General features: G+C 33.6%; 46 protein-coding genes (2 of these 46 cut by a window edge). 20 read left to right on the forward strand and 26 right to left on the reverse strand.

The genetic code is table 11. From position 1 onward, the window contains the following. The 6 genes from IPN31_11870 to IPN31_11895 all read left to right on the forward strand — a co-directional run. Window positions 1-3,259, forward strand: the 3' portion of a protein-coding gene (locus IPN31_11870) for a hypothetical protein (GenBank protein ID MBK8682579.1). It extends 1,220 nt beyond the left edge of the window; 3,259 of the gene's 4,479 nt are visible here — the last part of the coding sequence; its start codon lies off the left edge, out of view; the stop codon is at window positions 3,257-3,259. A gap of 177 nt (window positions 3,260-3,436) precedes the next feature. Then, window positions 3,437-4,237 (forward strand): M48 family metallopeptidase, encoded by an 801-nt coding sequence (locus IPN31_11875; GenBank protein ID MBK8682580.1) that lies wholly within the window; start codon window positions 3,437-3,439, stop codon window positions 4,235-4,237. Beyond that, the gene (locus IPN31_11880) at window positions 4,238-4,900 is read left to right on the forward strand and encodes a fused MFS/spermidine synthase (protein ID MBK8682581.1); all 663 of its coding nucleotides are present in this window, start codon (window positions 4,238-4,240) and stop codon (window positions 4,898-4,900) included. Continuing rightward, the gene (locus tag IPN31_11885) at window positions 4,897-5,850 is read left to right on the forward strand and encodes a threonylcarbamoyl-AMP synthase (protein ID MBK8682582.1); all 954 of its coding nucleotides are present in this window, start codon (window positions 4,897-4,899) and stop codon (window positions 5,848-5,850) included. The genes IPN31_11880 and IPN31_11885 overlap by 4 nt, the downstream gene beginning before the upstream one ends. A 39-nt stretch (window positions 5,851-5,889) precedes the next feature. Then, the gene (locus IPN31_11890) at window positions 5,890-6,285 is read left to right on the forward strand and encodes a hypothetical protein (protein ID MBK8682583.1); all 396 of its coding nucleotides are present in this window, start codon (window positions 5,890-5,892) and stop codon (window positions 6,283-6,285) included. Between the two features lie 100 nt (window positions 6,286-6,385). Continuing rightward, window positions 6,386-6,895 carry a hypothetical protein gene (locus IPN31_11895; GenBank protein ID MBK8682584.1) on the forward strand — a complete coding sequence of 170 codons (510 nt, stop codon included), beginning with the start codon at window positions 6,386-6,388 and terminating at the stop codon, window positions 6,893-6,895. A gap of 45 nt (window positions 6,896-6,940) precedes the next feature. Here the strand turns inward: IPN31_11895 and IPN31_11900 are convergent, their stop codons facing one another. The 4 genes from IPN31_11900 to IPN31_11915 form a co-directional block, all read right to left on the reverse strand. Then, window positions 6,941-7,969 carry a hypothetical protein gene (locus tag IPN31_11900; protein MBK8682585.1) on the reverse strand — a complete coding sequence of 343 codons (1,029 nt, stop codon included), beginning with the start codon at window positions 7,967-7,969 and terminating at the stop codon, window positions 6,941-6,943. A 78-nt stretch (window positions 7,970-8,047) separates the two neighbouring features. Then, entirely contained in the window at window positions 8,048-9,667 is a 1,620-nt protein-coding gene (locus tag IPN31_11905) for a hypothetical protein (protein MBK8682586.1), read from the reverse strand. 11 nt (window positions 9,668-9,678) lie between these two features. After that, the gene (locus tag IPN31_11910; protein ID MBK8682587.1) at window positions 9,679-12,777 is read right to left on the reverse strand and encodes a tetratricopeptide repeat protein; all 3,099 of its coding nucleotides are present in this window, start codon (window positions 12,775-12,777) and stop codon (window positions 9,679-9,681) included. A 222-nt stretch (window positions 12,778-12,999) separates the two neighbouring features. Continuing rightward, window positions 13,000-13,476 (reverse strand): hypothetical protein, encoded by a 477-nt coding sequence (locus IPN31_11915; GenBank protein ID MBK8682588.1) that lies wholly within the window; start codon window positions 13,474-13,476, stop codon window positions 13,000-13,002. A gap of 75 nt (window positions 13,477-13,551) precedes the next feature. Between IPN31_11915 and rnhA the strand changes: the two genes are divergently transcribed. After that, on the forward strand, window positions 13,552-14,019 hold the full coding sequence (gene rnhA / locus IPN31_11920; GenBank protein ID MBK8682589.1) for a ribonuclease HI: 468 nt from the start codon (window positions 13,552-13,554) through the stop codon (window positions 14,017-14,019). Here rnhA and fbp read toward each other — a convergent pair. After that, on the reverse strand, window positions 14,016-15,038 hold the full coding sequence (gene fbp, locus IPN31_11925) for a class 1 fructose-bisphosphatase (GenBank protein MBK8682590.1): 1,023 nt from the start codon (window positions 15,036-15,038) through the stop codon (window positions 14,016-14,018). The genes rnhA and fbp overlap by 4 nt on opposite strands. Window positions 15,039-15,126: 88 nt before the next feature. Here fbp and IPN31_11930 point away from each other — a divergent pair, with 88 nt between their 5' ends. Together IPN31_11930 and IPN31_11935 are read left to right on the forward strand one after the other, a co-directional pair. Beyond that, a complete protein-coding gene (locus tag IPN31_11930) occupies window positions 15,127-15,615 on the forward strand; it encodes a GNAT family N-acetyltransferase (GenBank protein ID MBK8682591.1) in 489 nt (162 codons plus the stop codon). Between the two features lie 29 nt (window positions 15,616-15,644). Continuing rightward, complete coding sequence (locus IPN31_11935) at window positions 15,645-16,907, forward strand: aspartate kinase (protein MBK8682592.1); 1,263 nt, start codon at window positions 15,645-15,647, stop codon at window positions 16,905-16,907. Here the strand turns inward: IPN31_11935 and IPN31_11940 are convergent. The 3 genes from IPN31_11940 to IPN31_11950 form a co-directional block, all read right to left on the reverse strand. After that, complete coding sequence (locus IPN31_11940; protein ID MBK8682593.1) at window positions 16,876-17,379, reverse strand: hypothetical protein; 504 nt, start codon at window positions 17,377-17,379, stop codon at window positions 16,876-16,878. The genes IPN31_11935 and IPN31_11940 overlap by 32 nt on opposite strands. A 131-nt stretch (window positions 17,380-17,510) precedes the next feature. After that, window positions 17,511-18,440 (reverse strand): DMT family transporter, encoded by a 930-nt coding sequence (locus tag IPN31_11945; protein ID MBK8682594.1) that lies wholly within the window; start codon window positions 18,438-18,440, stop codon window positions 17,511-17,513. A gap of 126 nt (window positions 18,441-18,566) precedes the next feature. Beyond that, a complete protein-coding gene (locus IPN31_11950) occupies window positions 18,567-19,265 on the reverse strand; it encodes an SDR family oxidoreductase (protein MBK8682595.1) in 699 nt (232 codons plus the stop codon). 189 nt (window positions 19,266-19,454) lie between these two features. Between IPN31_11950 and IPN31_11955 the strand changes: the two genes are divergently transcribed. The 9 genes from IPN31_11955 (at window position 19,455) to IPN31_11995 (ending at window position 27,450) form a co-directional block, all read left to right on the forward strand. Further along, entirely contained in the window at window positions 19,455-20,081 is a 627-nt protein-coding gene (locus tag IPN31_11955; protein MBK8682596.1) for a beta-lactamase family protein, read from the forward strand. A gap of 21 nt (window positions 20,082-20,102) precedes the next feature. Next, the gene (locus IPN31_11960; protein MBK8682597.1) at window positions 20,103-20,555 is read left to right on the forward strand and encodes a serine hydrolase; all 453 of its coding nucleotides are present in this window, start codon (window positions 20,103-20,105) and stop codon (window positions 20,553-20,555) included. A gap of 9 nt (window positions 20,556-20,564) precedes the next feature. Further along, window positions 20,565-21,362, forward strand: coding sequence for a CPBP family intramembrane metalloprotease (locus IPN31_11965; GenBank protein ID MBK8682598.1), 798 nt, complete (start codon window positions 20,565-20,567; stop codon window positions 21,360-21,362). 136 nt (window positions 21,363-21,498) lie between these two features. Beyond that, a complete protein-coding gene (locus IPN31_11970) occupies window positions 21,499-21,738 on the forward strand; it encodes a hexameric tyrosine-coordinated heme protein (protein ID MBK8682599.1) in 240 nt (79 codons plus the stop codon). A 991-nt stretch (window positions 21,739-22,729) separates the two neighbouring features. After that, on the forward strand, window positions 22,730-22,996 hold the full coding sequence (locus IPN31_11975; protein ID MBK8682600.1) for a hypothetical protein: 267 nt from the start codon (window positions 22,730-22,732) through the stop codon (window positions 22,994-22,996). Between the two features lie 124 nt (window positions 22,997-23,120). After that, window positions 23,121-24,584 (forward strand): beta-lactamase family protein, encoded by a 1,464-nt coding sequence (locus IPN31_11980; protein MBK8682601.1) that lies wholly within the window; start codon window positions 23,121-23,123, stop codon window positions 24,582-24,584. Between the two features lie 250 nt (window positions 24,585-24,834). Continuing rightward, complete coding sequence (locus tag IPN31_11985; GenBank protein MBK8682602.1) at window positions 24,835-25,299, forward strand: GNAT family N-acetyltransferase; 465 nt, start codon at window positions 24,835-24,837, stop codon at window positions 25,297-25,299. Between the two features lie 304 nt (window positions 25,300-25,603). Continuing rightward, window positions 25,604-26,506 (forward strand): cation transporter, encoded by a 903-nt coding sequence (locus IPN31_11990; protein ID MBK8682603.1) that lies wholly within the window; start codon window positions 25,604-25,606, stop codon window positions 26,504-26,506. A gap of 146 nt (window positions 26,507-26,652) precedes the next feature. Continuing rightward, window positions 26,653-27,450, forward strand: a complete 798-nt coding sequence (locus IPN31_11995; protein MBK8682604.1) for a neuromedin U — start codon at window positions 26,653-26,655, stop codon at window positions 27,448-27,450. Between the two features lie 85 nt (window positions 27,451-27,535). On the opposite strand, the gene IPN31_12000 is transcribed toward IPN31_11995, so the two are convergent. Further along, window positions 27,536-28,078, reverse strand: coding sequence for a biliverdin-producing heme oxygenase (locus IPN31_12000; protein ID MBK8682605.1), 543 nt, complete (start codon window positions 28,076-28,078; stop codon window positions 27,536-27,538). 220 nt (window positions 28,079-28,298) lie between these two features. Between IPN31_12000 and IPN31_12005 the strand changes: the two genes are divergently transcribed. Next, complete coding sequence (locus IPN31_12005; protein ID MBK8682606.1) at window positions 28,299-29,651, forward strand: T9SS type A sorting domain-containing protein; 1,353 nt, start codon at window positions 28,299-28,301, stop codon at window positions 29,649-29,651. A gap of 65 nt (window positions 29,652-29,716) precedes the next feature. Here IPN31_12005 and IPN31_12010 read toward each other — a convergent pair whose 3' ends face one another. From IPN31_12010 to IPN31_12055, 10 genes are all read right to left on the reverse strand, one after another. Further along, window positions 29,717-30,415 carry a VIT family protein gene (locus IPN31_12010; GenBank protein ID MBK8682607.1) on the reverse strand — a complete coding sequence of 233 codons (699 nt, stop codon included), beginning with the start codon at window positions 30,413-30,415 and terminating at the stop codon, window positions 29,717-29,719. Window positions 30,416-30,565: 150 nt separating this feature from the next. After that, a complete protein-coding gene (locus IPN31_12015) occupies window positions 30,566-31,132 on the reverse strand; it encodes a DUF4256 domain-containing protein (GenBank protein MBK8682608.1) in 567 nt (188 codons plus the stop codon). 14 nt (window positions 31,133-31,146) lie between these two features. Next, window positions 31,147-31,443, reverse strand: a complete 297-nt coding sequence (locus IPN31_12020; protein ID MBK8682609.1) for a hypothetical protein — start codon at window positions 31,441-31,443, stop codon at window positions 31,147-31,149. A 558-nt stretch (window positions 31,444-32,001) separates the two neighbouring features. Next, a complete protein-coding gene (locus IPN31_12025) occupies window positions 32,002-33,285 on the reverse strand; it encodes a porin (GenBank protein ID MBK8682610.1) in 1,284 nt (427 codons plus the stop codon). Between the two features lie 361 nt (window positions 33,286-33,646). Beyond that, window positions 33,647-33,988, reverse strand: coding sequence for a cupredoxin domain-containing protein (locus IPN31_12030; GenBank protein MBK8682611.1), 342 nt, complete (start codon window positions 33,986-33,988; stop codon window positions 33,647-33,649). 3 nt (window positions 33,989-33,991) lie between these two features. Next, window positions 33,992-34,531, reverse strand: coding sequence for a DUF4142 domain-containing protein (locus tag IPN31_12035; GenBank protein MBK8682612.1), 540 nt, complete (start codon window positions 34,529-34,531; stop codon window positions 33,992-33,994). Window positions 34,532-35,118: 587 nt separating this feature from the next. Beyond that, a complete protein-coding gene (locus tag IPN31_12040) occupies window positions 35,119-35,850 on the reverse strand; it encodes an SIMPL domain-containing protein (GenBank protein MBK8682613.1) in 732 nt (243 codons plus the stop codon). Window positions 35,851-36,008: 158 nt separating this feature from the next. Then, window positions 36,009-36,731 carry a hypothetical protein gene (locus tag IPN31_12045; protein ID MBK8682614.1) on the reverse strand — a complete coding sequence of 241 codons (723 nt, stop codon included), beginning with the start codon at window positions 36,729-36,731 and terminating at the stop codon, window positions 36,009-36,011. Window positions 36,732-37,044: 313 nt separating this feature from the next. Further along, window positions 37,045-37,716 (reverse strand): MgtC/SapB family protein, encoded by a 672-nt coding sequence (locus IPN31_12050; GenBank protein ID MBK8682615.1) that lies wholly within the window; start codon window positions 37,714-37,716, stop codon window positions 37,045-37,047. Between the two features lie 324 nt (window positions 37,717-38,040). Beyond that, window positions 38,041-39,660, reverse strand: a complete 1,620-nt coding sequence (locus tag IPN31_12055) for an arylsulfatase (protein MBK8682616.1) — start codon at window positions 39,658-39,660, stop codon at window positions 38,041-38,043. A 721-nt stretch (window positions 39,661-40,381) separates the two neighbouring features. Between IPN31_12055 and smc the strand changes: the two genes are divergently transcribed. After that, on the forward strand, window positions 40,382-43,924 hold the full coding sequence (gene smc / locus IPN31_12060) for a chromosome segregation protein SMC (GenBank protein ID MBK8682617.1): 3,543 nt from the start codon (window positions 40,382-40,384) through the stop codon (window positions 43,922-43,924). Window positions 43,925-44,201: 277 nt separating this feature from the next. Here the strand turns inward: smc and IPN31_12065 are convergent, their stop codons facing one another. The 7 genes from IPN31_12065 to IPN31_12095 all read right to left on the reverse strand — a co-directional run. Continuing rightward, on the reverse strand, window positions 44,202-46,784 hold the full coding sequence (locus IPN31_12065) for a T9SS type A sorting domain-containing protein (protein MBK8682618.1): 2,583 nt from the start codon (window positions 46,782-46,784) through the stop codon (window positions 44,202-44,204). Window positions 46,785-47,189: 405 nt separating this feature from the next. Then, entirely contained in the window at window positions 47,190-48,650 is a 1,461-nt protein-coding gene (locus IPN31_12070; protein MBK8682619.1) for a T9SS type A sorting domain-containing protein, read from the reverse strand. Then, on the reverse strand, window positions 48,647-51,262 hold the full coding sequence (locus IPN31_12075; protein MBK8682620.1) for a T9SS type A sorting domain-containing protein: 2,616 nt from the start codon (window positions 51,260-51,262) through the stop codon (window positions 48,647-48,649). The genes IPN31_12070 and IPN31_12075 overlap by 4 nt, the downstream gene beginning before the upstream one ends. A 241-nt stretch (window positions 51,263-51,503) precedes the next feature. Continuing rightward, a complete protein-coding gene (locus IPN31_12080; protein ID MBK8682621.1) occupies window positions 51,504-52,961 on the reverse strand; it encodes a T9SS type A sorting domain-containing protein in 1,458 nt (485 codons plus the stop codon). After that, window positions 52,958-55,663, reverse strand: coding sequence for a T9SS type A sorting domain-containing protein (locus IPN31_12085; GenBank protein MBK8682622.1), 2,706 nt, complete (start codon window positions 55,661-55,663; stop codon window positions 52,958-52,960). The genes IPN31_12080 and IPN31_12085 overlap by 4 nt, the downstream gene beginning before the upstream one ends. A 471-nt stretch (window positions 55,664-56,134) precedes the next feature. Further along, the gene (locus IPN31_12090; protein MBK8682623.1) at window positions 56,135-56,593 is read right to left on the reverse strand and encodes a RecX family transcriptional regulator; all 459 of its coding nucleotides are present in this window, start codon (window positions 56,591-56,593) and stop codon (window positions 56,135-56,137) included. A gap of 48 nt (window positions 56,594-56,641) precedes the next feature. Beyond that, on the reverse strand, window positions 56,642-57,671 hold the 3' portion of the coding sequence (locus IPN31_12095) for a hypothetical protein (protein ID MBK8682624.1). Its footprint extends 425 nt past the window's final position; the window shows 1,030 of its 1,455 coding nt (coding positions 426-1,455); its start codon lies beyond the right edge, outside the window; the stop codon is at window positions 56,642-56,644.

Here is a 57,671-nt window from a genome sequence, read left to right on the forward strand (position 1 = left end):
TGATACTACTTTAGTTATGCGCAATTTAAGTGGTGGTGGAGAAAAGCGTTCCTATTTTGAAAGTCAGGATTTATTTAGTCAGGATTTATATCAAAGCGTTCAGGCAGTATCTCCTGCAAATCCATTGGTGCTTATTAAACGCTTTTCAGAAAAATCTGGTACCAGAATTTTAACGGCTTCATCCATTGCTAAAGAAATAAATCCATCACTTACTGTTGATGGTATTCGCAGTTTATTATATGACATGATGAAATCAGGTTTTATATTTTATGATCCTAATACGAATATGGTGACGGTAAAAGATAAACTGGTGAATTACGTGGATTCCTATATTGGCAAAAGAGATTACGATATCATTCAAATGATGTCGCAAACAAAAGGGAATAATGCAGAACTCGATTTAAAAAAATACGATCTGCATATCAATGGTGTTGATCAGGTTTATCTCAGCGATTCGCAGTTTGTTTTGATTTATCCCATTGAAGGAAAACTATTGATGAAGAAAGACAGAGACATGAATTATGATGGTCGCACTGTTGGTGGAAATGCAGATTTTGTGGGAACAGGTTTTTATTTTGATTACGATACTTTTAATATTAAAATGACTATGATTGATTCCATGATTTTATATGTAGAGTCAACTGAAACTGATAAATATGGTAATGTATTATATCTACCGGTGAAAACTAACTTCAGTAATTTAAGTGGAGAATTACAAATAGATAGAGCGGATAATAAATCAAGTAGAAAAAATTTTCCTGAGTATCCGATTTTCCAAAGTTATTCTACTTCAAAAGCAGATTATGAAAAGCCCGAAGTGTTTAATGGTGTTTATAAAAAAGATGAATTTTTCTTTAAAGCAGATCCCTTTCATGTGGAGCAAATGGATGAGATTGATTACAGAAAAATTGAATTTGGTGGCACCATGATTTCCGATGGCATATTTCCGGATTTCCGTGAGAGTTTATCCTTGCAGGAGGATAGATCATTAGGCTTTAAAACAAAAACACCACCGGAAGGATATGCGATGTATGGTGGATTGGGAAAATACAACGACAGTATTTATTTGAGTAATGAAGGATTTAAAGGTTCAGGATTAATTGAATTTATGGCTTCGAAATCACGCTCATCAAAAATTAATTTTTTTCCAGACAGTACAATTGCTGCTGTAGAAAATTTTGATATTACAAAAACAACAGCAGGCACTGAATTTCCTGCGGTAGATAATACTACTGTTGATTTATTATGGATGCCATATAAAGATCAAATGTTTATTCATCAAGGTGAAACACCTTTTAATTTTTTTGATAGTTTAACTACATTAACTGGAAGTCTGACTGTTACTTCAGGTGGTTTATTAGCGGAAGGAACAATGAAGTGGTTGGATGCTGAATTGTATTCAAACTTATTTGGATTTGGTGCGGAAACGATGTTTGCAGATACAGCTTCCATGATTATTAAATCTATTGATCCAAATAAACTTGCATTGCGCATGAATGATGTTAGTGCTTTTGTGGATTTTGGAGAAATGACAGGTCATTTTATTTCCAATATTGATACAGTAATGACTGAGATGCCTTTTAATCAATACAAAACTACCATCAACGAATTTGATTGGGATATGACAGCAGGTATACTAGATTTTAAATCTACAAATAAAGAGTTTGGAAATTTTTATTCTACAAATCCTGAGCAAGATGGATTATGGTTTGAAGGAACCAACGGAAAATTTAATCTTAAAACCTATATACTTGGAGTGGAAGGAGTTCCGCATATTGCAATTGCAGATGCACATGTAATTCCGGATAGCGGTAAAGTATTTATCGAATCAGATGCAAAGATGCGTACACTTCAAAATGCAACAATTGTAGCGGATACAATTTATGCATATCATAATATTAAAAAAGCAAACGTAGATATTTATGGTCGTAATGCAATTGCAGGAAAAGGTGTTTATGAATACACCACACCACAAGGAAAATTACAAGAAATACCTATTGAAGAAATCACTGTAAAAAAATTAAAAGATTCTTTAACCAATGTGTATGTTTTTCAATTATTTGCCAAAGGATATGTGCAGGATACTTCAAAATTTGAATTAGAGAAAAAAGTGTTGTTTAAAGGTCCGGTGGAAGTAAATACCACAGAAGAATTTTTAAGGTTTAAAGGTTATGTAAAATTAGAGGTGAGTGATACTGCAAATTTTAAAACCGATTGGTTTAGAGTGGATCAGATAATTGATCCGGCAGAACCTACATTTAATATGAACATTGCAAAATCAGAAAGTAACGACAGTGTGTATGCCGGTGTTTTTAAGCGATTTGATTCTCCTGTGTTATATACAAGTCTAATGGGCAAACGATATAGCAAAAGTGATCAGATGATTTATGTTGCAAGAGGTGATGGTTACTATGATGAAAATGAATCAAAATTCTTTTTTGGAAACGTAGAAAAAACATTTGATAATACACTCCCCGGATCATTGATGATTTATGATGATAAAACAGGAGATGTAACTGCGGAAGGACCTTTGTATTTCGGTATGAAAACTGAAATCGTTGATATAAAATCGTACGGAAGTATTGCAAAAAAAGCAATTGACTCGGTGTATAGTATAAATTCTACACTTGCATTTAATTTACCTATTGATGAAGAAGTGATGAAAGCAATTGGTGAATTGATTTATAATGGAAATGTGGAAAGTGATTTTATTGATTATTTCAGTTCGCCATTATTATTAGGAGCTATTTATGAATTGGGTGATGAAAAGCAAAGTGAGAAATTAATGGAATCAGTAAATCAAATCGGATATCTTTCAAAGCCAAAAGATATTCCATATTCATTATTAATTACAGGCATTCCTTTAACTTGGGACGAAGGTTCAAAAGCAATTCGTTCCACAGGCTCAACAGGTCAAATTGTATGGATAGGTCCTCAACAAATAAATCAAAATATTAAAACCTATGTAGAGTTTTCACGCAAGTCAGGAATTGATAATTTTACTCTGTATTTCGAAACACCTTACGAAGATTATTTCTATATCACTTACAGAAAAGGACAAATGAAACTCTATACTTCCAGTGATGCAATCAATGAAAAAATATTTACTCTACCCGATAGCAAACGCACTATTGAAGCAGATGGAAAACGTTTGGTGTATATGCTGGAATCTAAACCAGCAGTGGGTAAATTTGTACGGCGGATGATGTTGCTAACAGGAGAATCAACGGGAGAATTGGAAGAGGATACAGATGAGTAGTGAGTGGTGAAAATAAATAGGCAATAGGCAATTAGCAATAGGCAATTGTAAATGGTAAATGATAAATGATAAAAAATTAATGAGTAATCAATAATGAGTGATGAGTTTTTTTTTGTCAATGGTCAATAGTCAATGTCAATAGCCAACTGCCAATAGCCAATAATTAAAAATAAAAATATGCTTCGAAAAATAATTTACATAAGCACAATTGCAATCTTAATTTCAAGTTGTGCGAAGGTGCCGATTACAGGAAGGAAACAAGTAAAACTTTTACCTGACAGTGAAGTATTGGCAATGAGTTTTCAGCAATACAATGAATTCCTTTCTACTACGAAAACAATTACTAATTCTTCGGATGCAACTATGGTTCAAAATGTCGGAACCAAACTTTCACAAAGTGTAAAACAAGTTTTAAAATCCAAAGGAATGGAACATGCCCTTGATGGTTTTAAGTGGGAATTTCATTTGATAGATAATCCGGAGCCAAATGCTTGGTGTATGCCCGGAGGAAAAGTGGTTGTATATACAGGCATTTTACAATATACTAAAACAGAAGCAGGCCTTGCTGTTGTGCTTGGTCATGAGGTTGCGCATGCAGTTGCAAAACATGGCAATGAACGCATGAGTCAGGAATTGTTGGCATCTACCGGATATATGGCTTTGGATCTTGCTCTTTCTAATGAACCTACAGAAACAAGAAATTTATTAATGACTGCTGCCGGTGCCGGAGCAACTGTTGGAATACTATTGCCCTACTCACGCACGCATGAATCAGAAGCGGATAGATTGGGATTAATTTTCATGGCATCAGCAGGATATAATCCGGAAGAAGCTGTTGCATTTTGGAAAAGAATGAGTACACAAGGACCAAGCGTTCCCGAATTCTTAAGTACTCATCCAAGCGACGAAACACGCATTGAAAACATTCAAACTAAATATATGCCCGAGGCAATGGGTTATTATAAACAGGCAAAATAAATGCGTCCGAATATTTTCAAAAAGTATTGCAGCTATCTTTTTGCTTTTCGTCAAGAAAAATTTGAAAGTGCAGTAAGTGGCACACTGGAAGTATTGCTTTTTAAAGGACGTTATCAATTGGTAACTAAAAATGCTATCTATTCATTTGAAGACTTATATACCTCGTACGGTCATGCATTAAACTCTATTCGATATACACATGTAAAAAATATTTTAGTGCTTGGTTTAGGTTTAGGTAGTATTCCGATAATGCTACAAAAAAAATTGGGTGATACAATTTCAATTACCTCCGTTGAATTAGATCCTGAAATTATTCGCTGCGCAAAAAAATATTATCCCTCAGCTACAGAATATGATAAATTGAAAATAATTCAGAGTGATGCCTTACAATTTGTAATGCAAACAAAAGAAAAATTTGATCTGATTACTGTAGATTTATTTATTGATACTTATGTCCCTGAAAAGTTTTTTACACTTGAGTTTCTGCAAAAATTAAAAAGTATAATTTCTCCCAACGGCAATCTATTATTCAGCAGATTAAAGGATGGTTATAAATATGAACATGAACTTTGGAAAAATTTGAAAACTGTTTTTCCGGGAAAGACAGAAATTGAAACAGAGGGTAACAGTATTTTATATTGGAAACCAAATTTCGAATCATGACAGGAACGGATATCAATTATGCTGCTGAATTACTCAGGTCAGGAAAATTAGTTGCCATTCCAACAGAAACAGTTTATGGACTTGCGGCAAATGCATTGAATACAGATGCAGTGATTAAAATTTTTGAAGCGAAAAACCGCCCTCGTTTTAATCCTGTAATAATTCATATCGGTGATATCTCTCAACTCAGTAATTACGTAATAACTCCTCACCCCGAATTATTACATCTTGCTAAAATATTTTGGCCGGGGCCACTCACTTTTTTATTTAAAAAAAAACCTACCATACATGATATTGTAACTGCAGGTTTGCCTTATGTTGCAGTGCGCATTCCAGATCATCCATTAACCCTTCAACTTCTACAATTAATTAACCTTCCACTTGCAGCCCCAAGTGCTAATCCATTTGGATATATTAGCCCGACTGAAGCATTTCATGTAGAAACACAATTGGGAAACAAAGTGGATTATATACTGGATGGCGGTTCATGTAAAGTCGGTATTGAATCAACTATTATTAAATTAAACAGTAAAAATCAGATTGAAATTTTGCGACAAGGATTTATTACCATTCAGGATTTACAATCACAGACACAATTAGAAATAATTATCCCGGAAAAAAACAATCCTATTGAAGCACCGGGCATGATGAAACTACATTATGCCCCTTTAAAAAGAATGCTAATAGGAAATATTGAACAAATGCTATTGTCTAATTCGGGTAAAAAAATCGGTGTACTTTCTTTTAAAAAAAAATTTAATAATTCTCAAATCATACAACAAGAAGTATTAAGTACACAAGGAGATTTATCCGAAGCTGCCCGAAACCTTTTTGCTGCCTTGCATCGTCTTGATAACGGCCATTGTGAGATTATCTATACTGAATTATTCCCCCATGATGGAATAGGAATTGCGATCAATGATAAATTATATAGAGGTGCTGCCCGATAGTATAGAATTTCTTATCTTTAAAATCTTAAATATTTAATTATGAAAAAAATAATCTTTATCAGTTTATTATTTGCCATGAGCACACAGATAGGTTTTTCTCAATCTTATGATATTAATCGCTCTGAAAAAAATAAAAGTTTTGCGCAACAAGTTGATCAGAAATATATTGACTGGTCAATACAATCCATGGAAGAAGCAAATAAACTACTTGCATTAACAGATGAGCAACAAGATGAAATTGTATATATCAATCTTACATTTGGAAAGCGTATGCAGATTCTACAAGACAAAGGAACTCCTCCCGAAGATTTCAAGAAACATAAAACAGATATTGTTACGTCCGCAATTAATACTTATCCAAGAGTATTGGATGAAAGTCAATTAGCAATTTTTAATGAAAACAAGGATGCATTAATAGAAAATAGTATCAAGTAAAAAAAAATTATTTTAAAATATTTTAAAAGACCGTGTCCAAATACTGGCACGGTTTTTTTGCATTTTATTGCATTCTTAAACAATAAAAAACTAAAATAAAATGAAAAAGAATTTATTATTATTTGCCTGTGCATCGTTGTTCATGGTGGGTACAACTTTCGCTCAAACAAAGAGTACAGAGACGTCAGGTAGTTCTGTTAAATCATCAACTGAAACTTCAACAATGGGTAATACTGCCCCAAATGCCAGTACAAATACGAGCAAAGATTCCGCTGAAGACAGAGCAAAAAAAGATACAGAAAAAATGGCATCAGAATTAAACATGACAGCTGATCAAAAACAAAAGGCTTTGCAAACAAATCTTAAATATTATAGAGCTTTAGATGAAATGAAGCACAATAAAACTGAAGACTCAAATCAAGAAGCTGCACAAGCTCATAAAGACCAGTTGAACAGTCAAAGAAGAGATGAATTTCATACTTTTCTTTCCGATGAGCAGATGACAAAAATGGAAAACAAAGTAACACATGATAAAGGTGATAAGTCAGCTAATAAAAGCGATAAATCAGCAAAGCCTGTTAAAACAACAGACAAGGCTAGTGATGAATAATCTTGTGTAAAAAATTAAAGTAAAGCCCTGCTGAAAAGCGGGGTTTTATTTTTTTAGAACCCAGGCATCTGTTATCCCGGTGGCATCAATAAATTGATTGCGATATGTTGCATAGTTTATTTCTAATGGAATACTTATAGCTACCATGAAATAATCATTCTTCTGAATTACTTCTACAGAAAAACCCTCTTTATAAATTTGATCCTTCACTAAATCTGCAATTTCTTTTTTTCCAAAAGCACCAGCTATTACCCAATATTTACTTTCAACAATTAACTGATTATTATTTGCATTTAAATTCACTTCAATTGCTTCATGTATTTGGTCTGCTGTTAACATTGGAATAGAATCCGTAAGTGCAGTGGTAGGTCTGTAATACTTTAAAAAATAATTTTCCATGCGCATATAACCGGGTGAATATTGCGAAGTAGACACTACATCATTGTGTAATAATGCATCAATTCCTAATATATCAGCATAGTTTTTATCCTGGGCATTTACCTGAATAAATATCTGAATTAAAAAAGCTATTAATAATATTGCCGCTGTGCTTATAGCAATAATTCTAAACTGGCGACCAGATTTTATAACCGGTATTTCTTCATTTGTAATACCTGTTCCCTCTAAAGATTTTAATATAGGTTCACGCTTATGTACTACTGGTTTTGCTTCAAATGCTGACAAGCCATAATTCTGTAATAAGAAATTATTTGATGGGTCGGGGATAAATTGAATATGTCCTTCTTTATCCATCAACAGTCTTCCAATTTTTGGCAACTTATAAGTCCTCCCCTCTTTAATTTCAGTTTTTATTTCCTGAACAAACTGTGCGATACTTTTTTCAGCTTCAAATAAATTTATGTATTCACTGGAAACAATTTTATTAATCAATAAGCCATCATTTGCCGAAAGATTAATATTAAAAGCGATAGACTTGGATGGACCATTGAAAATATAGGAGGCAGTGTGAATTCTTGCCGGTTGATAATTAGCCACGAAGCCACCAAAACCGGGCACAATTACACAGTTATTGGTTAACAATAGTTCGCTAATATGTTTGGACACATCTATCATGTCGGCAAGTTTCGCAATTCTTATCCGAATTTACCTTAAATCCGGCCTAATATAAATTCACAGTGTGTTAATAACCTGTTAAAAAGAAAAAGAAATACCTGCGATTGCATTTATTCCGTATCCCGGATAATTATAATATCGCTCGTATTTATAAGAAGTGATATTATTAATATTCAGGAAAATATTGAAATAACGGGAATACATATAATTGGCAGAAATATTTAAATCCATGGTTCCCTTTATCTTTTCAATTACTTCATTCGGCAGTAATGCATAAGAGCCATTCACCCCAAAAATATCAGCAGTAGCTGAAAGTTTGCTGTTGAAATAATATGTACCTGCCAATGTCCAATTTAAAGTGGGTGTAAACCAAGGTTTTTCAAGATCTAATTCCACGAATGAAAAATAATCAAGCGCTGCCATTATTCTGAATTTATTTGCATTGAAATAATTCACTTCAACATTACCACCAAACAATGTTGCATCCTCATATAACACATCAAAACGTTTTGCATCGAAAGGATTATTTACATAGAACAACATGCTTCTATTTATTTTATAATATCCTTCGAGACTATATGAAAAATTTCCGTTGGTAGAACCTCTGAATCCTGCATATTTTTTATCGGAAACAGAACTCTTATAATTTATGGTGTCCCCAACAAATGGATTTTCATTGGTAATTGAATTAAAATTATTTACTATTAATCTTGTATCCCATCCAGCAACAAATACAAACTTATCTCCCACTAAATCTTTGCTAAACTCAATTGTAGGAAGCGCATAATATCTTCCCTGTTTTTCAACTGCATTATCCAATTGCAACAACAGTGAAAACTCCGGTGTAACCGCACCATAATGCAATATTAAATGTGTAACAGCATTGTCCTGATTAACAGGTGCTTTATGATTATAAAAATCTAAAAACAATTCGGCACCTGCAGTAAAATCATTATCTAATTTTTTATCCGCAGCCAATCGCAGAAACGGATTTATTACACCATATTTATTAATATCATTTTTACCTGATACACCGGTTTGAATTAAATAATCAATATTCAAATCATTATCGGCAAGGTTCTTAAATGCAACATCAAAATTATATGCATTGAATCGCTGACGCACATCCTCTTTATCAAATTCTAAACTGTCGGCATCATACCCATAATAATAAACCACATCATTTGTAAAACCGGCATTGATAGGAATTACATAATCTTTATTCAAATAAAAATTTGCTGTACCTCCAATATTTAGATGACTGTAATCTTTAAAGTCAGTACTATTCGTTGAAATATAATCTGCAAATAATCCGTAATTCAACTTATCAGATCTACCCGAATTTATATACACTTGTGCTAATGGCGTTAAAGGTGCACCGAAACCCACCTTCACATAAATATTTTCCAAATCTTCTTCCGGTGTTTTATTCAGTGCAATCGGTTTTATTTTTATTGGCTGATAAGGCAATTCAAAGTACTTCACATTCGTATTATAAATCAATGCTTCAGGTGTTGTATTAGATTCAGGTGTTTGTGCAGTGAGATTGATTTTTAATGCATCCGCCAATATCGGATTATAATCACGAATCACATCTACTTCTTCATCGCTCACTCCGGTTTGTGCAGAAAGCAACCCCGGTATCCAAAGTATGCACACTACTAAAAATATGCTGTATATTATTTTTCCTATTTGCATTTTACCGGTTTTTATTTGTTGAATTCTAATTCTTCAGGATTATCATTATTGTTTTGATCTTGCTCGTCAATACGTCTTGCCCCTTTTTCTAATTCTTCTATCTGTTGCAATTTAATTTTTGCAAGTTCCACCAATTGCGGATCACCCTGATAATTATCAATGATACTGCGCAGCGATGCTTTTGCCTGTGCATATTCTCCTTTGGATGCAGATATATCCGCCAATAAAATATAACTGCGTATTACCCATTCTTCATACGCCGGTAATTCATTTACAATTTCTAAACATTGTTTTTTAGAATCATCCAGTTTACCTTTCTGATATAAGATATCAGCCATCATAAAACGACTTTCTACTCCAATAACATTTGTAGTTAACTGCGCAGTTTTTTGAAAAGATTCAAATGCTTTATCATTATTATTTTTTGCCAGATATGCTTTCCCTGAATAGTAATTTGCTTCAATGCGTTCTTCGTTTGTAACAAGATCAGAAGCGAGAATGCGATTTGCATTTACCAATACATCATCATAGTTATTTAATTGATAAGAAACACGCAACAATCCTTTCATTGCCACAAATGCATTTTCTTTATAACTGGCATTTTGAAACAGCAATTCGTAGTAATCAAATGCGGTATTATAATCTTCTTTCACATAGTAACTTATCCATGAAGCACGCACTAATGAACTCTCTAAAAACGCAGGCTTCTTTTCATCAATTAAGATTGCATAATCCGCCAATGCTTTTTCATACGCTTCGGTTTTGAAATAACTTTCCGCACGATAAAATAATGCCTGTTCTCTGAAATAACCTTTTGGATATTGTTTCAAATAATCACTAAATGCTTTTGCTGCACCGGCATAATCATCTTTATTATATTTGAATTTTGCCGCATTATAACTCACAGAATCTTTTTCAGAAACTGTGGCTATACCTTCCAGCCCACTTACATTTCCGGTTTCTTCAGCAATATCTTTCAACGCATTTTTTGCTTCTGCACCTTCGGACGTAGTAGGTGATAATTCGTATGCGGATTTATAATATTTTTCAGCCATTGCCAAATCATCCATGTTATAATAAATCAGACCTAATTTTAAATATGCTTTAATTACATAACCACTATTTGGCTTATCATTTAACAATGCTTTAAATCCATTTATTGCCGCATTATTATCCTTCATTAAAAAATAAGTATTGGCAATTTCATACATCGCATCATCCACATACAATGATTTCGGAAATTTAGAATTCAATTGTTTCAGCGTCGAAATCTTATTGGCGTTTTCACCTTTCAAACCATGCAACATTCCTTTTTGAAATAATGCATAATCCGAACCTTTATAATTGTTGTCAATAATCTTTGAATAATTCTTTTCCGCTTTATTATATTCTTTAGTCATGAAGTAACAATCTGCAGATCGCAATGTGGCATCCAATGCAATATCCACTTCCTGTGAGGCGGTTTTAGATAATTTTAATTCGTTTGTAACCTTATCAAAATATTTTACCGCATTTCCAAAATTTGATTGTCGGAAATAAGCGTATCCGATTGTATAATTTGAATACGCAATTCGCACTTCAGCAGTTGGATTTCCACTTGCTTTTGCCACATCTTGATATTTCACATGGTTGGAAATTGCTTTTGCATATTTACCATCCTGATAATTTATTTCTCCCAACCAGAAATAACTTCCCGCTTGTATTTTACCATCAAGAGGATACATCAACGACTTCATAAACATATCTTCCGCACCCACATAATCTTTATTATTATAATCATCTACTCCACTGTAATACGCTACTTTTTGGTAGGCAATTTTTAGTTGCTTTGATTTTTCAGGAATACCATTTAAAATAGCCAGTGCTTCATCATATTTTTTTGTATTCACCAATGCATCTGCTAATAATTCCTGTGCATCGGTTGTAAATTTTCCGTTAGGATAATTTTCCAAATATGTTTTTAAAGAAGTTACTGCTGCCGGATAATATTGCAACTCATAACTCAACTTTGCATAATTAAACAATGCAGTTTGCTGCACATTTTTATCAATGGAATACAAAGAAGCATCTAAGAATTTATTGCGGGCATCTTCTTTTTTATCTGTATTGACATAACAATTACCCATCAAAAAAGCGGCCTGCTGATATATCGTATCATTTTTATCAGTGATACTTCCCAGGTTACTTAATGCTCCCTGATAATCTTTGAGTTGATATTGTACAAAACCCAATTGATAATAATCTTCCGGTTTTCTTGATCTAACTTTTTCTACATAATAGCTTAAATAGGGCAATGCTTTTTCATAATTTTCTTTCATCAAATATGCCTGCCCGAGTAATTGATTTATTTCAGCATGATAATTCAATCTGGTATTTTCTATCAACGGTTCTGCATACGCAATCAGTTTATCATATTCTTTTTGACTGTAATAAATATTGCAGAAATAATAAGGCACTACAAGCGCATATACACCTTCATCTTTCACCCGATTAAAACTTGCAATAGCTTCATTGTAATCGTCGTTCAAATACGAAATAAATCCATAGTAATAATTAGAAGCAAAATAATACGGCCCTTCTTTTTCCTTCAATTGCTTAAATAAGTCATTGGCTTTATCTAATTTTTTTTTGGTAAACAGTGTATAAGCATATTGAAATTTATAGGCATCACGATCAGAAAAATTTAAATCATATTCATCCACCAGTTCATACCATTGCAAAGCTTTTGTATATTCTCTATTCTTAAAATAAATTTTACCTAAATGAAAATATGCCGAACCCATCAGTGCATGTCCGGGATAATTTTCAATAAATGCAAGCATCAGTTGCTCTGCATCAGGATTGGAAAGTTCAATAGCACAAAGCGCATTATAATACCAACTATCGGCTTTGTACATTATAATTTCTTCGGATGCATCATCCGGTATCATTTGAATTGTTTGTTCGAACTGCATTTGCGCAGTGCTGTATTTTTTTGCTTCAAACAATTCCATTCCGGTTTTATAACTCCGATATGGATCCGTATAAATTTTAGTTTCCTGTGCTTGTACCTGTATATGCAAACACCAAACACTTACAACCAAAAAAGCTGTTCTCAGATATTTTATCATAATTATGCGTATCGCTTGTAAAGGAAGATTTCGATATATTTTAATTACAGGCTTTTGATAATGTTTTTCAATAGTGCCGAAAATAAAGAAGAACACATGCATACTTGGTTAAATACGATATAATTCAATACACAATGCAATGTTGATATTCAACGTGAGACTGCAATTATTTATTGGCTATGGTAAAAAGTTGTAAAATATTTACTAAAAAAATAATCTTTTCTAATTAGTAGCAGATGATTGAATTAATTGGAAATTTCCCATGCAAAACCAACGACCATTCAATTTGACAGCGTCGAACTTATATTTGGTAAAATTTCCATCCATTGAAAATTTTGTAGTGATAACAGCCCTTGTGGTTGCTTTTGTTTTTGCAAGTTCTTCAGTGTAATTAGTATGTGTGGCTCCATTGATTTCACCTAAGACACTGCGGAAATTTTTATATTCATTAATTATTTCCCCATTAAAATTATCCATATCGCCTAAAGATTTTCCTGAATCCTTCTCAACAACAACCCTATAAAGAGTAAATGTTTTTTCATCCGGAATGAGTAATTCAAACTTTGATTCGTCGCCTCCTTTTAAGGTATCAAATACTTTCTTTGAAAGATTAGACAATTCAATTGAGCCTGGTTCGGGTTTGGAGCAGCTAACAATAAGCAACCCCAAAATAATTAGTGAGATGTGTATCGTTTTCATAATGGTAAATCAATATTAGTAAAAATATCCGAATAGATAATAGTTTACAATCCTTAATATTTTAAATTTACTTCAATGGTAAAAATTTATACAGATGGTGCTGCAAAGGGAAATCCCGGGCCAGGTGGTTATGGTGCAATTTTGCGTTATGGCAATCATGAAATGGAATTAAGCGCAGGTTATCGCCTTACCACCAACAATCGCATGGAGCTACTTGCAGTGATTACTGCATTAGAAAAATTGAATCGTAATCCATTAGATATTACAATATATTCCGATTCAAAATATGTGGTGGATGCGGTTGCAAAAGGTTGGGTTTTTGGTTGGGAGAAAAAAGGATTTAAAGGAAAAAAGAATCCGGATTTATGGAAGCGATTTTTAAAATTATTTCGCATGCATACTATTCATTTTGTTTGGATTCGTGGCCATAACGGACATCCTGAAAATGAGCGTTGCGATGTATTAGCTGTGGAAGCCAGTGAAAGCAACAACTTATTAATTGATACTTATTATGAAGAAAGTGGAAACAATCTATTCGATTAATTCACTTTGGCAGTTGCTTCCTTATGTTGCTTGATAAATTGCTCTGCTTGTGCCACCATTTCTGATGAACCGATATATAGAGGAACCCGCTGATGCAATTCTTTTGGCTCCACATCCAGAATGCGTTTTGTTCCTGTAGATGCAACACCGCCGGCTTGTTCTGCAATATATCCCAATGGATTACACTCATATAATAATCTCAACTTTCCTTTTGGTGATTTCGCCGTTTCCGGATAAATATAAATTCCGCCCTTCAACATATTGCGATGAAAATCTGCAACTAATGAACCGATGTATCTTGATGTATATGGACGCTTTGTAGCAATATCTTCTTCCTGACAATATTTAATATATTGCTTTACGCCTTCGGGAAAATGCACATAATTTCCTTCGTTAATAGAATAGATTAATCCGGTTTTAGGAATGCGAATTAATGGATGCGATAAACAAAATTCACCGATTGAAGGATCGAGAGTAAATCCATTTACACCTTTACCTGTGGTATAAACCAACATTGTGGAAGAACCATAAATTACATATCCGGCAGCAACTTGCTCACTACCTTTTTGTAAGAAATCATCTATCACTGCCGGTCCGGAAAAAGATAATCTGCGATAGATAGAAAAGATGGTTCCGATGGAAACATTCACATCAATATTTGAAGAGCCATCTAATGGATCTATCAGCACTACATATTTTCCATTTTTTGAAATAGCACCATTCAATCCAATAAATTCATCATTCTCCTCTGATGCAATTCCGCACACTTCTCCCCCGGCATTCAGCGCTTGAATAAATTGATTGTTTGCATACACATCCAATTTTTGTTGTTGTTCGCCTTGTATATTTTCACTGCCTTCTGCACCCAGAATATCTACCAAACCCGCTTTATTCACTTCACGGTTTACAATCTTTGATGCAATACTGATATCGCTTAATAATCTTGTTAATTCTCCTGTAGCATACGGAAAATCCGACTGGCGTTCCACTATAAATTCAACTAAAGTTTTTGGTCTCATACTTTTTATATCTGGTTCAAAGTTAAGTAAATCAATACCCCCGATATGATGAAAATTAAACAAAAATATGGTTGCCTAACTTTATGCAATGCAAATATGGATTAGACAAGCCCTTACAAAAGATATGTTGCAGGTGCACCGATTAGTACAAGAACTGGCCGCATTTGAAAATGCACCATCAGAAGTTATCACTACACCTCAGCAATATATTACCGATGGATTTGATGAAAAGAGGTTTAAAGTAATAGTTGCTGAAGACACTACTTTACCTCCGGAAAAATCAATTATTGGTATTGCTTTTTATTATTGGGCATATTCCACATGGAGAGGAAAATATATTTGGTTGGAAGATTTAATAGTTACAGAAAATTACAGACAATCCGGTGTGGGAAGTTTATTGTTTAAAGAAATAATTCGCACGGCAAAATACGAAGGTGCTATGTTACTGAAATGGCAAGTGCTGGATTGGAATACGCCTGCAATAAAATTCTATGAGAAAATAAATGCGCAACATGATGCAGAATGGTTGACTTATAGAATCAATCAAACAGATTTTGATAGTGCATTAAATAACTAAGTAATTTTTACAGGCTTATTTTTACAACAATGAAAGTTTTTAAGTTTGGTGGTGCCAGCGTAAAAGATGCAGAAGGTATTCGCAATGTGGGTAGAATATTACAGATGTTCGAAAATGAAAATATTGTAATAATTGTTTCTGCAATGGGAAAAACAACAAATGCATTGGAGCAAATTGCAGAGCTTGCTTTTAATGAAAAAGATTTTGATGACGCATTAAATATATTGATTCAAAATCATCAGCAAATTATTTCTGCATTGCAAATAGATTTTAATATTGAACACTACAAACAATTAATTCAAACTCAACTTTCACAATCAAAACAATTCAGCTATCCGAAATTTTATGATCAGGTGGTGAGTATTGGTGAAATTATTTCTTCTGCAATTCTGAGTTCTTATTTAAATCATGCTGCAATAAATAATACATGGTTAGATGTGCGCACTGTAATTCATACAGATGAAACATGGCGTGAAGGAATTGTAGATTGGGATAAAACTAATGTATCATGTACTACAATTCTTCCTGCATTATTAGAAAAAGGACATGTGGTTACACAGGGTTTTATCGGCGGAACATCTTCGGGATTAGTTACCACATTAGGCCGTGAAGGTTCTGATTTTACGGGTGCTGTTTTTTCGAATTGTTTAAATGCAGAAGGTCTTTGGATTTGGAAAGATGTGCCCGGTGTACTCACTGCAGATCCAAAAGAATTTCCGTTTAAAACACAGTTGCATGAACTCACTTATTATGAAGCAGTGGAGATGACTTATTATGGTGCGCAGGTAATTCATCCAAAAACAATTAAGCCATTACAGAACAAACAAATTCCATTATATGTACGCTCATTTATAAATCCAGAAGCAGCAGGAACTAGAATTTATGCGGATGATTCTGATAAAACATATCCGCCAATAATTGTATTGAAAAAAAATCAATTACTGATGTCTGTCAAGGCAAATGATTTTTCTTTTATTGCAGAAAATAATCTCAGTAATATTTATAATTTATTTGCTGACTATAAAGTAAAAGCAAATATGATACAAACGGCAGCACTCAGTTTTTCAGCAGTGGTTGACAACAATCCTTATACATTAAATCCACTGTTCGAAAAGTTAGCTGAAGAATATGAAATATTGACAAATGACAATTTACAATTGCTTACCATCCGACATTACACTGGGGAAATAATTGAAGAATTAACCAAAGGAAAAGAAATTTTATTGGAACAACGATCACGACAAACAATTCAGTTTTTAATCAGCGATCAGCGTAGGGGCGATTCAAAATAGCATCTGCAATTATAATATCTCTTAAATCAATTATTGGGGTTATAGTATTTACATCTTCCGCATAATAATTTTGAATTTTTTCTTCCAGATGTCTGTTTTCTGCATCATGTTCCTTACGTCGTTGCTTCCTAACATACTCTTCATACTCCATGCTCTTACGCTTCTCATCCATTGAAAAGATATCCTTACCCTTCACTAATTCTTGCTTGTTGGAATTTTGATGTTTATTGGCTTTAATAGTTTTCGCTACAACAGGTTTTGGATTTACTACCTCTGGTCGTTCAATAGATTCCGCACGGCGTTGTAACTCACGCAATACTTCTTCCATTGCATTCTTTGGTCGCCTTTCCGTCTCCACAGGTTTACCCGCTTTCTTGTTCAGTTCCGCTTCTCGTTTTTTCTTGTTATTAAAACTTGAAAATATAAACCAGATAATCGCAACAACTACCCATATAATTGACTGAATATCCATAGTGGTTTAAAGATAAGGGATAAATGGTGAATTGTGAATTGTGAGTAGTGAGTGAAAAAAATATGCAATTGGCAATAAGCAAAAGTCAATGGTAAATGGTGAATGGTAAATGGTCACTCATTTCTGATTACTCATTTCTGTCCACTCTCATATTCAGAAATCTTATTACGCTTCCCAAGCAATACTAATAAAACCCCTGCTACAATTATTGCAGAACTTACAATCTGTATCGCTAACACCTGCTCGTTAAGAAATAGTGCCGCAAAAAAAGCACTGAATATAGGAAGCGTATTATAAATGGTTGCTGCTTTTGTTGAGCCTATTTCAACAACAGATTTATTCCACAGATAATAGGAAATTATGGAAGGTCCCACACCTATAAAAATAAACTGCAACGTAGAGGAAGTTGTAAATTTTAATGGTAAAGATGAGCTCATTAAATCTATAATGAAAAATGGAATTAACATGAATACACCTAATATGAATGTGGAAGATAAAAAAGAAAGGTTACCCAGAGCAGGATTCTTTTTTCTTAGTAAGGAAGAATAAAAAGCAAAAATACTGGCAGCTACCGCCATCCATAAATCTCCTCTGTTAAATTCAAGTTCAAGAATTTTTTCCGGGTTTCCTTTAGAAAGTAACACGAGTAACCCAACAAGAAGAATGATGAATCCAATCGTTTGATTCCGTGTAATGATTTCTTTGTAAAACATCCAATTGAAAAAGACTACATAAATGGGAGCTGTAATGGCGAAGAGTGATAAATTAAATGCAGAAGTGGTGTGGGCAGCAAGATATATCAGTGTATTAAAAACAGTAACCCCCGTTAATGACAACACAAGGATGAGTCGCCATTGCGCTATTAACAGCTTGAAGTCTCGCTTCAAATGAGGTAGTGCAAAAGGAAGAATTACTACGGTGGCAATTAACCATCGAAAAAATGAAATTGAAACAGGAGAATACGATGCATTTAAATCCCGTGCTACAATAAAATTACCTGACCAAATAAGAGTTGCCAATAAAGCTAATATGTATCCGGAGTGTGTTTTAAAATTATTCATAAATAAAATTCAGCGGCAAATATGGTTTTCATCAAGACTCACTTCATAGTTTGCCATAATTATTTTCCAATCAGCAAATAGAAAAGTTTCTTTCATTTTATCTTTAATATGTTTTTCGATGATTATTTAAATTTTTAAAGAAGACATACCACCATCTACATGTAGAATTTGACCTGTTATCCAAGCTGCTTTAGAAGATAGTAAAAACGCCGCCATATTTGCAATGTCCTCTGTGGAGCCAATTCTTTTTAAAGGATGACGCAGTGCATTGGCTTCTTTCTTTTGTTCGGTATTTAACAAGAACGCCGCCAAGGGTGTATCCGTTAAGGAAGGTGCAATACAATTCACTCTAATGGCAGGAGCAAATTCAGCCGCAAGTGCTTTCGCTAATCCTTCAATTGCACCCTTAGAAGTGGCCACCTGCGTGTGAAATGGCAGGCCGGTTTGAACAGCAACTGTAGAGAATAAAACTATAGATGCATTTTTAGATTTCTTTAATCTTGGTAATACTTGTTGAATAATTTTAATAGCTCCGATTACCTGAAGTTTATAATCCATTTCAAAATCTATGGGTTTTATTCTTTCAAAAGGTTTAAGATTAATACTTCCCGGGCAGTAAATTAATCCTGCCAATTCATCGGGTAAAAAATCTAATGAAAATGTTTCCTCCAAAACATTTAAAGGATGAAAATCAATATCAGGCTTTTCATTCTTAGGTTCATTTTTGTTATAAGTTGCAATTATATGATTGCCTGTCTGAGAAAGTTGATTAGCGAGTTCCTGGCCTATACCACTAGAGCCTCCGATAATTAAATAATTTTGCATAGTTGTTTTAATAATTTTTCCCAGCTTCGCTAAATAAATGTAAACGCTATCCAGAAAAGCCAATTAAATTTAGAGGTGAATATAGAGTGTACTTTTTTAAGAAATTATTATTCCCATAACACACCACTTTTGAATAATGTTTACTTTTAATATTCTAATGTTGGCAATAAATAAAATTACTATGATGTAATGTTGAATAAATTATTATTTATGTTGTGTATCATTCTGATTGCTTCATGCCAATCGCAGAAAGAAAACGATATAAACAAAATAGCGCTGTTTGAGAATGAATTAGATTCTTTACGCATAGCATATAAAATACCCGGCATGAGCGTAGGTATTTCTATCAATGATTCTATACAACTTATTACAGGATTTGGTCTGGCAAACGTGGAGCAAAATATCCCAATGTCAGGAAATACCCCTTTGCGAATTGCTTCATTAACCAAACCCATTTTTTCAACAATCTTAATGCATCTTGCAGAAGAAAATAAAATTGATTTAGATTGGAAGATTAAAGATTATTATCCTGACTATTTAGGAAGTTGCAGCAGAATTCTTGGATATTTCAATGAAGAAATGCCGGAGTATTCCTTTCTGTTAAATGAATATCATCCGGAACGTAATGACATTTTAATAAAACATCATTTATCACATACGGCTGAAAATATTCCGGGTACAAAATATAAATACAATGGATTTCTTTTTGGTATGTTATCCGATGTGGTACAAACTGCTACTAAAATAACATTTGATAAATGGGTGGACAGTTTAGTAATTGAAAAACTACAATTAAAACATTCCGCATCTTCTTAATTGGACTCTTCAAAAAAATTAATGTTGGAAGAAATTGCCTTACCCTATAAAGTGGATGACAACGGAAATTTTGTAAGAGTTGATTTTCCTGATCCGGATTTAAACGCAGGTGCCGGACTTGTATTTTCTGCTCATGACTTATTACTTTTTGATAATGCATTTAACAATAATAAGATTATATCACAAGCAAGTAAGGAGAAAATGCTTACTCCTTTTGAGTTGATAGATAAAAGCATTTCACCCTATGGTTATGGTTGGTTTATACAGAAATACAAAGGTTACACTTTAGTCTGGCATTATGGTTTACAACCCGACGCTTATTCAGGATTATATCTTAAAGTGCTAGAAAAGAATTTGACTCTGGTGATTTTGACAAATAGCCAAAACTTAAGCTCTCCCTTTAATTTAGAAAAGGGCAATGTGTTGAATTCAGAGTTTGCAAAAGTATTTCTCAATATATTTCTGAATAAATAATCTGGCAGAATGAAATCAAATAAAACAATAAAAAATCTAATAATTGTAGCCCTAAGTTTTATAGCATTCTATTTACTATTTCAAAATTTTAAAACAATAAAAGTTGAATTAGATTCTATTACACATCAGGGTATAATAAGTTATATCGCAACCTATTTTTTAATTGGTATTCCCATATTTATCGGTACATGGATTATAAATAAAAACAGAAATATTTTAAAGTATCTCGGACTCTCTGAAAGTATGTTTACAGGAATATGGACAAGTGCATTATTTACTTTACCGATGTTTGCCGGAGGATTAATTTTCTTCAACTTAAGCAATGAAATTGAAGTTCAAGACTTGATAGCAGGAACTCTCATTGCTGGCTTCATGGAGGAACTATATTACAGAGGCTTTTTGTTTGGACAGCTTTTTAAAAATACCCGATTGGGTTTTATACCCTCCATATTTTTGGGTGCATTAATATTTGCTTCCGGACATCTATATCAAAGCCAAGACTTAAATGAGCTTGTAGGAATTTTTTCAGTTACGTTTATGGGAGCAGTATTATTTGCATGGCTTTTTGCGGAATGGAATTATAATTTATGGGTACCCATATTCACACATACATTTATGAATCTTTCCTGGATGTTATTTGATAGTGGCACGACAGCACTTGGCGGAATAACCGCAAATATATTCAGAGCACTCACCATTGCTATCGCTATTTTATTTACTATCAATTACAAGAAACGCCATAACTTACCCTTCGAAATAAACAGAAAAACATTGCTGTTGAAAAGAAATAATGATCAAAAAAATTAAACCACAATTTTGATAGAGTTATATAAAATATAATTTTCTCTTATTGCTATCCAACATTTAAAATTTAAAGTTGTTAGCTTAGATAGTAAACGATTTCATAAATCAAATAATTTTATAATCTAAAAAAACATAAATCATGTCAGAAGAAGTGCAATTAGTACCCAACAATTCCCTGATTACAAAAACACCTGAAGAAGGAAGACAATTAGCCGTTAAAATGTCCCGGCTTATAATTAAGATTACGCAGCCCGATGCGGCAATGAGAGAAAAACTGCGCCCTGTTTATGCAGGAGATGCAGCTATGCTAATTGCAATTGGACAAACAGTGGCAACTGAATTTGCAACCATTGCCGCTGCTAATAATTACTGGAAATAAGAATCTTTATTTTTTTTCTTTAAGAATTTTCCTCCCGCTGATTGCGCTGATTTACGCAGATGTAATATTTATTTTTTTATCTGCGAATATCTGCGCTATCTGCGGGTTTATTTTTATTCTATTTATCTGCAAGAAATTTCCTCCCGCTGATTTCACTGCTTAACAATGAATAAATATTTATCTTTGTTATCTGCGAATATCTGCGAATATCTGCGCTATCTGCGGGATTAGTTTTATTCTATTTATCTGCAAGAAATTTCCTCCCGCTGATTGCGCTGATTTACGCAGATGTATATTTATTTTTTTATCTGCGAATATCTGCGCTATCTGCGGGATTGTTTTTATTCTACCTATGTGAAAGAAATTTCCTCCCGCTGATTGCGCTGATTTACGCTGATGTATTATTTATTTTTATCTGCGAATATCTGCGAATATCTGCGCTATCTGCGGGATTAGTTTTATTCTATTTATCTGCAAGAAATTTCCTCCCGCTGATTGCGCTGATTAACGCAGATGTATTATTTGTTTTATCAGCGAATATCTGTCCCATCTGCGGGATTGTTTTTATTCTACCTATGTGAAAGAAATTTCCTCCCGCTGATTGCGCTGATTTACGCTGATGTATTATTTATTTTTATCAGCGAATATCTGTCCCATCTGCGGGTTTATTTTTATTCTATTTATCTTTAAGAAATTTCCTTCCCCTTATTGCACTGATTAACGCTGATGTATTATTTATTTTTATCTGCGAATATCTGCGCCATCTGCGGGATTACTTTTTTACTCCCTATTTCTGCGAATATCTGCGCCATCTGCGGGATTATTTTTTATTTACTTAAACACATTTCTATTTTTGCAATCAAACCAAATTTAGTAAAACATAAAACCATTTATGAGAAACTCAATTACAACAATAGCGGGGATATTTATTTTCACACTAACAATTTCATCTTGCGTGAAATTAAATTTAGCGAAGGAAGCCCCTAACTGTATAGAAAATAAAATCAGAGAAATTCAGAAAGAAGAAGTGCAAAATCCACCTGCAGAAGTATGGGAATGGAAAGCAGATGGTAAAATCTATTACTATTTTAATTCTGCCTGTTGCGATCGGTTCAGCAAATTGTATGATGATAAATGCATTTTACTTTGCGCACCCGATGGCGGCATTACAGGAAAAGGTGATGGTAAATGTCCGGAGTTTACAGGGGAAATTGAAAAGACCTTAATCTGGAAAGACGAAAGAAATAAAAATGAATAATCTGATTCCTTCTTTACAAACAGAAAACGCTTTCCATTTTCTATCTACCATCAAATATTTATATTTCTTCCTGATCACTTGAAAAGTTTATTTTTGAAGTACTAATAGTGCTAGAAAAAAATTTATGAAAAAAATAATCCTTTCAATGTTATGTGTTGCAAATGTGTTTATACATGCAAACTCTCAAACTACTAATGACACACTTGTAAACCCAATACACGGTTATATAGAAGGATATAATGCTCAGGATTTTGAGAAAATGAGAAATTCAATGAGTGGTTTGTTAAAACTTGTTTTTACTGAGAAAAGGCTTGAACAAATATATAGCTTACAATACGAAATGATAGGCAGTGCAACAATTGATTCACTCATTCAAAAAGGAAACAGTCGAAGCTATTTGGCTAATTTAAAATATATAAGGGATACAACCGAAATTCAAACAATGGGTTTTTATATTTCGAAAAAAAATAAAATTATTGGGTTAAGTAATCCAAGTTATAAATTTCAATTTTCTAAAAATGATTCCCTTGCTCCTATCTCAGAAAAATCTGCATTATTTTCAATTGACAGCATAGTAAATCTGAAACACAATGCAGCAAATTTCAATGGCTGCATTTTAGTGTTGAAAAACAAAAAAGTATTTTATGAGCAATGTGAAGGATATGCAGATTTTGAAACGAAATCCCCACTGAATGATAGTACTATGTTTGACCTTGCTTCTTGCAGCAAACAATTTACAGCAATGGCTATAATGATTCTTCAGGAACAAGGTAAGCTGAGTTATGATAATACTGTAAATGATTTCTTCCCAGACTTCCCTTATAAAAATATTACGATTGAAAATTTATTAACGCATACTTCCGGACTACCGGATTATATGGAACTACTGGATAAGCATTGGGATAAAAACAAAGTTGCTACGAATAAAGATATACTGGAGTATTTAATAAAATATAAACCTAAAGCAATCTTCAAACCCGGTAAAGAATACGAATACAGCAATACAGGTTATGCGATGCTATCATTAATTATTGAACAAGCATCCGGCAAATCTTTTTCTGAATTTTTATCTGCTAATATATTTCAACCGTTAGGGATGAAACACAGCAGAGTTTATAACACCAGATATTCTGAAAATGAAATTTTAATTAATCGTGCAAATGGGCATACCTTTTCTTCGGATAGTATGCAATACTTGCCGGTAAGTAAAATCCCTGAATTGGACTATTACATTTATATGGATGGCGTTACCGGTGATGGCGCAATTAATTCTACAATCACTGACTTAGCAATTTGGGATAATAGTTTAAGAACATATCAATTGGTGAGTAAAGAAACTTTTGATAGGGCAATTCAGCCCTATAAAACAGAGGATGGAGAACTTTCTAATTATGGCTATGGATGGGAAATACAAAATGATTCAAAATATGAAAGTCTTATTTATCATTCAGGAAATTGGGGTGGAAATATCACCTTCATTCTACATTTTTTAGATAAAGATTTGTCGGTAATAATTCTTTCCAATAATGAATATTTTAATACACCGAAATTCGCAGCTAAAGTAGCTGAGATAATGAACAGATTATAAATACCGCATAAGTCAATTAAGATTTGCAAAGGTCATTTCGCTTAAAGTTACTATATCAAAGCGCTCACAAACTATTCATCTGATTTTATTTTCTTAGCAACACTCGCAGGTATTTCCCAAATGTTTCAATTCGTTTCTTGTTTTCAAATATTTCATCGTTGCATCCCTATCGGGTGTACACATTAACAATCTCTTTTATTTTGTGATTTCTTGTTACTTCATTATTAAAAAAAATTAAACCCAATACACAATGAATTATATTTTAATAGACACCACTACCGGAGAAAACACCAATTACAATAACATATCAATTGCAAAATTTCTGGAAGATCATTTAGATCAATTTCGTGATAAAAAAGAAGATATTCTGAAAGCAATTGAATATGCACTTAATCCGAACAGAGGTGGATTTGTTTTGTTAGGTTTAGAAGACAAAATTTTAGTTGGGGCTGTAGTAATAAATCATACAGGTATGGAAGGATATATTCCATCCAATATTTTAGTTTACATAGCAGTACATCGTGATTTTCGTGGAAAAGGTATTGGAAGAAAATTAATGCAAGAAGTTATTCCAAAAACCAATGGTGGAATTGCATTACATGTGGAACCAAATAATCCTGCAAAATTTCTTTATGAAAAATTGGGCTTCACAAATAAATATCTAGAAATGCGGTATCAAGGGCAAATAAATGAATATGAAAATGGATTACGATAAATTAAAGGAATTCAGATAGAAATTAGATCTCGACCACAATAAAAAAAATTACAAAACCGGAGACTTAATTTCATTTAATCTGCGCTACATGGGCACACTCAATTTAATGAATACAGATTATATTGTGAAAGTGGTTACTGATTAAGATTTGCCCCCTATCGGTTTATGTATTCATTAACACAATCTTAAATTAATTTATTAGCAAGAAAAAATGTAAGTTTCTTTAAGCGAATTGATTAAATATTAAAGATTTCCCTCAATAACATTTTATTACCTACCTTGGTTTTTCTTGAACATATGTTCTATGCAACAACAGGGTACAAACAACAAAGCAATAACAAGGAATGAACAAACAGCAATCAGAACAACGTATTTTAGCATACTTGCAAATATTGTTTTAGCAATTGTAAAAGGACTTGCCGGTTTCTTCGGTAATTCATACGCACTGATTGCAGATGCAATAGAATCCACCACCGATATATTCGCTTCCATATTAGTTTTATTCGGAATTAAATATTCTAGCAAACCGCCGGATAAAAATCATCCTTATGGGCATGGACGAGCAGAGCCTTTAATTACGTTTCTGGTAGTTGGTTTTTTAATAACTTCTGCTACAATCATTGCATATAAAAGTATAATTAATATAGGTTCATCTCACGAGCCACCAAAAGTGTGGACATTGTTTGTTCTTGCTCCTATAATACTATGGAAAGAAATTTCATTTCGTTTAGTAATGCAAAAAGCAAAACAAACGAATAGCACTGCATTAAAAGCAGATGCCTGGCATCATAGAAGCGATGCAATTACTTCTGTTGCTGCATTTATCGGAATTGCGATTGCATTGTATTTTGGTAAAGGATATGAAGCAGCAGATGATTGGGCCGCATTGTTTGCTTCTGGTTTTATTTTGTATAACAGCTATTTAATTTTTCGTCCGGCACTCGGAGAAATTATGGACGAGCACTTATATGATGATCTGGAAAAAGATATTCGAAAAATATCTCTTACAGTTTCCGGAATATTAGCAACAGAAAAATGCTTTATAAGAAAAACAGGAATGATTTATCATATTGATCTGCATGCTACAGTTGACAAAAATATTTCAGTAAAAGCAGGACATGATCTTGCACATAAGTTGAAAGACACTTTGCATGAAGAAATACCTCAATTAGGAAATGTGTTAATTCATATAGAACCGAGTGAATAGCGAGAGAGCTAATTACAACTTTTTTCATTTGTATATCTATTTCGAAAAATAGATATACAATTATTTTTTTTCTGGAATCTTAAACCTTTGAACAGAAGTTTTGTCTTACTTTTATTCGATTATAAATTCTACTTTAAAATACTAGTATGCGAAAAATATTTTTACCTGCATTATTATTGTTCTCAATATGTTCCCCTACATTATTTGCTCAGGAATCCAATGAAGATTTAGCAAAGGCATCGCAAAATCCATTGGCAAACATGATGAGTTTTCCATTTCAGAATAATACAAATTTTGGTATAGGCCCTTACGACCGTTCTCAAAATGTTTTGAACATTCAACCCGTGTTACCTTTCTTCAAAGGCAAGCTAATCACTCGCACAATAATTCCAATAGTTTGGCAACCCGATATCAGTTCTGAAACCGGTGGCACATCAGGTTTAGGCGATATTACTTTTACTGCATTTTATGCGAATGAATCAAAAGGAATTACTTGGGGAGTTGGTCCGGTTGTAAATTTTCCTACTGCATCTGACCCGAGTTTAGGGCCACAAGAATGGGGTGTAGGTCCATCAATTGTCGCATTGGCAATGCCAGGTAAATGGGTAGTGGGTGGTCTTATTAATAATGTATGGTCTGTCGGAAATGAAAGTATTAATAGTATGCTTTTGCAATATTTTATCAATTACAATTTACCCGGTGGCTCTTATATAACAACATCGCCAATTATTACATCAAACTGGAATGCACCTGATGGAAATCAATGGACAGTTCCTTTTGGAATTGGTGCCGGCAAGATTGTAAAGTTGGGTGGCAAGCTTCCTTTAAATTTAAATGCAAGTGCCTATTACAATGTTGTTAAACCGGACTATGGTGCTGATTGGACTTTGCGTCTCCAGGCAGTAGTACTTCTTCCAACAAGTGTATTAGAAAAGAAGAAATAAGTAGTACCGTAAATTAAAAAACTTATATTATGGATTGGAAAAGATCCAACCGATAATATAAGTTTCAAATATGTATTTTAAAAAATTATTTGTTAGAAGTAGATTCTAATTTCTTACAAGCTGATTCCAATTCGTCGAATAATTGAATATTAAAATCAAAGCCTTTATTTACTTCATCCGCCCATTCATCTTTTTGCACTTTTCTTACTGACATCATTCCTTCTTGCATATTTTCAAAGTCATACATTTTACCAGTAGAAGGTACCGACTTTTTTGTTATCTGTCCGCCAAACATTAAAGCCAAATAATTGAGATAGATATGTGCTAATAGATCTTCATCGGATAATGCGTTTAGATAATTCACATATTCTTGCGTGCTATTTAAAATTGTATCAGAATAAATTTTCTGTGCATTTAATTCTGCAATATCCTGTTCAATGCGTTCAGCTCTTTTTAAACTATCATGAGGTACTCCCCTATTTTCCATTGCTTTAAAAATTTGCAATTGTTGATTGAGGTATAATACATATTCTTCCTTACTCAATAGCCCTTCAATCATTCTCGTATTAAACGGCATTTTTTCAGCCTGTCTGTGCTTTACACTTGTTGCTTCTTTTAATGGTAACATCCTGTTTCTATTTTTTGCAAATTTAGGGCTATCGAAATTAATAGTAGAGATTAAAACAATACCGGAAAATTTCTTATAACGATTCAATGAGTTTCTGCTTTAAATCAAATTCATAAAAACTATTCGGATTCAATTTAATACATATTTTGAAAGCAAGTATTAACCCTATATTTGATTTACTTATTTTTTCAACAGGTTGATATTAAAAACAATTATCACAATGGCACTATATTCAATTCCCAAAAAAAATAAAATCCCTTTGGTTTGGCAAATACTAATATGCTCAATACTATTTATTAGTGAATTACAAGCTCAAACTGTTTGGGTAAAAGCAATTGATAATCCTGTACTTATTCGAGATACTGTTATTTCCAATTTCCCAAATGATTTAATTGCAATAAGTGATTGTTGGGTGATAAAGGAAGGTACAACATATAAAATGTGGTACACTGCCGGAGGATTTAATTTTCCGACAGACACTTTGCTTCGGTCCAGAATCTGCTATGCTACTTCAATGGATGGTTTGCATTGGGACAAATATGCGGGCAATCCAATTCTGGATGTTTCGTACGATGGTTTATGGGATTCTCTTGGTGTGGAAACAGTTTCTATCATTTATGATTCTACCGCCTCAGAATCCGAACGCTATAAAATGTGGTATGCCGGTCAGTATTTTAATTCCTATCGCTATGATATTGGATATGCTTTTTCTGCAGATGGAATTAACTGGACAAAACATTCTACTCCTGTTTTACAAGTAGGTTCTGAATCTGAATGGGATAATGGTTTTCTTGAAGGACCTTCTGTAATTTGGGATGGAGCTATTTTTAAAATGTGGTATTGCGGCTATGATGCAATTGTGGATGGAAACGATACGGATGGAAAAGCAAATATTGGCTTCGCTACTTCTGATGATGGCATTACATGGACAAAATATGCAGGCAACCCAGTTCTTAGTACAGAGATGGATGCATGGGATAGTTATTATGTGCAAGATCCTCATGTTATTTATAATGATGAAATCTATTACATGTGGTATGGTGGAAATGATGTGGAGGGTTTTGGACAACAGGTTGGCTTCGCAACTTCTGATGATGGGATTACATGGACAAAGTCAGATTTGAATCCGGTTTTGACAAGAGGAGGTGTGGATGATTGGGATGCAAATACAGCATCATTTCCGGCAATTATTAAAGGTGAAGACAAATATGAAATGTGGTATACCGGAAAAGATATAGCCGAAATTTTACCCGATCAACTTGATTATTATTGGGAAATAGGATATGCGAGTTCAACTATTTCAAACACAATTGCAATTAGTAATGCAGACGATAATTTAATTCGTATTTCTCCAAATCCTTGTAAGGATAATTTACATATTAAAATAACGAATGAACTTAGTAGAGTTACTCTAACAATATTTAATCAAATGGGAGAAATGGTCTTAGAAAAATTTTTGATAAACGATGAAAGTATTACGATTGATACCCAAAATTTTTCTGTTGGAATATATTCATTAGTTGTTTCTGATATAAATTCAAAAACACATGTGAAATTTTTAAAATTAGATTGACAAATTTAACCCGCTGTTAAAACAATGCGCCTTACTTTCAGAATTTAGTAAAGTTGATTTATGTGTTATAAATTCACTCCAAAAAAATAACCAACCATTGCTGTTAATCCCATTGCAACAGTTCCCCAAAAAGTGATTCTTAAAATTGCTTTTCCAACAGGAGACCCTCCTGCTTTTGCTGCAACAGTACCCAAGATAACAAGGAATAAAATTGCAAATCCATATTGATAGTAAATCATTTCTTTTACAGGTAAAAACATAGAAACAAGAAATGGCATAATGCCTCCAAATGTAAACGATGCTCCCGATGCTAATGCAGCCTGAAGAGGGTGTGCCTGACTGATTTCATTAATTCCTAACTCATCTCTTTTATGTGCTTCTAGTGCATTGTGCGCAGTAAGTTGTTTCGCTACTTCTAACGCAGTTTCTTTTTTAACCCCTCTTTTTTCATACACCTTTGCTAATTCTCTTAATTCAATTTCCGGTATTTCTTTCAGCTCTTTTTTTTCTCTTTTAATATCTGCCTTTTCAATATCTGTTTGAGAACTTACAGAAACATATTCACCTGCTGCCATTGATAATGCACCTGCTGCTAATCCTGCTAAAGCAGCTAACACAATTGGCTCTCTTAAATCACTTGCTGCGGCAACACCAATTGCGATACTTGCCGTTGATAAAATGCCATCGTTCGCTCCCAACACAGCAGCCCTTAACCAATTACTACGGTTTATATAATGTTTCTCTAATTTATCTTCGTAATTCATAATTTATATTATTAATGATACAATTAATAATCCCGGTAGTCAACAAATTCATTTTCCAATTATAAAGCAACATAAAAATTATAAGTATCATTAACTTAATTAATGTTTATGCTATACACTATTAAAAATTGTTAGCGCCTACCTACAAAGTCAAACCGTCAACGAACCACGAAATCCCCGAGCAGCATAATACGATTCTGCTCCATTATGATAAACGAAAATAGTGTCATAGCGAAAATCACAAAAAATAGCACCACCGAGTTTTCTGATTGTATCAGGAGTCTTTATCCAACTTGAAGTTTTCGTATCATACTTTCCTAATTTCTGCAATGCACAATATTGCTCTTCGGTCAAAATTTCAATGCCCATATCCGATGCCATACCTAATGCACTATTTTTTGGTTGATGTTCTTTGCGTGATTCTAATGCTGCATGGTCATAACAAACACTTCTTCTTCCTTTCGGACTTTCTGCAGAACAATCAAAAAAAATAAATGTACCCGACTTCTTATCTCGAGCCACTACATTGGGTTCGCCGCCTGTCATTTCCATTTCATTTAACGACCACAATTTTTCCGGATTTGCCAAAAGTCTTTTTTCTATTTCAATCCAGTTAAGACCTTTAAGATGACTTTTATTTTTTTCAAACCGAGTTTTTAATGTTTGGATTAGTTCTTCATTTTGTTCATTAGATAATTGCTTTTTATTATTTTTCATAATGCTTTCAATTTTTATTTTGTTGTTATTATAAATGTTGCGGTAATTTCATTTTTTACAGTTTCCCAATTCATAATCTTTTCCTTGGGTGTGAGAATTACAGTATCGCCTTCAACAATTAAGCTGTAACTCCAATTATAATTTTCCGGATTATTTTCATTTAAGCAAGATAACATTTTGTTCACTATTTCAGCTATCACAGTTCCAAATGCATCATCATATTTAACCGGAGTTAAATATTTATAATTTGAATTTATAAGATCATCGGCTCTGTTCCAAGGGCCTTGTACATATTCAGTTTCGTAGTACATAGTAAGTTAAAGTATGTGTGGCGTTTGCATTAATACTTACAATCAAAACAAGTATTACTAAAACTATTTTCAATTTGTTTTTAATTTTTCTCATTTCAAAAACTAATTTTTTATTTTGAGATAAAGCATTCCATCAATAATATTATGAAACAAAAACTACCTATTAAGGTTTGAATTTCTAGAATGAGTTCCCATTGAATTTATATGCACCTGATTCATGTGTGCCAAGCCAGTAAATATTTTTTTATCCTGATATATAATTAAAATGTCATCGCTTAATTCTGAAACGGTGTTGCCAATTGATAGTAAAACCTCTTCATGGTAAAACGATTTTTTTTCGGATTGTGCGTTTTGATGCTCATTGCAAGATGCAAGCATAAATAATATTTGTAAAATGAATAGTATGCATAATTGCATTGCATAATTTTTAAAATTTAGAAAAATATCAGCGTAGAAAACTAATAATAAAATTGGTTAATAATTAAGGCGTTTTAAAAACACCTATTTCAAAGTGCCGTACTTTATGAATTTTGTATGATTAATACGCCAAACAAAAAACTAAAAAACCACCTGCACTCTTCCTTGAAAAAATTGTGTAGCGCCTTCTAATTCGAAACGATCTAATACACCATATCCATACGCAAGTTCTAATCTTACTTTAGAAGTGGGATACCAATTAATCATAGGTGTAATTCTCCAGAAACTACCACCTTCTAAATTGCCACTATTTAAATCAAGAGTGGAGAAACGAAGTACTGCTTCCACTGCACCGGGACCACCTTTTGTAATTGGCCTTGCAACAGGTACAAATCCGAATATTCCACTCACAGTTGTATATGGTCTTACTTCTCCGGTAAGTATATATGTAGCCACTATTTCGCCACCATGAAATAGCGGATTATTTGTTTCCGGTGAATGAAATTTATGCAGATAAAATTCACTGCCTAACATAAATGATCCGTTGCGATAATATGCTTCATATCCAACATGAATAGATTGATCTGCAGCAAAATCTTTTGTATCTAAAAAGTAAGGCGCAGGAAAAGCTTCCGGTCTTGACTTCAAACGCATAATGTCATTATATACTTCTCCATAACGGGCATTTATTCCTATATGTACAAGTGTTTTTCCATCATCGGAATATACAGGTAACCAACCCACACGACCAGCAACTTGCCACTTGTATGTAGAAAAAGATTGACCTTCGGAAAATACATCATTATAGTAACCTGCATTCCAAATAATTCTTGATTTAGGTAAAAAGCCCATCCATTTAATACCATCTGCTAAAATGGGAATTACATCAATTGCCATTTGTCGTTCCATGGTCCAACCTGAATATCCATTCATTACTTTATTCAAAGAAAACCCTTCCTTAGTACGACCGATAAAAAAGTATCCGAATAATTCAGGTACATGCACCATCAGTCCGGTTTCTCTAACAAACCAAGTGTCCGTCGGGCCGTCATACATCACTCCTATTTTCCATACAATGCTGCGTTTAAATTTAAACTGACCACTCATTAAAAACCTAACGTCACGGATTTTTCCGGCAGGAATTAATTCTAAATCAGCAGAATCCATTTGTGTTGCCGCTGCATCATTTTGAATATAATTGGCATATTCATATAAAAAGCCAAGACCTAATTTCAATGTGGTAAGTGAGCCATCAAATTCATTCCAGCCATCAAATCTTTCTCTGAAATTTAAGGTATCAGGTTCAGCAGCTTTCATCACTTCACCTTGTGTGCCGTCGGCAATATATTTTGTTGAGTCCTGTGCAAATCCCTGAAAAGTGAAGAAGAATAATAGAAATACAATCAGAGATTTTGAAAAATACATTTGAAATAGATTTAATTGGTAGTGAGTATCGGGTATTGAGTATTGGGTATTGAGTACCGGATAATCAGTTTATTATTTAATGGTGAATGTCAAAAGTATAATTTTTTAAATCAACCGATAGTGAATGGTGAATGGTGAATGGTGAATGAAAAAATAATATGCAATTGGCAATAGGCAATGTTCAATGGTCAATAGTCAATAGTCAATAGTCAATGGTCAATTTAGATAAAGTCATCGTTTTTTTCGCCAACTGCTAACGGCCAATTGCCAATAGCCATTTAATAAATCAATAGTCAAAAAAAAACTACCGATCAAAAAAAAATGACCGATAGTTTTTTATTATGCCAAATTAGGGTTTGAATTACTCTTCTAAAATAATCTTCCCTTTCATCACCAAATGAATACTACAATAGTAAGAATCGCTCTTATCAATTACTTTTTCCCAAGAAGAACCACTGGCCAAAGGCGGAGATGCCCATGCCTTGTTTTCTTCGGTTACATCGTGAGCTACGATATCATTGTTTGTCCAAATTATAGTGTCTCCTTTATGCACCGTTATTTCTTCCGGTTGAAATTTCATGTCTTTAATTTCAACAGTATAGGATTGTGGTGTATAGCTTTTCTCCTTTGCACAACCATACATAAAAAGCAATCCGGATAACAATAAAAAGACACCGAATTTAATAGCATTAAAAACTTTCATGATTTACTTCATTTCACTTTGAAGCATTTCTGCATGTTGAAGATGTGTTTCTAAAATTGGAAGTGCTTTTTGCAACAATGCTTTTAATTCTTCATTTTGAGATTGAGGTATTAAAACTGTTTTCACCGCATTGATTACTGCTTTATGATATTCTACTTCATTGTCAACATACGCTTTATCAAATGATTTTGCAGATTTGCCATTCAGCATTTTCATTGTTTCCTGTGCATTAGCAAGATACTCTTTACTCACTGCATTTTCTGTTGGTGTTACTTTCAATTTTGTAACCAATGCAACTGCCATATCAATCACTGCCTGATGATCGGAAATCATAGTATTTGCAAATTCAATTACTTTAGGATCTTTCGATTTTTGTAATGCAATTTTTGCAAAGTCAATATCATTCTGATTAGCTACAACAGCTATTTTGGCAATATCTGCATCAGTAAGTTTTGCTGATTGCTGTGCAAATGCAGGAGTTAATAGTGTAACGAATAAACAAACTACGCCGGTTACCAAGGCGTTTCTTTTTAGATTTTTCATTTTAAATATTTTTTGATGTTAATAAATAATTAGAGTAGGTATAATATTGAAAGGTTACAATCCTTTTTCTAAAAAATCTAAGAACCTGAATGCGTAAATTGAATTCGGTAAAAATATCTGTTCATTTGAGAGGTGATGTATTACTTTAAATAACAAATTAATAATCAGATATCAACTCAGTAAAGTGTGTGTTTCAAAGGATTAAAATCAACTAACTTTCAATTACAATTCAATGCACTCAAGTTTTATAATCCTTCAGACTTAATTCGTAATCTCTTTATAATTAAATTAAGAATACAAACCGGAAAACAACATATCATTTAATATATCCCTTCTTCCTTTAAATAACAAAAAATACTTCGGCTTGTTTAGATTTTGATAATATATTTTAATCAAATAGTATTTTCAATAATTTCATATTTCATTATATAAAATTAAAAGAAGAAAATCTTATTAGAATAGACTTGATATTTACTGAAAACAATAATTTTAATAATCATGAAACTGTATTAGAAACACGAAATTCCGTTTTTAAGAAGGTGATGATATATCCAATGTTTTCTACTCCGTCACCCAATTTGTTATTGTCATTTAATTAAAAACTTGACGTAAATAGTTGTGCGAATTATAATTTTTTGAAATTGAATTTCATTTTCTTCTTTGCCCTGAACTTTTACACCATCAATATAGTAATATACGATATCAGATCGAGAACCATTAACATTCACTTCACTCTGATTTTTAATAGAAGATACTTCACTCTCTTTTACAATTAAAGGTTTCCCCGTCTGTTCACCAATTGCTTCTAATAAATAGTCGGCTTTGTTCTTAGCATCTTTAATTGCAATTATTCTTGCATCTTTTTTTAAGCTGTCAATTTTTGAATGGCTAACTTTTGAAATAAATGCATCTGTAATTTCAAGTTCTTCAAGTTTCTGAAACACTTGTCCAACTGTCGTGGCATTAGAAACTTTTAATGTATAATCCTTTTTTGTCAGTACTCCCTTTTTCAACCAATGAATTTTTACAAAGTCAGCATTTGCGTCCGACAAGTATAAGTTTGTTAATTCAATGCCAAGCAATACAATTGCACTTTTAAGTTTATCTTCTTGTTCGTCAATTGTTACCTTGACTTTATTTACATACTTTTCATGAATAATAATCCCAATATAAATTTCATCAGGAATAACTTCCTTCTCTGCCGTCCCGATTACTTCAATGTATGGTGATTCCTCAAAATTGGTATTGGACGTTTGCCCAAATGTTAGTACTGTAATTAGTAAAAATGCTATTGTTAAAAGTTGTTTTAGTCTATTCATTGTTTGTATGTAATTATATTAAGGTTAAATTATTCAATTATCAGTAATAATATAAATATTTACGAATTATAAATTCAAAATATCCAATTTAAATTTTTGAATTGAAATTATCTGAACTCTACAAAATAAAATTATTATGCATTCGTGTTTTTAATCAATCACGTATTCAAGGTGTACTCTTCATCAATTAATAAAAGAAGATCTTGTGCTTTGTTTTTTATAAGCCTCAGCATTCTATTAAACATCCTGTAGGTAATTATCAAATTATGTAGCATGTTCGTATATTCATTAAGTATTGATGCATCCTGAGTTATCAAAGCAAGAGAGGGGTCAGCAAAATTGTCGTAAGCGTATTGGTCAAGTACTTTAAAAGAAAGATTATATGTGAGCACAACATTATTTTGAATTTCCTCTTTAAAAATATTTATCATGTCAATTTGCTGATAGTATTCAGTTAAACCTGCCAACACTTTTTTATTTCTTATCAAGTGAAAATCACCAGTATATTTTAACTGGTCAAATGTTTTTGAATCATTTATATGATAATCAAAATTTTGAGAAATAGGATTTAAAATAAAAATTTTATGCAAGGTCTTGATATCCTTTTCAGGCATCCGCAATAAAGACAAAAGTGATGAATCTGCCCTGCCGATACCCTCATTAAAATTTATAGTTTGATTAATGGTGGAAGTGTCCGATTTTATATCAGCAACCAATGCATGTATATAATCAACTTCCTTTCTATTCTCCAGCAAATACACTCGCCAGTTGTAAGCAAGTAAGCCAAGAAACACTGCGGTAAAAATTATAAAAAATAATAACAGGTATTCTGCTCCTTTCTTTTTGTGAATTGGGGGCTGATTGTGTGTTTGGACTTCCATAATTTCAGTTAATAGGTTTCATATTTATCCGCATTTTTTGCCCGGAAATTCATTTAAGAAAATCCGGAGTTCTGAATGTATTGTTTCATTAAATTCATTTTTTACGAATGTCTGTTCTTTATTATTGCCTAATAAAACTGAATGAGTATTGAATAGAGAAAATGATAACCATCGTTATAATTATCCAAATGTATATTAATTTTTTGGCTTGGCAATGCATGTACTCTATACTTGTAAAAAAAACATATCGGTACTTGCGGCGAGGCTGAATTGAATATATCAGCAATAAAATTTCAAGAAAACGAATGCGATGTTATTGATTCCAAAAGATATCTTTCACTGCGGGATCTTTTTTCAATGCATTTACTAAGTTGCTGATTTTTGCTAAATCTATTTTTTCAAAAGTAAATAGGAAAACAAATTGATCATCATTTTTTTCAAGTGAAAAAGTTTGGATTTTTAATTCATCATTATCCAAAATATTACTGAGCAACTCCGTATTATTTACGTTCAGATTTGTAACAATCCTCAAAGTCTTTTGTCTGAATTTTCTAAAGAATAATTGCTCCAGTGGTTGTAAAGCCCAGAGAATTATCAATGAAACTATTGTTGTAATACCTGCAGCAAAATACATCCCTCCACCGGTTGCAAGGCCAATAGCTGCGATAGTCCATAACCCGGCCGCTGTGGTTAAGCCACGGATAGTACCATGCTTTGAAAACAGAATTGCACCGGCTCCAATAAATCCAATTCCACTAACTACTTGTGCAGCTATTCGTGAAGGATCGAGTGCTACATGTTCAGTACCTAAAACATCAGAAAATCCATAAGCAGAAACCATCATTAATAAGCAAGAACCCACGCAAACCAACATGTGAGTTCTTAGCCCTGCTGCCCAATCTTTTCTTTCCCGTTCTATTCCGATAAGAGCTCCAAATAAAGAAGCTAATGAGAGGCGAATAATTATTTCATACCAACTAAGCATGCCATTTTATAATTAATGATTACTCCAAATGTAGTTGTAATATTTAATGATTCACGATAAGCTTCGTTCCTGCAAAAACCAACAGTGTATTAAACCTTTTGTTTTGAAAATATTTGTGTTGTGCGAAATACAAAATACAGGAACAGAATTAAGGTAACAAAGATTGAGAGACGGAAATGAGAAATAAATTTCGAAGAGTTTTGCGGGGTAATTAATTTTTTATCAGATGAGAAGAAACTGCTAAGACGAAAGTATATTATGATAAAATTAAAAACTAAAAAGGGCACATGAATGCGCCCTCTTTAGTTGTATAAAAATTTTTAATTATTCTTTAGAATTCAAATCGGGCAATTTAATTCCCTTTTGTTCCATCAATTTTTTAGCTTCTTCCATAGTTCTAAATTGTGTTATACCCATCGGTCCGGTATAGACTTCGCTTTGTAATTGACGAGGTGGGTATTGGATATAAGTATTTATTAAATCCTGAATGGCTTTATTAAATATTACAATCGTCCATGTTTTTTCGGTAAAACTGTTCATGAATAAATCATAACGTTCCTGAGGATCTTGCCATATATCATAAATTGCAGGAACAGTAGCTACATAGGTTTGATCACCTCTCCAACCAAGTTGTTGTCCTGGCATATCACTACCTGCCATAGCACCATTATCTCCACGGGTATTGAATACTGCTTTCCATTTTCCTATTCTAACTGCTCCGGGAGCTAATTCATTTTCAGTAAAATAAAACCAAGTATCACGCAATGGTTTACCTTCATTAAATAGTATGTTTGACATATCATAACTATCAAAAACCATTGGTTGACCTTCTTTATCTTTTGTTGGTAAAGCAACTCCGGCCAAGCTTGCAAATGTTGCCATTAAATCCAGACCGCCCACAATATCATGATTTTTGCTTCCTGCTTCAATATGACCCGGCCACCATGCCAATGCAGGCACACGGCTTCCACCTTCACGATCATTTCCTTTAGAACCTCTGAATGGAGTATATCCGGCATCCGGATGTACATCCTGCCAAGCGCCGTTATCTACTGTATAAACAACAATTGTATTTTCATCAATACCAAGTTCCTTTAACTTGTCCATAATGCGACCTGTATTGTAATCCATCTCCATCACACAATCACCATAATCACTTTTTGCAGGCGATTTTCCTTTAAACTGCTTGGAAGGTAAATTTGGTTGATGGTTTTTAGCGAAGTTAATGTTCATATAAAACGGCTCATCTCCTGCTGCATATTCATCTAATTGTTTAAGTACATTATCAGTCATCATCATATCCAATTCTGCAATATTTTCTTCGGTTACTTTAGAAATCTCTCTAACAGGTTTTCCTCCCTCACCTTCTAAAATACCTGTAGTAACTTTTTTAAAGAAAGCAGATGTTTCAGCACTCATATCCGGATTCCAGGAAGGGAATGCATAAGTGTAAGCATTTAAATGATAAAGCACCACGTTTTGCATTTTATCATAACCATGCGCAGTAGGCATTGCATAGTCTGCTTCGCCTAAATGCCATTTTCCGGAAAAGTAAGTGGTATATCCTCCTTGTTTTAATATATCTGCAATGGTGTATTCCGCAGCGGGAAGTCCACCACCTTGACCTTGAAACGCAACAGTAGTCATACCACTGCGGTTAGGAATGCGGCCGGTTTGCATAGCAGCTCTGCCGGGTGTGCAACTAGGCTGACCATAGAACGACCAGAACTGCATGCCTTCATTTCCAATTTTATCTAAATTGGGAGTTGGCATTCCACGACCTTCTCCTCCGCCGTAAAGACCTAAATCGCCCCATCCGGTGTCATCCGAAATAAGCAATATGATATTTGGTTTTTTACCATCATTTTTTCCTTTTTCTTGCGCATTGGTTATAAAGGATGTAAGGATAAACATCCCTAATAGCGCAAACATTGAAACTTTCATTGTTCTTGTTTTTAGTTTTAGATTCAGTTATAAATTTATTTGGGTATTCGAAAATTTTTCATTGGAATTCATCTTGTCCAGATTAGGTAGGAACGATGCTAAAATAAAATATAAAATATAAAGTGAAGGGAGAAGTTTAATATTATTCCTCGCAGAGTTCCCTTCGGGTAACTCTGCGGTGACAAAAAAGTAAGTCAGAAAATCATTTTATGATGTCTTAAAATGATTTTCTGACATCTTCCAGGCATTTTCCGACACCTTCCAGCAGCAAAAAGAGATCATTTAAGCAATAAAAGACATCTTCCAATTGGCAAAAGATATGTTCCAATTACTAAAAGACATCATCCAGTCGCTAAAAGATATCATCCAATCGGCAATAGATATCTTCTAACTACGATATGACATGGTTTAAGCGCAAAAAGACATCTTTCAACTTCTGAAAGACATGGCTTTTTCATAGTTGCATTCTTTTTTAGCCCCGATAGTAGTGGAAAGCGCCTGACACTGTGCTGTGGAATTTTTGAAGTAGGGCAAGTGTCAGGCCTTGGAACGGATAGCGGGAAATAGCTCCTAAAAAATTTTATTCTTATCACCAAAAACTATAAAGTCAATATATGTGAATAATCAGGGCACTTTTTTTATCCACAAATGTTGAATTTATCTGCCTGCTGCGCCTTTGTGTTCCTGTATTTTTGTATTGAATCATAATTAAAAAAAAAGCGTGAGACTTACGACGTTAGAGATGAAAGGGTTTAAAAGCTTTGCCGATAAAACGGTTCTGCATTTTAATGAAAACATTACGGGTGTTGTTGGCCCCAATGGTTGTGGCAAATCCAATATTGTGGATGCTATCCGCTGGGTGCTTGGCGAACAGAAACCCACAGCAATACGAACAGAAAAAATGGAGAACCTTATTTTCAACGGTACCAAAGCACGGAAAGCAAGTGGCATGGCGGAGGTTTCGCTGACGTTTGAAAATACCCGCAATCTATTGGCTACGGAATACAGCACGATTACTATTTCACGCCATTATTTTAAAACCGGCGAAAGTGAATACCGCATTAATAATGTTGCCTGCCGACTGAAAGATATTGTGAGCCTGTTTATGGATACGGGTATCAGCACGGATTCGTATGCGATAATCGAGTTGGGTATGCTGGATGATATTCTGCATAATAAGGATAATTCACGTCGCAGATTATTTGAACAAGCTGCCGGTATTTCAAAATATAAAATCCGCAAGCGGGAAACGATGAATAAACTTACCGCCACTCAAATGGATTTGGATCGTGCGGAAGATATTTTATTTGAGATTGAAAACAATTTAAAAGAATTAGAGAAGCAAGCAAAAAAAGCACAGCGCTATCATCGCCTGAAAGCAGATTATAAAACCAACAGTATTGACCTTGCAATTTTAATGTTGCAATCGCATAAGGATATTTATAAGCAATTGGCAAATCAACAAACATTTGAAAGTGATGCGAAGCTTGCTATTGAAACAGAAATTAATGCTTTGGAGGCTTCTATCGCCGATAGGAAAATTTTATTGTTGGAAAAAGAACAAGGACTTTCTGTTTTGCAAAAAGAATTGAATCTGTTGTTGGATGAAATCCGCAAGAAAGAAAATGATAATAACTTAGGCAAAGAGCGCATTAAGTTTCTGGAAGAAAAACAAGTGAGTCTGAAACACTCGATTGAAGAAACACAAATTGCAATTGAAAAAACTAAAGAACAAATAGTTGCACTTGAACAACAAGCTGCGGAAGAGAATGAAAAACTGCTTACCATTAAACAAAGTCTGCAACAGTTTCTTACTGAATTAGAGCAAGTAAAAAAAGAACACGACAGTTCTAAAAAACAATTGGAAGCAGGTCAGGAAGCATTTAAACTTGCTGAAAGAAATTTGTATGAGATAGATAAAAAAATTGCGATTAATCGTGTGCGGTTAGAAAGCTATCATCGTGAGTTATCCTTGTTAGATACAGATACAGATTCTAATAGCGGAAAACTATCTCCGTTAGAACAAGAGTTGAATAACTGGAATGCAGAACATGCAGAAGCAAGAGAGGTATTGGATGCATTATTACAAAATGAAAATGCATTAAAAGAAAAACAAGAATTACTGCGCAATGAAATTCAAAAAATAAGTACAGCACTTGCAGAAGTACATCGCAGATCAGATTCAAAACGCAATGAGTTTACGTTATCAAAAAATCTGTATGAAAGTTTTGAAGGATTTCCTGAGTCAATAAAATATCTGAAGAAAAATGTGAGCAGTATGTATGATGCTCCATTGTTATCGGATGTGGTAAATACAAATGATGATTATAAAGCGGCTTTAGAAACTTATTTAGAACCGTGGTTGAATTATTATATTGTTAGAGATATGCAGCATGCAATGGATGCGGTTAATGCATTGGCAAATAATCAAAAAGGCAGAGCGAATTTTTTCTTGTTGGATCAATTTTCTGCAACACAACATCCGGATGTAAATGTGGATGGAGTTACGCATGCATTGCAAGTAGTAAATGCAGATTCAAAATATGCAGGACTATTAAATCATTTGCTCGGTCATGTAATAATTATTGATGATGTAAATGAATTTGGTGCAAAGGCACAAGAGATTACATCACAGTTTCCGGGTGTGCATGTATTGCATCGCAGCGGCAAAGTTATCAGCAGTGGAAAAACAGTTTCAGGTGGTTCAGTTGGTGTTACAAAAGGGAATCGTTTAGGCAGAGAGAAGAATCTGAAAACTATGGAAGCTGCTTTGGAAAAAATGGCTTCGGAAGAAAAACAAGTTGAAGCAGAATTGCAAGATGCTCGCAAGAGATTACAGGAGTTGCAAAACACATCTTCAGAAAAAGAAATACAGAAAGCAAGAGAGGTGGTGAATCATGCAAGTCAGCAAATAGTTTCTATTCAAACACGAATTGAAAATGTGCTGAATCTGCAAAAGCAAATGGGTGATAAGAAATTAAACTTCCAAAGTATGATAGAACAAACGGAAGCAGAAAGTATCACTTTAAATGAATCGCATGATACTCAAATTGCAGATAAAGAAAATAAACAACATGTGTTGTTAGAATTAGAAACTGCTTTCCGTGAAGTGAGTGAAAAACTAAATCATCATTCTACAATTTACAATCAGGAAAATATTCGCTATCATCAGCAACAAAATAAATATCAAAGTATTGATCAGGAATTGCGATATAAGAAAAATCGTTTAACTGAAAATGAAACGTTGTTTACCACTAATACAAAGCAGTTAGCAGATGTGATTGACGAGCTATCTGAAAGCCATACAAATCTTAAAGAAACTGAAGCGCTGCTCATTATTTTATATGATAAGAAAGCGGCAGATGAAGTAATACTTGCTACAACAGAACAAACTTATTACGCATCGAGAGGTGAAGTTGCGGAAACAGAAAATAGTATCAAAGCATTACAGCGCAAAAAAGATAGCAGCGATCAGATGTTAGGTTCTATAAAAGACAGACTGAACGAATTGAAAGTGCAATTGGCTGCAACCAAAGAAAGATTGTGGGTGGAGTTTAGTGTTGAGTTAGAAAGTATTTTAGATAATGATCCACCACAAGATATTACACTGGAAGAATTACAGGCAAAAGTGGATGCGGCAAAAAAACGGATTGAGAATTATGGCGAAGTAAATCCGATGGCCGTGCAAGCGTATGAAGAGATGAAACAGCGCTATGATTTTATGCAGGCTCAACGTGAAGATTTGAATCAGGCAAAAATATCTTTGCTCGCAACGATTATGGAAATTGATGAAACTGCAAGGAAGAAATTTGATGATGCATTCCATTTAATACGCACCAATTTTATAGAAGTATTCCGCACTTTATTTACACAGGATGATGATTGTGATTTAATATTAAAAGAAAATTCAGATCCATTGGAAGCAGAGATAGATATTGTTGCAAAACCAAAGGGTAAAAAGCCACAAGTGATAGATCAATTATCAGGTGGTGAAAAAACATTAACTGCAATGGCGTTATTGTTTGCTTTGTATTTAATTAAACCCGCTCCATTCTGTATTTTGGATGAAGTGGATGCGCCTTTAGATGATAATAATATCACCAAGTTTAATAATATGATTCGCAGATTCTCTGATAATTCACAGTTCATAATTGTAACACATAACAAACGCACGATGTCGGAAGTGGATGTAATTTATGGAGTAACAATGCCGGAGCAAGGAATTAGTAAAGTAGTGCCGGTGGATTTTAGAAATTTGAATTGAGTATTGAGTTGTGTTAATTAATTAAAAGGCTATTGGCTGTTTGCTATTGGCAGTTGGCTAAAAAAGTTTCAGGTTTCGGGTTCCATGTTTCAAGTTCCGTGTTTCAAGTTCCGTGTTTAGAGTTCCATGTTTCAGATTCCATGTTTCAAGTTCCGTGTTTCGGGTTTCGGATTTCAGGTTTCGGGTTTTAAAACTCACCACTGATCGGTCATCACTGATTTTTTTTATTCACTACTCACCATTCACTTCTCACCATTCACTACTCACCATCTTAAGCCTATTTTATAATTATCAATTTTCCGCTACCAACTAAGTTGTGGTTTGATTTAATTTGAAATATAAATTGCCCTGGAGGCAATGAATGCACTGCGACATATTGTTGCGAAGAATTAATATTACTTGTCTGCATTAAAACTCCATTCAGATCATAAATATCAACGATAAATTCACCGTCAGGTAAATTAGAGAAAGATATCTGATTGTCAGATGGGTTTGGATATACAATTACTTTTTGGAATAGCTGATCATCCGCAATAAAATCAGGAATATACAACTGCAATGTTGTATAGGCTGTGTTTGTAATTACTGCGGGATTATAATCAAAATAAATAGCTGCATTATTTTTAATTTGTGTACCAACTGGCAGGCCGGGTTGCAGATCAACTTCAAACTTTACAAAGCCCTGGCTGCCGGGTTCATCAATAAAGCTGTAGGGCAAATTAATATTATTAAATGTCCATTTCACGATATTAGGATAAATAAAATCCAATGTATAATTATGGCTTGCAGAGAGCATGTGAAAACTTTCAAATAAAATTTCAGATGACAGTGTATCATACACTACAATAAATGTTGCCGAATCATTACCTAAATTTTGAAATTCAATTTTATATTCCAGATGCGAAGTAGCAGGATCAACATAACCCAAATCAGTTTCGCCGGCAGGTATGGCTGATTTATGATTGGGATCAAAGGAAGCTGCGGCAATCAATGTTAAAGTATCTACATTATTTTCTAATGTGCTTTCACTTGTGGAATTTACTACAACGCCATGTAACATTACTTCATCACCAATTAATGATGTATCGTTGTCAGTAATAATAAAGAGATTGATATTAAAGCTTTCAAGTGCATTCAAATTTGAAATCTCCCATGTTCCTATATCCCCGGAATAGGTAGCTGCAGATGGCGTGGAAGATTCAAGTGTAAATGCCGAATCAAAATAAAGCGTAAGCACCACATCGCCGGCAGTTAATATACCTTCGTTTTTTATGGTTGCAGAATAAAATGAGTTGAAACCGAGCTTTGCCACTCCACCGTCAACCTGTAGTGTAAGATCAGAATAAATTTCATCAGAATTTTTAGCAAAATAGAGTGTATCTAAAATCATTGCAATTGAATCTACATATATAGAATAGTAATCAGACAAGGGAGATGTTTGATAAAACAGGTCGGGCTGTGCAGTGTAAATATTATAATCGCCCGGCGTGTATGCAAATGTTGTAAATACACCCTGCGAGTTAGTGGCTGTATATATGCCTTCGTCAATTATACTTACCAATTGATCCGGTAAATCAACATCGCCGTCATCATAGATTAAATTGTTATTAGCATCGTAGAATACTTTTCCTACTATTTCAACACGGTCTGAATTGCCAAGCGAATCGCCTTTCATTAAAAAAGCATCTGGAGTATAATGAGTGCTTCCACCAGCAAATAAATAGCCGTTGTCCGATGTGGAAATTGTAGTAAATAAAGAAAAATTATCAGTATTGCTGTTAATGAATTTTTCGTTGATAAAATTTCCGTCCTCATCAAAAGTAAAGAGATTAAGATCGCCTTCACTCCAATACGTAAAATCTAAAGGACCATACATGGCAATGGCAATGGAGCCATCATTTTTCTCCATGATGTTTTTTAATTCATAATTATAATATTCAGGATATTCCTGCTGCCAGATGATATCTCCGGTAGCGGATCGCTTTTGCAATATCCATCCTTGGTATGTATCATCATAAGTGGGGTAATCATGATTATCGGCAAAAAGATACAAGTAACTGCCGTCATCCAATACCTCTATTTTACGAATTGTAAGATCTGCAATCTCCTCAAAAAACACAAGCTCACCATCCATATTTATTTTTCGAAGAGAGGAATAAAAGCTTTCCACAAGATTTTCCGATGCATCAAAATAGCTAAATCTATGTGCGGAGCTTATAAGATATCCGTCCTCAGTTTGTACTATGTAACACAATGGCATAAAAGCGGAATCAACCGAAAATTCATAAGTCCATTCAAGACTACCTGCTGATGAATATTTTTCAAGCACAATTTCTCTATCAGGATAAGCATAAGTAAGATCATAAGCCAACATCACAGGTAAAATATAGCCGCCGTCATCCGTAAAAACAAATGCGCCTGACATATAATAATCTTCTTCAGGGTTTGCTAAAGAAATATCACTAATAATTGAACCGGTTAATGAGAATTTCTTTATACGAGTTGAATCTACGTAAAGGCTATAATACACTACACCAATATTTCCATCGCTGCAAGCTTGTATGGTAGCCACTTTATAAGGATAGGCCACTGAATCAATCCAAAGTAAATCACCGAATTTATCTGTCTTTGCAATAAATTGATGTGAGCCATCTTCAGCAGAGAATGATCCGCCATAATAAAAATAACCACTGTCAATATTTTGAATAACATCGTGAATACTTGTTGTTTCAAAACCGAATATGGGATCCAAATCATAAGTTTTTCTGAAAGTATTTTGAGCTGAGATTGAACCGATAGAAAATAATATAGAACATATTATAACCGGAAGTGATAATTTAAAAAGTAGATTATTTTTCATAAAATAAGTTGAATGTTCAAAATTTAAAGATGAGTAAACTTAAGAAAATTATTTAGTGATCTACAATTTTTTATTAATGCCAATTTCTGTTTTAATGGTTATTATAAAAATATATTAATACAGGTAAAGAGTTATCAGAAGTTTGCAATGTTTTCATGAGATATTGTATTTAATACAACATGTATAAGAAAAAAAAGCAAAGTTTGAGTTTCATGTTAAGAAAATAAGTTGAATGTCAAATTCCTGATTTTCAATTTATATCACAACCAGCCATAGCCATAGTCTTCGCTTTTGCTTTTGCATTTTTAATTTGCACATTTGCACATCAATCACATTCTCACATTAATCACATTATCCTCATCAGCTAATCAGCTATTTGCTAATCTGCTAATTAATTACCCAATACTATTTAAATAATTTCTCCGAATACTTCACCCGCCTATCTTCATTTATTTGAAGAACATACACACCCGGTGGCAGCATAGAAATATCCACTTTCGTATTTGTTGTATTTATTTTTTCCTGCAACACAACTCTTCCATCTGCACTGTAAATTTTTAGAAGATCATTTGCATTTATATCTCCTGAAATAATGATGTATTCATTTGCAGGGTTGGGATAAATTTGAATTGCATTTTCATTCTTTAAATCGGTTGCAGAAATAATAATACTATCACATTCATAACCCGGCAATGCCCCAAGATTATAATTAGGCATATTTGGAAGACCTAAAATTATCCCGTTACCATTGAGCGAAATTGATAATGTATCAAAATCGCAAGTGAGACCTGAAGAATTTGGACTATTGATTACAGATAAATTTGTATTTGGTATCCCAAATAAGGTAGTGGGTGGAGAGCTTTTATAAGAAGTGCAAACATAAATTTTATTATCTGATCCTAATTGCAATTGTCCTAAAAGATAATCACTTAAGTTTTCTTTATAAATTAACGTTTTTGTACTTTCAATATCAGGGTTACAATTAATGCAATACTGTATCAATTCGGTATTGCTTGCAGGTCCGTAATTACCACTGACATATAATTTTGTCCCATCTGGAGACCATTCCAACCCATAGGCGGGGTAATCATAAACATTCGATAATGATTGCCAGTTGGAAAATAAGCCGGAATTCCTATCAAAATTATAAATATCAACAAATGTGTTACGTGCAAGAGCTAATTTGTTGCCATCTCTGGTAAATTTCATCTGTCCTGCACCTGCCACTTCATCAAATTCATATTCTTCGCCATAATATTGAAGAAAGGGACCTTCGATACTCGAAGCAGTAATCAAATATGTAAGAAAATAAAAAGCGGAATCACCTTCTAATACATCTGGCCAGCCTCTTAAAACCAGCCACCAGTCGCAACCGTTTGCATGCTTAACTGCTTGCATTTTCTCTGTTAACGATTTATCAAAGATTTCAATATTTTTATCTAGGACTATTCCCGTTGAATCACTCATATCCACCAAGGAATAAGCAAGACCAAAGTCCTTAATATAAAAAATATAATATTGATTATTACTATCAGGTTTAGGAACAATATTAACACCCTGCGTAATGCTGCTACCATATTCCACACCATATGGCAAGCCACCTATTTGCAAGCTATCACCGTTTGACATTAACTCATGGTATTTGTTCCAAATATTAATTCCATTTGTATAAAAAAGCAAATTTCCATCACTATCTGAGATGCTTGCATTAGCTTCATATCCATGCATGCTTGACGTAAATGACTCAATAATACCATCATGAAAATTTAATCCTGCACTATCCCCAAATACCCAATTCGCATCCTGTTGAGCAAAAGTATAGCAGCAGCTTATTGCTGCTGCTATACCTAATAAAATGCTTTTCATAATCCTGAATTTAATATGAATAATTTACCTTGATAAATGATTGAATCTTTTTGTTCAACCTTTATAAAGTATATACCGCCACTTAATGGTGATAGAATAAAAGGCATGTTTAAACTTACATTTGAAGTCCTAATTATTTCTTTACCACTAATATCAGAAATAGATATCAATGCAGGTATGTCCATATCAAAATCTCCTTTAAACATAATATACTTTTCTGTAGGATTGGGATACATTATTACTTTATCAAATAATTCACCTGCATGAATCTTTTCTACTTCTTCATCTTCCGGGTCTAGAATAACTTTAAGCATTGCTTGTGCTGCATAAACGGCAGGCCCGTTATCATAGGTATTTAATAGGGCAATCTCCCATAATTGATCTTCCATTTCATCGGTCATTATTAGAGTGCCGAAACTGTCAATATTTTGCAAATAAAGATCATTAACAAGTTGCCATTTTTCTTCCACAACATTACTTGGTGTAATAGATGTATTTAATACTAAAGCCTCGCTATAATTAGTTGAAGAAATAAGCGCCTGAATTTGAAAAAGTGTTGGAATATTAGTAGCTGCAATCGCATTATAATAATCGGCGACAGCACCTGTCAAATCTAAATCACTTTCTATGAAATGTAAGGCCTCATTCCAAAATAACCATGCATGGTAATAATACCCTCCATCATTTATTGCAACTTCTGCATCATTGTAAAATTCTGCATAGCCGGTATATTTATTAATAAAAATTTCCAATGAATCATCGCTCAATCTATAAGGGGAATAGCAATCTCCTGTAGAGGTAGAAATTAATCCTAATGGTGGCATCGCACCTGTTCCGTCATCATCTATAAATGTGCCCGAAAGATCATATACAACAGGAATGGTTTGATATCGCCATCTAACTGTAGAGGCATCTGTTGTTGCACCTACGGCATAAACTCTAATAGTACCGCTACCATACCAACTGTTGTCAGCAGCTTCAGATATAGCTTTTTCAATATAACTTATAGAACCGGAAATATTACCAATGGGTGGTGGTACAGGACCACTAATTCCCAATAGACCAACTCCTCTGATACTACTATGCATTTCATTGCAGGTAAGGTTGGTTTCCATTACATTACCCGTAAATATCATACTGTAAAAATCTCCATTTCCAGAATAATTAGCAGTAATTTCTGCATCCGTACAATCTTCAAAATAATAAGGCAATAAATCTCCTGTACAACTGCTGATTCCACAAGTACCTACACTACTGTTTAATTTTACTGTGGCTTTGGTGCACGATTCCATTCTTATTCCATATCCTTTTCCCGCTGTTTCAGGTTGAATAAAATTAACGATGTTGGATTCTACCAATGCCTCATTATAGTTGCGCACAAATATGCCTGTCTTCATATTTGTAATTGTATTATTCGCAACCGTTAACAATACATCACCAAAACCTATATCATCTGATACAATACCGAATGGTGCTTCACCTGTAAGTGGAGCAGTGTTATAATAAATAGTATTAAAAGTTATTCGTAAAGTAGAATTTATTTGATTATGTGTATTTATTCCAAAGGTTGAAAAGTCTGATATTATATTTTTGGATATAGACTGTTGCCCTGTTGAATTCTCTACATCAATTCCTGTTTCCATACTATAATCAGATGCTCCATCAATTATGTTGAAGCCAATATTTACATTCACATTATTTCGGGCAAGTATTCCGGTTATACAGTTTGTAATAATATTATTTGCACTAACCGAAGCGCTTGAACCTATTATAAGTGTAGAAATATCTGCTCCGGTGGAAGTACCAACAATTGCTTTACCTGAAAAGATATTTTCTCCCGTGGGCATGTTACTACTTACTTTAATATTATCAAACGTGTTGTTAGAAATATATACATCACTTCTATGTGTTCGAATTCCAACCCCTAATAGATAGAAATTATTTGAGGTGCTGAATGAATATGGTGTGCCGGTTCCAATTGTGAGTGCAGTTCCTCCACCGGTAGCATTTACATTATTTACAAAAATGCCGTAATCACCCATTTGGGCAGGCGATTTTTTTAGAAGAGGTGCATAGAAATCATTATTTATAATTTGAGCAGATAAGTTACCTGAATAACTGTCTATATAAATTCCTGTTTCATTATTACAAAATACATTTCCACTTATATACAATAGCGATTCGCTTGCACCATTTTCTGCATACACAGTTCTTGTTCCATCTTGTATGCGATTGTTGGTTAAAATCAAACTGCCGCCACCTTCCACTTTAATTTCATCCCACATTGCAGCCTTGCCATATATATCTGTATTATCTATTGATAGACTTCCCGTGCTGGTAACAGTTATAGTATGAAATCCATTAAATTCTAAAACAGATCCACTGCTAATTGTAAGGCTACCACTTACTGTAATATCACTACCTACACAGTAATAATCACTCCAAGTAGCAGTACCTGTAACATCTGTAGCGGCTGTGCAAGTGCCACTGCCCAAAGCAGCGCATTGCCCCCACGCAATGCTATGCATTGTTAAGAATAAAATAGTTGTTAGTAGATAAGGATAACTTTTATCCCACAACTTACGGCATTGATTAATGTAAATATTTTTCATGTTTTTTAAATTTTAAATTATGATTAATTAATTCTTGGTAATTGACATTTAATTAAAAGTTTCAAGTTTCAAGTCCCATGTTTCAAGTTTTAATATTACTCAAAACAAGCCATCGCATTTGTATTCGCATTTGCCTTTTTAATTTGCACATTAATCACATTCTCACATTAATCACATTAATCACATTATCCTCATAAGCTAATCGGCTAATTTGCTAATCTGCTAATTAATTTACCCAATACTATTTAAATAATTTCTCCGAATACTTCACCCAACCATCTTCACTTATTTGAATAACATACACACCCGGCGGCAGCATAGAAATATCCACTTTCGTATTTGTTGTATTTATTTTTTCCTGTAACACAACTCTTCCATCTGCACTGTATATTTTTATAATTGTTCCTGCATTTATATCTCCTGAAATAATGATGTATTCATTTGCAGGGTTGGGATAAATTGTAATTGTATTTTCTACATTATCATCATCATAAATTGAAGTACTGCTTGTATCGCATTCACTGCCGGCTAAAACACCCAGATTATAGTTGGGCATGTTGGGTAATGAACCAAAGGTTATATGATCTATTAAAGATATTGTTGTAGTATCATAATCGCATAATAAACCCAAAAGATTGGGACTATTTATTACACTTAAATGTGAGTTATAAAAATTATATCCTGATAAATCATTTCCATCTCTATTAACGATATATATTTTTTCATCAGGACCAAGTTGCATTTGGCCAAATAAATAACGATTGTTTTCGGCGTAAAATATAGTATCTTTTGTATCCTTTATTTCTACTTCACAATCAATACAGTATTGATAAATATTTTTTCTTGAAGGTGGCAAATCCATAGAACTTACATATAGTTTTGTTCCATTAGGCGACCATTCGCAGCCATATAATCCTTTTTTATCCACGGTATCAATACTATAAAACAATTCAAATTCCCCTGTGCATCGGTCAAAAGTATAAATGTCTAAATCGGTGCCTCGGATGCAGGCAAGCATGCTGCCATCTTGTGTGAATTTCATCTGACCTGGGAATACAGCCAAATCCATATTTAAACCTGTATATTGAACTATTACATTTTCAATAGTATCACCATGAATTAAATTAATTAACCAATTTAATGGATCATCTGCGTCCAAATATCCTGCATGATATCCTAATCTAACCAACCACCAATCTATACCGTTTGCATGCTTGACTACAGTCATCTTCTGAGTATATCCACTAATGCTGTCTATCCCCACGTTTTTTTCTATGACATCTCCAAAACCATCATCTAAACTCATATCTATTTTTGAATATTTTAAGCCTGATGAATACAGTCCTCCACTTAAATAAAATACATAGGCTATTTCTGAAAATAAGATAACAGTTACTCCTTGCGTAATTGAGGAATGCCCCCCGGTCTTTCCTATTTCTAAGCCTTCCCCATTAGGCATCACTTCATGATTTTTATTCCACACTTTTTCACCATTTGTGTAAAACAATAGATTACCCGCACTATCTGAAATGCTTGCACATGCTTCAAAACTTTCCATTACAGTTTCAAAAAATACCGGCTCACCTGAACTAAAATTTAATCCGCAAGAATCGCCAAATGCCCAGTTGTTATTATAGGATTGAGAAAAGCTATTGCATACGCATATAGCGCATGCAATAACAGTAATTAATACTTTCATAATCCTGTAGTTAAAATAAGTGTAAAGGTTGAGGTTACTCCTTCCTTAGTAGTGAGCTTCATTATATATAAACCTGATTGAAAATTTGAAAGATCAAGCCTAGAATTCTGATTTATATTCTCATTTATATATATCTGCTTACCTTGTATAGAATATATTTTTACTTCTCCTGAAAACTCATCTTGCGAATGAAAATATAAGAGACCGTTTGAAGGATTGGGATAGATAGTTATATTTTCTTTCTTTGCCATCTTCAAATCTTCTTCTTCCAATTCAAATGAGTAATCTCTTTCTATAATTGTATCCAGTAAAGCTTGTGCAATATGAACTGCAAAACCATATTCTTCTACTGGAAGTATTGCCGTTTCAAGTAAAGCAGCCCTACTATCATCTGTTAAAATAAATCTTCCATTGCTATCAATGTTTTCCAGATAAATTTGATAAACATTACTTACATATTCCTCTGCAACATTAGAGGGTAAAATATCGGAAAGAATTAGTGAGGAAGATAAAAATGCCCCTGTTGAAATACTATCTGCCATTTGATAATATGTAGGAATATTAGTAGCAAGTATTGACTCATATTTTGCCAAAAGCTCCGGACTTAGCAATTCAAATAATCCATCAATTCGAATTACATCTCCATAAAAAAACCATTGTGTGTAATAATAAGCTAAACTATATCCTATCTCAGTGGTTTCTGTCCACCAACCAAAATTACTTTCTAATTCTGCAAGTGCTAATGCAAGACTATCTTCCGATATCCTGAAAGGTGATTCACATAGAGGGAAGGTATTGTTTAAGAGAAATGGGTCTAAAGAACCAAATAATGCTGGATCTGGATCAATTAAAACATCAGGCATATCGTAAGCAGCCAAGTAAGTAGAAGTTACTGGATCAATATCTCGGTAAATCCAAATAAGTAGTTCAACATCTGTACCCCCAAAATGCCTTTCCCTATTTGCCGTGCTCGCAGGATGCCAGCTATTGTCACTGGGGTTACCACCGGCTTGCTGGATAGGACCTAAATAATTATCAGTTCCAACCACTAATACATTTTTTAAACCATAGCCAACCATAGGGCAATCATGAATTTCATTACAGGTTAAATTTCCATTCATGTTGTCATTTTCAATCATACATCCTGTAGTGCTGTAATACATATAATTTTTATCAATTAAAAAGTTGGGGCATTCAAATATATCTATTGCCAATCTTTTATTTCCACATATAAATGGATCATTACAATCGCCTTCAATATAATTGGAGAGGATGTCAGCGCCCGGACACATTTGAGCATAAATTCCATACACCACTGAGGAGGGAGAAGATGTACCAAGTTTTCTAAAAAATACTTGATTTGCTAATATCTGGGGGTCATTTACATTTTTGGTAATAATCCCTCTTTCTACCTCTCCAATTGTATTGGAAGAAATAATTACTGTATGAGAGGTTAAAAAAGTCGCATCTTCCACGTCAATACCTTCACCATTACTTTGAGTAGAATTAGTTATTGCATTTCCAACTATAGTTAATATTCCTGTATTAATATTAAAACAATAAATACCTTGCCTTCTGAAATTCTGAATAATATTATTCTGCACATTGTGGTTTGTACTTTTATTTAAAATTTGAATACCATTTCTCATATCCGGATTTGCAGTTGAATTACTTCTAAGCAAATTTTTAATAATAGAAGTATTCACATTTAAATCCGCAATTATACCATCTCTAACATCTACTATTTCATTATTTAATGATGTAAGAGAAGTACCTACTTGAAGACGTACTTGCCTTGGCGGATTTATAGTGGAAGTGGATAATATACCAATACGTCCGCCAAGATATGCTTCACCACCGGGAATTGGTGAATTTGATAAATCAAAGCCGGTAGAATGTATATCTCTTACTAAGTTATTCTGAACAGTTACGTTACTATTATAAGCTCTGATTCCAATTGCATAATCATGAATATCATTATTGGTTCCACCACCGGGATATGCTAAAGTATTTCCAATGATAATTGCATAAGGTGATGTATCATCTACATACACACCGTCAATCAAAATACCATAATCTCCAATTAATCCACTTACAGGAAGTGATGGTCCCGAAATATCATTATCTATAATTGTGGAATTTGAGGGTGTGCTTAAACTCCCTGTATAATAAATACCGATTTCATTATTAAGTAAACAACTTTCGGTAATATCAATTTCACTTTCTATTCCACCGGAATTAATTGCTTTAATAGCAATTTCTGCATCTTTAATTTGACTGTTGTTCATAATAAGATGCCCACCGGCTTCCACAACAATACCACCCCAAGTGGTAGATGCTGCATAAAATTCACTGTTATTCTGAATAGTCATTGTAAAACCATTCAATACAGTAATAGTGACGCCACTTGAAATAATAAGATCTTCATCTATAAGTGTCCAGTTACTGTTAACAGTAACATTTCCGGTTAAACAAACAGCCCCCCCGGTAAGGTTACCGATAATACCGGAAGTGGTTGGGGCTGGGCCATAAGACATAGTGCAAGTTTCAACACTAAAATCGCAAGATTGAGCTTGCATCTTAAATGGGTGAAAAAGTAAGAGAGTTAGTAAAATTAATAAGGAAGGAAGGAAGGAAGGAAGGAAGGAAGGATAACGATTATCTTCCACATTTCCAAACGGAGTTGTACACAAATTTTTCATGTTGTTTGATTTAAATGGTGAGAAAAAATATAGGTAAATAATTGATTTACAGGTTGCAAAAGCTTATGAAAAGTGTTGCTTTTAAAAGAAGTGAAGAAAGAATATTTCAATAATTGCATGATGATTGAAATTTTTGGTATTCCAAATCTAAGCTATTTTTTTAACAATGGTGTAACAGATAAGTAATAATGTAGAAGTGGAGAATTGTAGAACTGGAGAAATGTTGAATCGTTGAATCGGGGAACTGTTGAATCTTGGATGAGTTTCAGGTTTCGAGTTCAATGTTTCATGTTTCGGGTTTAAAAAAAATATGTTTTATATCAGATAATTATTTTTTCAATTTATATCACAACCAGCCATAGCCATCGCCTTCGCCTTTGCTTTTGCATTTTTAATTTGCACATCAATCACCCCGATAGCTATCGTGGGCACATTAATCACATTATCCTCATCAGCTAATTTGCTAATCGGCTAATCTTCCAATTGCCTTTTTATTTCTCCCCAAACCAAATTCGATTCATAGCCTTTACTGATTACAAACTTTGCAGTTTTATTTGCGGTAATTAATTGGTTTCTTACTTTGTATTTTTTTAATGCGGCTGTAATTAATTTCTGCATGGTTATTTTATAATCTGCTTCGGGAATTTCCATCATTGCTTTGCGAATACAATAGTCGGAAATTTTTCTTCTTTTTAACTCACGAATTATTTTTGTTCTACCCCACTTTTGCATTCTGAATTTACCTCCGGCATACGCTTTTGCAAATCGCTCTTCATTTAAAAAATCTTCTTGTGTTAATTCACTTATGGTTTCTTCTAATTCTTCACCATACACTTTTAATGCAAGTAATTTTGTTCGCACTTCTTCATGACATCGCTCCTGATAAGCGCAATACCTCCGCAACTTTTGCATAATATCATTCCGCACCATACAGTTTAAAAATACATAAGGAAAATTTGCAATTAAAATAACAGAAGTTTATTCCGGATACTCTGTTTCATAGCAACCAATATCAGGAAGTGTTCCGGGGAAAGGACGTTGTGCACCGGTGATATCTTCTATTACACCAATATCAATTCCTGCATTCACCGCAATAGAAAGTGAATCGGGATAATAATTTCTTTCGCCGATGCTTGCGAATTTCGGATCCATATTTATAATGCAATCCACAAAATTCGGATCTGTTAATTCAGTGCGTAAAATAGAGTGATTGAAGTTGTAATTAAATACGGTTGCGCCGCCGTCATTAGAAATATTTATCTCCTTCCCTTCCAATACATTTCCATAAATAATTGTGTTTGTGAAATCTGCTTGTTGCAAATCATTTACTACAGCCGGACCACCAAAAGAAATAAAATCTGATATTGATAAAATAGAACTGCGATGTGAGAGATAAGCAGAACCATAATTTGCAAATGTGCAATGTTTAAAATTATAAATGCCTCCACTTGCAAGTGCCACATTATTTTCACCGATGTTATAAATCAAACAATTTGTTACTTCCATTTCTGCATTCACAGCAAGCACACCACTTAAAGCACAGTCAAAAATGGAAGTGTTTTCTAAAATTAAATCAGGTCGTGTAACATCACCGAGATAAGAATTTAAATCCGGATTTGTAGATTGCAATCCCACCAATAAACCATAATTGGAATTTTTGATTGACGCATATTTTATTTCATTGTTTTTGCTGCTGCGCAATAAAGATATTCCCTCCCACTGTCCCGGAATTTCATTAAAAAAACTTTCTAATCTATCGCCTTCAAACTTTACAGTACTGTCTTTAGTACCTAATACTTTAAGCGTTCCCAACACATAAAAAGAAGAACTGCCATGCATATAAATTCTACATCCTTCATTAATAGTTAAAGTGCAAAGTGTATCCACCAAAATTGAATTATAAATTACATAGGGCAAAGTATTATCCCACACTTCATCGCAAATAACTACACCATCATAAAAGATTGCATTTTGTCCCCAGGCGACCAGTTGAACTTGTTGCTGATTA

The sequence above is a fragment of the Bacteroidota bacterium genome, from assembly GCA_016715425.1.
Classification (GTDB): domain Bacteria; phylum Bacteroidota; class Bacteroidia; order Chitinophagales; family BACL12; genus JADKAC01.

What these genes read in the sequence shown, in the direction of transcription:
- IPN31_11875 (MBK8682580.1), top strand. Translation starts at nt 3,437, where the DNA reads ATGCTTCGAAAAATAATTTACATAAGCACAATTGCAATCTTAATTTCA.
- IPN31_11880 (MBK8682581.1), top strand. Translation starts at nt 4,238, where the DNA reads ATGCGTCCGAATATTTTCAAAAAGTATTGCAGCTATCTTTTTGCTTTT.
- IPN31_11885 (MBK8682582.1), top strand. Translation starts at nt 4,897, where the DNA reads ATGACAGGAACGGATATCAATTATGCTGCTGAATTACTCAGGTCAGGA.
- IPN31_11890 (MBK8682583.1), top strand. Translation starts at nt 5,890, where the DNA reads ATGAAAAAAATAATCTTTATCAGTTTATTATTTGCCATGAGCACACAG.
- IPN31_11895 (MBK8682584.1), top strand. Translation starts at nt 6,386, where the DNA reads ATGAAAAAGAATTTATTATTATTTGCCTGTGCATCGTTGTTCATGGTG.
- IPN31_11900 (MBK8682585.1), bottom strand. Translation starts at nt 7,969, where the DNA reads ATGATAGATGTGTCCAAACATATTAGCGAACTATTGTTAACCAATAAC.
- IPN31_11905 (MBK8682586.1), bottom strand. Translation starts at nt 9,667, where the DNA reads ATGCAAATAGGAAAAATAATATACAGCATATTTTTAGTAGTGTGCATA.
- IPN31_11910 (MBK8682587.1), bottom strand. Translation starts at nt 12,777, where the DNA reads ATGATAAAATATCTGAGAACAGCTTTTTTGGTTGTAAGTGTTTGGTGT.
- IPN31_11915 (MBK8682588.1), bottom strand. Translation starts at nt 13,476, where the DNA reads ATGAAAACGATACACATCTCACTAATTATTTTGGGGTTGCTTATTGTT.
- rnhA (MBK8682589.1), top strand. Translation starts at nt 13,552, where the DNA reads ATGGTAAAAATTTATACAGATGGTGCTGCAAAGGGAAATCCCGGGCCA.
- fbp (MBK8682590.1), bottom strand. Translation starts at nt 15,038, where the DNA reads ATGAGACCAAAAACTTTAGTTGAATTTATAGTGGAACGCCAGTCGGAT.
- IPN31_11930 (MBK8682591.1), top strand. Translation starts at nt 15,127, where the DNA reads ATGCAAATATGGATTAGACAAGCCCTTACAAAAGATATGTTGCAGGTG.
- IPN31_11935 (MBK8682592.1), top strand. Translation starts at nt 15,645, where the DNA reads ATGAAAGTTTTTAAGTTTGGTGGTGCCAGCGTAAAAGATGCAGAAGGT.
- IPN31_11940 (MBK8682593.1), bottom strand. Translation starts at nt 17,379, where the DNA reads ATGGATATTCAGTCAATTATATGGGTAGTTGTTGCGATTATCTGGTTT.
- IPN31_11945 (MBK8682594.1), bottom strand. Translation starts at nt 18,440, where the DNA reads ATGAATAATTTTAAAACACACTCCGGATACATATTAGCTTTATTGGCA.
- IPN31_11950 (MBK8682595.1), bottom strand. Translation starts at nt 19,265, where the DNA reads ATGCAAAATTATTTAATTATCGGAGGCTCTAGTGGTATAGGCCAGGAA.
- IPN31_11955 (MBK8682596.1), top strand. Translation starts at nt 19,455, where the DNA reads ATGTTGAATAAATTATTATTTATGTTGTGTATCATTCTGATTGCTTCA.
- IPN31_11960 (MBK8682597.1), top strand. Translation starts at nt 20,103, where the DNA reads ATGTTGGAAGAAATTGCCTTACCCTATAAAGTGGATGACAACGGAAAT.
- IPN31_11965 (MBK8682598.1), top strand. Translation starts at nt 20,565, where the DNA reads ATGAAATCAAATAAAACAATAAAAAATCTAATAATTGTAGCCCTAAGT.
- IPN31_11970 (MBK8682599.1), top strand. Translation starts at nt 21,499, where the DNA reads ATGTCAGAAGAAGTGCAATTAGTACCCAACAATTCCCTGATTACAAAA.
- IPN31_11980 (MBK8682601.1), top strand. Translation starts at nt 23,121, where the DNA reads ATGAAAAAAATAATCCTTTCAATGTTATGTGTTGCAAATGTGTTTATA.
- IPN31_11985 (MBK8682602.1), top strand. Translation starts at nt 24,835, where the DNA reads ATGAATTATATTTTAATAGACACCACTACCGGAGAAAACACCAATTAC.
- IPN31_11990 (MBK8682603.1), top strand. Translation starts at nt 25,604, where the DNA reads ATGCAACAACAGGGTACAAACAACAAAGCAATAACAAGGAATGAACAA.
- IPN31_11995 (MBK8682604.1), top strand. Translation starts at nt 26,653, where the DNA reads ATGCGAAAAATATTTTTACCTGCATTATTATTGTTCTCAATATGTTCC.
- IPN31_12000 (MBK8682605.1), bottom strand. Translation starts at nt 28,078, where the DNA reads ATGTTACCATTAAAAGAAGCAACAAGTGTAAAGCACAGACAGGCTGAA.
- IPN31_12005 (MBK8682606.1), top strand. Translation starts at nt 28,299, where the DNA reads ATGGCACTATATTCAATTCCCAAAAAAAATAAAATCCCTTTGGTTTGG.
- IPN31_12010 (MBK8682607.1), bottom strand. Translation starts at nt 30,415, where the DNA reads ATGAATTACGAAGATAAATTAGAGAAACATTATATAAACCGTAGTAAT.
- IPN31_12015 (MBK8682608.1), bottom strand. Translation starts at nt 31,132, where the DNA reads ATGAAAAATAATAAAAAGCAATTATCTAATGAACAAAATGAAGAACTA.
- IPN31_12020 (MBK8682609.1), bottom strand. Translation starts at nt 31,443, where the DNA reads ATGTACTACGAAACTGAATATGTACAAGGCCCTTGGAACAGAGCCGAT.
- IPN31_12025 (MBK8682610.1), bottom strand. Translation starts at nt 33,285, where the DNA reads ATGTATTTTTCAAAATCTCTGATTGTATTTCTATTATTCTTCTTCACT.
- IPN31_12030 (MBK8682611.1), bottom strand. Translation starts at nt 33,988, where the DNA reads ATGAAAGTTTTTAATGCTATTAAATTCGGTGTCTTTTTATTGTTATCC.
- IPN31_12035 (MBK8682612.1), bottom strand. Translation starts at nt 34,531, where the DNA reads ATGAAAAATCTAAAAAGAAACGCCTTGGTAACCGGCGTAGTTTGTTTA.
- IPN31_12040 (MBK8682613.1), bottom strand. Translation starts at nt 35,850, where the DNA reads ATGAATAGACTAAAACAACTTTTAACAATAGCATTTTTACTAATTACA.
- IPN31_12045 (MBK8682614.1), bottom strand. Translation starts at nt 36,731, where the DNA reads ATGGAAGTCCAAACACACAATCAGCCCCCAATTCACAAAAAGAAAGGA.
- IPN31_12050 (MBK8682615.1), bottom strand. Translation starts at nt 37,716, where the DNA reads ATGCTTAGTTGGTATGAAATAATTATTCGCCTCTCATTAGCTTCTTTA.
- IPN31_12055 (MBK8682616.1), bottom strand. Translation starts at nt 39,660, where the DNA reads ATGAAAGTTTCAATGTTTGCGCTATTAGGGATGTTTATCCTTACATCC.
- IPN31_12065 (MBK8682618.1), bottom strand. Translation starts at nt 46,784, where the DNA reads ATGAAAAATAATCTACTTTTTAAATTATCACTTCCGGTTATAATATGT.
- IPN31_12070 (MBK8682619.1), bottom strand. Translation starts at nt 48,650, where the DNA reads ATGAAAAGCATTTTATTAGGTATAGCAGCAGCAATAAGCTGCTGCTAT.
- IPN31_12075 (MBK8682620.1), bottom strand. Translation starts at nt 51,262, where the DNA reads ATGAAAAATATTTACATTAATCAATGCCGTAAGTTGTGGGATAAAAGT.
- IPN31_12080 (MBK8682621.1), bottom strand. Translation starts at nt 52,961, where the DNA reads ATGAAAGTATTAATTACTGTTATTGCATGCGCTATATGCGTATGCAAT.
- IPN31_12085 (MBK8682622.1), bottom strand. Translation starts at nt 55,663, where the DNA reads ATGAAAAATTTGTGTACAACTCCGTTTGGAAATGTGGAAGATAATCGT.
- IPN31_12090 (MBK8682623.1), bottom strand. Translation starts at nt 56,593, where the DNA reads ATGGTGCGGAATGATATTATGCAAAAGTTGCGGAGGTATTGCGCTTAT.